Source organism: Photobacterium indicum, assembly GCF_003026215.1.
In the GTDB taxonomy this organism is placed as follows: Bacteria; Pseudomonadota; Gammaproteobacteria; order Enterobacterales; family Vibrionaceae; genus Photobacterium; species Photobacterium indicum.
Window position 1 is genome coordinate 1 of the sequence record NZ_PYOC01000011.1, and the last position, 57671, is coordinate 57671.

Annotated in this window: 47 protein-coding genes and 4 tRNA genes (1 of these 51 running past the window's edge); 30 read left to right on the forward strand and 21 right to left on the reverse strand. The window is 43.7% G+C overall.

The window, feature by feature from the left end; genetic code table 11:
- The first annotated feature begins 30 nt into the window (after positions 1-30).
- From C9J47_RS21290 to C9J47_RS21310, 5 genes are all read left to right on the forward strand, one after another.
- Positions 31-106, forward strand: a tRNA-Thr gene (locus C9J47_RS21290).
- A 64-nt stretch (positions 107-170) separates the two neighbouring features.
- Positions 171-246, forward strand: a tRNA-Phe gene (locus tag C9J47_RS21295).
- 7 nt (positions 247-253) lie between these two features.
- Positions 254-329, forward strand: a tRNA-Asn gene (locus C9J47_RS21300).
- Positions 330-375: 46 nt separating this feature from the next.
- A tRNA-Thr gene (locus tag C9J47_RS21305) sits at positions 376-451 on the forward strand.
- Positions 452-746: 295 nt separating this feature from the next.
- Positions 747-2003 (forward strand): cyclic di-GMP phosphodiesterase, encoded by a 1257-nt coding sequence (locus C9J47_RS21310; RefSeq protein ID WP_107255310.1) that lies wholly within the window; start codon positions 747-749, stop codon positions 2001-2003.
- 102 nt (positions 2004-2105) lie between these two features.
- On the opposite strand, the gene mrcB is transcribed toward C9J47_RS21310, so the two are convergent.
- The gene (mrcB, locus tag C9J47_RS21315) at positions 2106-4580 is read right to left on the reverse strand and encodes a penicillin-binding protein 1B (RefSeq protein WP_107255311.1); all 2475 of its coding nucleotides are present in this window, start codon (positions 4578-4580) and stop codon (positions 2106-2108) included.
- A 143-nt stretch (positions 4581-4723) separates the two neighbouring features.
- Positions 4724-7249, reverse strand: coding sequence for an ATP-dependent helicase HrpB (gene hrpB / locus C9J47_RS21320; protein WP_107255312.1), 2526 nt, complete (start codon positions 7247-7249; stop codon positions 4724-4726).
- A 62-nt stretch (positions 7250-7311) separates the two neighbouring features.
- Between hrpB and C9J47_RS21325 the strand changes: the two genes are divergently transcribed.
- The 4 genes from C9J47_RS21325 to gluQRS all read left to right on the forward strand — a co-directional run bounded on the left by C9J47_RS21325 (position 7312) and on the right by gluQRS (position 10340).
- Positions 7312-7956, forward strand: coding sequence for a 2'-5' RNA ligase family protein (locus C9J47_RS21325; protein ID WP_107255313.1), 645 nt, complete (start codon positions 7312-7314; stop codon positions 7954-7956).
- 38 nt (positions 7957-7994) lie between these two features.
- Positions 7995-8699 (forward strand): DNA/RNA nuclease SfsA, encoded by a 705-nt coding sequence (gene sfsA, locus C9J47_RS21330; protein WP_107255314.1) that lies wholly within the window; start codon positions 7995-7997, stop codon positions 8697-8699.
- A 136-nt stretch (positions 8700-8835) separates the two neighbouring features.
- Entirely contained in the window at positions 8836-9285 is a 450-nt protein-coding gene (gene dksA, locus C9J47_RS21335; protein ID WP_006232505.1) for an RNA polymerase-binding protein DksA, read from the forward strand.
- A 164-nt stretch (positions 9286-9449) separates the two neighbouring features.
- Complete coding sequence (gene gluQRS, locus C9J47_RS21340) at positions 9450-10340, forward strand: tRNA glutamyl-Q(34) synthetase GluQRS (RefSeq protein WP_107255315.1); 891 nt, start codon at positions 9450-9452, stop codon at positions 10338-10340.
- Positions 10341-10389: 49 nt separating this feature from the next.
- On the opposite strand, the gene C9J47_RS27475 is transcribed toward gluQRS, so the two are convergent.
- Entirely contained in the window at positions 10390-10521 is a 132-nt protein-coding gene (locus C9J47_RS27475; RefSeq protein WP_258191565.1) for a hypothetical protein, read from the reverse strand.
- Between C9J47_RS27475 and pcnB the strand changes: the two genes are divergently transcribed.
- The 4 genes from pcnB to panC are packed head-to-tail and all read left to right on the forward strand — an operon-like array spanning position 10474 to position 14067.
- Entirely contained in the window at positions 10474-11865 is a 1392-nt protein-coding gene (gene pcnB, locus C9J47_RS21345; RefSeq protein ID WP_036803959.1) for a polynucleotide adenylyltransferase PcnB, read from the forward strand. The genes C9J47_RS27475 and pcnB overlap by 48 nt on opposite strands.
- Complete coding sequence (folK, locus tag C9J47_RS21350; RefSeq protein WP_107255316.1) at positions 11862-12347, forward strand: 2-amino-4-hydroxy-6-hydroxymethyldihydropteridine diphosphokinase; 486 nt, start codon at positions 11862-11864, stop codon at positions 12345-12347. Before pcnB ends, folK begins: the two co-directional genes overlap by 4 nt.
- A 27-nt stretch (positions 12348-12374) precedes the next feature.
- Complete coding sequence (gene panB, locus C9J47_RS21355; protein ID WP_006232501.1) at positions 12375-13169, forward strand: 3-methyl-2-oxobutanoate hydroxymethyltransferase; 795 nt, start codon at positions 12375-12377, stop codon at positions 13167-13169.
- Positions 13170-13179: 10 nt separating this feature from the next.
- Complete coding sequence (gene panC, locus C9J47_RS21360; protein WP_107255317.1) at positions 13180-14067, forward strand: pantoate--beta-alanine ligase; 888 nt, start codon at positions 13180-13182, stop codon at positions 14065-14067.
- A gap of 102 nt (positions 14068-14169) precedes the next feature.
- Here the strand turns inward: panC and C9J47_RS21365 are convergent, their stop codons facing one another.
- Positions 14170-14940, reverse strand: a complete 771-nt coding sequence (locus C9J47_RS21365; RefSeq protein WP_107255318.1) for an ABC transporter permease — start codon at positions 14938-14940, stop codon at positions 14170-14172.
- Positions 14937-15875, reverse strand: coding sequence for an ABC transporter ATP-binding protein (locus C9J47_RS21370; protein ID WP_107255319.1), 939 nt, complete (start codon positions 15873-15875; stop codon positions 14937-14939). Before C9J47_RS21370 ends, C9J47_RS21365 begins: the two co-directional genes overlap by 4 nt.
- A 127-nt stretch (positions 15876-16002) precedes the next feature.
- Here C9J47_RS21370 and can point away from each other — a divergent pair, with 127 nt between their 5' ends.
- Entirely contained in the window at positions 16003-16659 is a 657-nt protein-coding gene (gene can / locus C9J47_RS21375; RefSeq protein WP_107255320.1) for a carbonate dehydratase, read from the forward strand.
- A gap of 117 nt (positions 16660-16776) precedes the next feature.
- Here can and hpt read toward each other — a convergent pair whose 3' ends face one another.
- The gene (hpt, locus tag C9J47_RS21380) at positions 16777-17310 is read right to left on the reverse strand and encodes a hypoxanthine phosphoribosyltransferase (RefSeq protein ID WP_006232496.1); all 534 of its coding nucleotides are present in this window, start codon (positions 17308-17310) and stop codon (positions 16777-16779) included.
- Positions 17311-17538: 228 nt separating this feature from the next.
- Between hpt and C9J47_RS21385 the strand changes: the two genes are divergently transcribed.
- Positions 17539-18147, forward strand: coding sequence for a TetR/AcrR family transcriptional regulator (locus C9J47_RS21385; protein ID WP_107255321.1), 609 nt, complete (start codon positions 17539-17541; stop codon positions 18145-18147).
- Positions 18148-18243: 96 nt separating this feature from the next.
- Here C9J47_RS21385 and C9J47_RS21390 read toward each other — a convergent pair whose 3' ends face one another.
- From C9J47_RS21390 to C9J47_RS21415, 6 genes are all read right to left on the reverse strand, one after another.
- On the reverse strand, positions 18244-19284 hold the full coding sequence (locus C9J47_RS21390) for an ABC transporter ATP-binding protein (protein ID WP_107255322.1): 1041 nt from the start codon (positions 19282-19284) through the stop codon (positions 18244-18246).
- The gene (locus tag C9J47_RS21395; RefSeq protein WP_107255323.1) at positions 19284-20912 is read right to left on the reverse strand and encodes an ABC transporter permease; all 1629 of its coding nucleotides are present in this window, start codon (positions 20910-20912) and stop codon (positions 19284-19286) included. The genes C9J47_RS21390 and C9J47_RS21395 overlap by 1 nt, the downstream gene beginning before the upstream one ends.
- Before the next feature lie 193 nt (positions 20913-21105).
- Positions 21106-22119 (reverse strand): Fe(3+) ABC transporter substrate-binding protein, encoded by a 1014-nt coding sequence (locus C9J47_RS21400; RefSeq protein ID WP_107255324.1) that lies wholly within the window; start codon positions 22117-22119, stop codon positions 21106-21108.
- A 206-nt stretch (positions 22120-22325) separates the two neighbouring features.
- On the reverse strand, positions 22326-23555 hold the full coding sequence (locus C9J47_RS21405; protein WP_107255325.1) for an ammonium transporter: 1230 nt from the start codon (positions 23553-23555) through the stop codon (positions 22326-22328).
- Between the two features lie 54 nt (positions 23556-23609).
- On the reverse strand, positions 23610-23948 hold the full coding sequence (locus C9J47_RS21410; RefSeq protein WP_006232490.1) for a P-II family nitrogen regulator: 339 nt from the start codon (positions 23946-23948) through the stop codon (positions 23610-23612).
- Between the two features lie 188 nt (positions 23949-24136).
- Positions 24137-24505 (reverse strand): YacL family protein, encoded by a 369-nt coding sequence (locus C9J47_RS21415; protein WP_107245643.1) that lies wholly within the window; start codon positions 24503-24505, stop codon positions 24137-24139.
- Positions 24506-24579: 74 nt separating this feature from the next.
- On the opposite strand from C9J47_RS21415, the gene C9J47_RS21420 reads away from it, so the two are divergent.
- The 3 genes from C9J47_RS21420 to C9J47_RS21430 all read left to right on the forward strand — a co-directional run bounded on the left by C9J47_RS21420 (position 24580) and on the right by C9J47_RS21430 (position 28332).
- Entirely contained in the window at positions 24580-25734 is a 1155-nt protein-coding gene (locus tag C9J47_RS21420) for a sugar diacid recognition domain-containing protein (protein ID WP_107255326.1), read from the forward strand.
- Between the two features lie 182 nt (positions 25735-25916).
- On the forward strand, positions 25917-27182 hold the full coding sequence (locus C9J47_RS21425) for a GntP family permease (protein ID WP_107255327.1): 1266 nt from the start codon (positions 25917-25919) through the stop codon (positions 27180-27182).
- Between the two features lie 13 nt (positions 27183-27195).
- Positions 27196-28332 (forward strand): glycerate kinase, encoded by a 1137-nt coding sequence (locus tag C9J47_RS21430; protein WP_107255328.1) that lies wholly within the window; start codon positions 27196-27198, stop codon positions 28330-28332.
- Between the two features lie 149 nt (positions 28333-28481).
- Here the strand turns inward: C9J47_RS21430 and acnB are convergent, their stop codons facing one another.
- Positions 28482-31079: a bifunctional aconitate hydratase 2/2-methylisocitrate dehydratase gene (gene acnB / locus C9J47_RS21435; RefSeq protein WP_107255329.1), complete on the reverse strand. Its 2598-nt coding sequence runs from the start codon at positions 31077-31079 to the stop codon at positions 28482-28484.
- Positions 31080-31315: 236 nt separating this feature from the next.
- Positions 31316-33652 carry a patatin-like phospholipase family protein gene (locus C9J47_RS21440; protein ID WP_107255330.1) on the reverse strand — a complete coding sequence of 779 codons (2337 nt, stop codon included), beginning with the start codon at positions 33650-33652 and terminating at the stop codon, positions 31316-31318.
- A gap of 64 nt (positions 33653-33716) precedes the next feature.
- Here C9J47_RS21440 and C9J47_RS21445 point away from each other — a divergent pair, with 64 nt between their 5' ends.
- The 3 genes from C9J47_RS21445 to C9J47_RS21455 all read left to right on the forward strand — a co-directional run bounded on the left by C9J47_RS21445 (position 33717) and on the right by C9J47_RS21455 (position 38422).
- On the forward strand, positions 33717-35633 hold the full coding sequence (locus C9J47_RS21445) for a methyl-accepting chemotaxis protein (RefSeq protein ID WP_107255331.1): 1917 nt from the start codon (positions 33717-33719) through the stop codon (positions 35631-35633).
- Positions 35634-35836: 203 nt separating this feature from the next.
- A complete protein-coding gene (locus C9J47_RS21450; protein ID WP_107255332.1) occupies positions 35837-37909 on the forward strand; it encodes an LruC domain-containing protein in 2073 nt (690 codons plus the stop codon).
- Between the two features lie 9 nt (positions 37910-37918).
- A complete protein-coding gene (locus C9J47_RS21455) occupies positions 37919-38422 on the forward strand; it encodes a hypothetical protein (RefSeq protein ID WP_107255333.1) in 504 nt (167 codons plus the stop codon).
- A 90-nt stretch (positions 38423-38512) separates the two neighbouring features.
- Here C9J47_RS21455 and lpdA read toward each other — a convergent pair whose 3' ends face one another.
- The 5 genes from lpdA to ampD form a co-directional block, all read right to left on the reverse strand.
- Positions 38513-39940, reverse strand: a complete 1428-nt coding sequence (lpdA, locus tag C9J47_RS21460) for a dihydrolipoyl dehydrogenase (RefSeq protein ID WP_107255334.1) — start codon at positions 39938-39940, stop codon at positions 38513-38515.
- A 247-nt stretch (positions 39941-40187) separates the two neighbouring features.
- Complete coding sequence (gene aceF / locus C9J47_RS21465) at positions 40188-42065, reverse strand: pyruvate dehydrogenase complex dihydrolipoyllysine-residue acetyltransferase (protein ID WP_107255335.1); 1878 nt, start codon at positions 42063-42065, stop codon at positions 40188-40190.
- Between the two features lie 13 nt (positions 42066-42078).
- Positions 42079-44745: a pyruvate dehydrogenase (acetyl-transferring), homodimeric type gene (gene aceE / locus C9J47_RS21470; RefSeq protein WP_107255336.1), complete on the reverse strand. Its 2667-nt coding sequence runs from the start codon at positions 44743-44745 to the stop codon at positions 42079-42081.
- An 80-nt stretch (positions 44746-44825) separates the two neighbouring features.
- A complete protein-coding gene (gene pdhR / locus C9J47_RS21475; RefSeq protein WP_107243749.1) occupies positions 44826-45599 on the reverse strand; it encodes a pyruvate dehydrogenase complex transcriptional repressor PdhR in 774 nt (257 codons plus the stop codon).
- Positions 45600-45930: 331 nt separating this feature from the next.
- The gene (ampD, locus tag C9J47_RS21480; protein WP_107255337.1) at positions 45931-46491 is read right to left on the reverse strand and encodes a 1,6-anhydro-N-acetylmuramyl-L-alanine amidase AmpD; all 561 of its coding nucleotides are present in this window, start codon (positions 46489-46491) and stop codon (positions 45931-45933) included.
- Between the two features lie 209 nt (positions 46492-46700).
- Here ampD and nadC point away from each other — a divergent pair, with 209 nt between their 5' ends.
- The 8 genes from nadC (at position 46701) to yacG (ending at position 53953) form a co-directional block, all read left to right on the forward strand.
- Positions 46701-47588, forward strand: coding sequence for a carboxylating nicotinate-nucleotide diphosphorylase (nadC, locus tag C9J47_RS21485; RefSeq protein ID WP_107255413.1), 888 nt, complete (start codon positions 46701-46703; stop codon positions 47586-47588).
- 345 nt (positions 47589-47933) lie between these two features.
- Positions 47934-48335 carry a pilin gene (locus tag C9J47_RS21490; protein WP_107255338.1) on the forward strand — a complete coding sequence of 134 codons (402 nt, stop codon included), beginning with the start codon at positions 47934-47936 and terminating at the stop codon, positions 48333-48335.
- A gap of 3 nt (positions 48336-48338) precedes the next feature.
- Complete coding sequence (gene pilB, locus C9J47_RS21495) at positions 48339-50024, forward strand: type IV-A pilus assembly ATPase PilB (RefSeq protein WP_107255339.1); 1686 nt, start codon at positions 48339-48341, stop codon at positions 50022-50024.
- Between the two features lie 40 nt (positions 50025-50064).
- Positions 50065-51285: a type II secretion system F family protein gene (locus tag C9J47_RS21500; RefSeq protein WP_107255340.1), complete on the forward strand. Its 1221-nt coding sequence runs from the start codon at positions 50065-50067 to the stop codon at positions 51283-51285.
- A 147-nt stretch (positions 51286-51432) separates the two neighbouring features.
- Positions 51433-52332 carry a prepilin peptidase gene (locus C9J47_RS21505; protein ID WP_107255341.1) on the forward strand — a complete coding sequence of 300 codons (900 nt, stop codon included), beginning with the start codon at positions 51433-51435 and terminating at the stop codon, positions 52330-52332.
- 2 nt (positions 52333-52334) lie between these two features.
- The gene (coaE, locus tag C9J47_RS21510; RefSeq protein ID WP_107255342.1) at positions 52335-52937 is read left to right on the forward strand and encodes a dephospho-CoA kinase; all 603 of its coding nucleotides are present in this window, start codon (positions 52335-52337) and stop codon (positions 52935-52937) included.
- Positions 52938-52991: 54 nt separating this feature from the next.
- Complete coding sequence (gene zapD / locus C9J47_RS21515; protein WP_107255343.1) at positions 52992-53729, forward strand: cell division protein ZapD; 738 nt, start codon at positions 52992-52994, stop codon at positions 53727-53729.
- Between the two features lie 8 nt (positions 53730-53737).
- Positions 53738-53953: a DNA gyrase inhibitor YacG gene (gene yacG / locus C9J47_RS21520; RefSeq protein ID WP_107255344.1), complete on the forward strand. Its 216-nt coding sequence runs from the start codon at positions 53738-53740 to the stop codon at positions 53951-53953.
- Between the two features lie 46 nt (positions 53954-53999).
- On the opposite strand, the gene mutT is transcribed toward yacG, so the two are convergent.
- Together mutT and secA are read right to left on the reverse strand one after the other, a co-directional pair.
- Positions 54000-54401: an 8-oxo-dGTP diphosphatase MutT gene (mutT, locus tag C9J47_RS21525; protein ID WP_107255345.1), complete on the reverse strand. Its 402-nt coding sequence runs from the start codon at positions 54399-54401 to the stop codon at positions 54000-54002.
- A 143-nt stretch (positions 54402-54544) separates the two neighbouring features.
- Positions 54545-57277: a preprotein translocase subunit SecA gene (secA, locus tag C9J47_RS21530; protein ID WP_107255346.1), complete on the reverse strand. Its 2733-nt coding sequence runs from the start codon at positions 57275-57277 to the stop codon at positions 54545-54547.
- A gap of 354 nt (positions 57278-57631) precedes the next feature.
- Here secA and C9J47_RS21535 point away from each other — a divergent pair, with 354 nt between their 5' ends.
- On the forward strand, positions 57632-57671 hold the beginning of the coding sequence (locus C9J47_RS21535; protein ID WP_107255347.1) for a DUF721 domain-containing protein. Its footprint extends 422 nt past the window's final position; the window shows 40 of its 462 coding nt (coding positions 1-40); its start codon is at positions 57632-57634; its stop codon lies off the right edge, out of view.

A 57671-nucleotide genomic window follows, 5' to 3' on the forward strand; every position in this document is an offset into this window, starting at 1 on the left:
GTTAACTCGAAGACAACAAAGATTTAGTGTGCCGACTTAGCTCAGTAGGTAGAGCAACTGACTTGTAATCAGTAGGTCACCAGTTCGACTCCGGTAGTCGGCACCATTTCTTAGCAAACGCTGTGTAACATTAGCTTTGCAAAAGTAGAAGCCTAACCGCTTTCACTTTTGCCTCGATAGCTCAGTCGGTAGAGCAGAGGATTGAAAATCCTCGTGTCGGTGGTTCGATTCCGCCTCGAGGCACCATTACAATTCCCTTTTAGTTCAGTTGGTAGAACGCCGGACTGTTAATCCGTATGTCGCTGGTTCAAGTCCAGCAAAGGGAGCCAAATAACTTTAAGTTGAGAAATCAGCTTATAGTACAAAATTTAGTGTGCCGACTTAGCTCAGTAGGTAGAGCAACTGACTTGTAATCAGTAGGTCACCAGTTCGACTCCGGTAGTCGGCACCATCTTTTGGAAAACCTCATCTTCGGATGAGGTTTTTTTTTATCTTTTTTTTCGCCAAAGGCATCCACCTAACTAATGGATACTTCCAACTCATTTATCAAAAGTATCTATTGATAAGCCTAACAAAATGATGAAAATACCGAATATACGTATAACTTTGGATATTAGTCTTAGGCCGTAATACGTATAATCAATACCAGTTAAACGGCTCACTGCATATATAGGTAAACCGCTCAGCAGTTTTGCACTTCAACTGACGACGTCCCCACACATAACAAGCAAGGTTAATTCTCATAAATGGCCAGCATCAAAATCTCAGTGGAACGACTAACCGAAGGCTTATATATAAAGTTGCCACTGCAATGGGCTGATCACCCGTTTCTTCGAAATCATTTCAAAATTAAAGATCAGCAGCAAATTCGCCTGATCCAAAAACTAAGCATTCAATTTGTTTACCTGCTGCCAGAAAAGAGTGATAACAACCCTCTTGCCCCCGAAACAACAGCAGATGACATTTCTGAACAAGAAGAAAAATTTCTTGATAAACAAGCAGAAAAACTCTGGCAAGAAAAACAAGGGCGAATAGAACGCCTTAGAAACTACAAACGTAAAATTCAACGTTGTGAAAAGAATTTTGATCGCTCCATGTCACAGCTACGCTCCATTATGGGGAAAATTAAAAGCCGCCCATTAAATGCCATCACTGAAGCTGATTTTTTAGTTGAAAGCATGGTGGATACCTTAATGGAAGCAGACAATGTCGCATTGCATTTAATGAATGATAAAAAAGATTCCGAAGATATCTACTTTCACTCTCTGAATGTTGCGGTACTGTCCATGCTGTTAGGCAAGTCTCACGGTATGTCTGCGGCAGAAATTAAAGTCATTGCGTTGGGCGCACTGTTTCACGATATGGGAAAGCTTAAAATCCCAACTGCGATCTTACGAAAAACAACACCATTGTCAGATCCTGAAATCAACTATTTGAAACTGCACCCTAAATACAGTTTTGATTTAGCTAGCCTTGCTGATAATTTTCCTAAAGCCGCAATGCCTATTCTGCTTCAGCATCATGAAATGCTTGATGGTAGCGGTTATCCGAAACAGCTGAAAGCCGATGACATCGATTTATACGCTCAACTAGTCTCTGTGATTAACGCTTATGACAACCTGTGTCATCCCACAGATAAGAGCCAATCTCGCATTCCCTATAGCGCCCTATCTTATTTATTCAAAAATAAAAAATCGCAATATAACAGTGATTTTTTAGCGTTATTGGTTCGGATGATGGGGGTGTACCCTCCAGGTAGTGTCGTGCAACTCTCCAACCAGCAATTAGGGTTAGTGGTTTCAGTTAATTCAGATCGCTTACTGTATCCAAATATTTTAATTTACGATCCTTCAGTACCTCCCAATGAGGCACCTATTTTAGATCTGGAAGAAAGTGAATTAAAAATCGAACGAGCGATACCACCTAATAAGCTCCCCGAAAAGGTGCATATTTATCTTAATCCTCGGGTACGTATTTCATATTATTTTGACCCTAATGATTGACGATAAATTCAACTTATCTCTGGACGGGACAGACCCAAGGCATAAAAAAGCCCTTAACGCATAAGGGCTTTTTGTTTTAGGTTGCTGCTAGTAAGTGACTACTTACCAAGTAAACATCTCTTTTATCCATGCCGCGGGTTGATTACCGGTGCATTGCGCTTTCAATTTGCCGTCGGTATCCCATGCAGGTAAAGACTGCGTACCGCTACAATTAAAGCTTAACGTTCCATTCGGCTTCCTATCGTATTTAACCGTTGTGATCTTACTTGGCCAATCAAGACGTAGCACTGTGGGTTGGCGACGTTGTAAATAATTTGCATATAAACGTAACGCACCAGCAGAGCCTGTAAGTCTCACTGGTTTATTATCATCACGACCTACCCATACTGTGACGACTTCACGCCCGTCAGCACCAGCGTACCAGCTATCACGCGCTTTATCGGTTGTACCTGTTTTACCCGCTAATGCAGCCCAACCAAATGTCGGCTGCAGAAAACGCGCTGTACCTTGGCTGACGACGTTTTTCATTCCATATGTTGTAAGCCATGCAGCTTGCTCTGGCACCGCTCTAGAGGCTTTAGGAACGCTCTGATAAAGCAAATTACCTTCAAGATCGACTACGGCACGTAACGCGGTCAGTTTCGACTTCCGCCCACCATTGGTAATCGTCTGGAACATCTGCGTTACTTCAAATGGGGTTAGCGTAAATGCGCCCAATAAAATTGACGGTAGTTTAGGGACTTCATTTCGATCAACCCCTAGTTGCTCCATGGTATCAATCACCGCCCCTAAGCCGACTTGCATCCCTAGATTAACGGTCGGTACGTTAAGTGATTTTGCCAATGCATAATACAAAGGGACTTCTCCACGAAATTTACGGTCGTAATTTCGAGGCTTCCACTGTGTCCCTTTACTGCCCTTCAATGCGATAGGTTTATCATCAATAGTTGTGGCCAACGTAAAACGTTCTGGGTGACGAAGCGCGGCCAAATAGACCGCTGGTTTAACCAAAGATCCAATTTGACGGCTTGCATCGAGTGCACGGTTAAAACCCGCATAACCTGGACGACTCCCGCCAATCATGGCGCGAATTTCTCCCGTTTGACGATCAGCAGCCACTAAGGCAGTTTCGACAGATACCCCTGCTTTTTTATTCAGCTTCGGAACCATCTCTGCCACTGTATTTTCTGCTTCTTGTTGCGAGAGAGGATCTAACGTACTAAAAATGCGTAAACCAGTACCAGGAGTGAACTTATCACCCACTTTTTGCTTCAGTTCACGCTGTAGTTGCTGAAAATAAGCAGGTTGACGGGTCGCAATCATTGCCTTCGACTGCACATCTAGTGCACGAGATGCCGCTTGCTCGTATTGTTCACCACTTAAGATCCCGTTATCCATCATTAAACGAAGCACTAAATCACGACGCTGACGTGCCCGTTCAGGGTTGCGCCATGGATTATAGTAAGACGGTCCTTTTACTGTACCCACTAGCATCGCTAGCTGATCAATCCGTAATTCTTGAATAGGACGCCCAAAATACAAACGGGCGCCAAGCGCAAAACCGTGGACCTCTTTCGCCCCATTTTGCCCCAAATAGATCTCGTTCAAGTAAGCTTCTAAGACTTGATCTTTGCTATAGCGGTAATCAATGATCATCGCAATATAGGCTTCTCGTACTTTACGCCACAGGCTTCTTTCTCGGCTTAAAAATAAATTTTTCGCTAGCTGCTGAGTTAACGTACTACCGCCTTGTACTGTACGACCTGCTTTTATGTTCGCAAATAAAGCACGTGCAATCGCCAGAGGAGAAACACCATCATGATGGTAGAAATCCCGATCTTCAGTCACTAACAAGGCGTCGACCAATACCTCTGGAAACTGCTCTCTAGGCAAGAACATACGCTGCTCTGTTGTCGTTGAACCTAACATCCCCAACATTTTCGGTTCTAATCGAACATAACCCAACTGCTTTTTTGTGCCGACTTGTTCTATGCTTTTTAATCCACTCTTATCAAACGTCAACATCACATGACGCTGGCTTTCTGGACCCGTTTCAAAGTCAAATGAGCGCCGGAAAAACTCAATACGAGTCGAAGATGATGAATACTCCCCCACACGTTGAGGGTTCCGTACCTTGTGATATTGCAACAAGTCCAGTTCACGGCGAACTTCTTGTAAGCTGATCGGCTGCCCAGGCTGCAGGGTTAATACACGCCCGTAAACCACGGCAGGCAAATTCCAGATCTGACCATCCATTCTATCTCGTACGATCGTATCGAGATAAATACCGATCACTAACAACACCGCACATACCACTAAACTGATCTTGAAACCAAGTAGCATCAACCAACGTAACCAACCAGATTTTTGAGGCTTTTTCTTACGGGTACTTTTTTTACGTGTACCTGTTGATTTTTTAGGTGTTTTTTTAGCAGGTACTTTTTTTGCTGCCGTTTTTGTCGGGGATTTACGGCGAGGCGTTGCAGGCTTTTTAGGATCAAGCTTTTTACTTCCGGTAGCGTGCAACTTTGCTTGCTTACGTTCTGGAGCCAATGGGCTGTCAGACAAGATCGTCATAATGCTTCAACTATGGTGGTTCCCAAAATCATTGTTCTTTTATGCTGCATAACAGTAAGCGCTTCTGGCACCATAAAAGAACATTCTCATATTCTTTTTATTTAAAATTAGATGTTTAATTCATTACATTGACCAGCGAATAGTTACATATACTTTTTCGTACTGCGGGTTGGTAAATGATTAGCCGGATCATCAGGCCAAACATGTTTAGGGTATCGCCCTTTCATTTCTTTTTGTACATCACGATAAGAACCTTGCCAAAATGCGGCTAAATCTTGCGTGATCTGTAACGGTCGTTGGGCGGGGGATAAGAGCTCCAACACTAACGGCACGCGTCCATTGGCTATCTGAGGCGATGTTTTCTCACCAAACATCTCTTGCATCCGGACTGCTAATGCAGGCTTATGTCCAACTTGATAACGAATAGGATAACGAGATCCTGTTGGTACTTGAAAATGTGTTGGAAGTACAACATCCAACATTTTCGCTTGTTCCCACCCTAACCGTGCCTCAAGGGCTGCTTTTAAATCGAGTCGCACAATAGATTTAAGCGTGGTCATTCCGGTCATAAAAGGTAACAACCATAGTTCAGCATCAACCAATAAGGTCTGATCATCCATCTCTGGCAAACCTAACTCTGGTAACCACTCATGCGCACAACGTGCACGCGTCAACAAATTAGAGGTTTTCTCATTCCAAGGTAAAACAGATAACCCTTTACGCATAATGGCATTTAATAACGCTTCACTCGCTTTAGCGGGATCTGGTGCATCCATCACACTGCGTTGTAAAATAATCTTACCGCAACACAAATGTTTTTCTGCGGTTAAGCGCCCTTTTTTATCATCCCAATCAAGCCATTCTCGCTCTGAAAATAAAGACGGCAATAGTTCTTGTAAGCGATTACTACCGGCTGCAACACATGAAAAAACTCGACTGTCACCTTGCCTTGTCTTAACAACATCAGCAACCACCAGCATGGCTTCATTTGCCATCGGCTCATCGGCTGGCAGCATTACCCCTTGCCCATTCGACAATTGATAGCGCCCATCGGTGCCCCGCGATAAAGCAATACGATCGGGATAACCTGCCGCCATTATCGGGGCTATCCATTCAGCAGATACCGACAATGATAACGAAGCAGGTTGATGTAGTTTATTAAGGTACAGCTTGGCAAGGTGTTGCTTAGCACGCAATTGATACTGGCGAGCACGAGGTAGTTTACCGCTTTCCAGTAAATTGAGTTGAAAATGCAAATCAGGGCTGTTCATGCCACGCGGGGGATCTTCCAATAAAGCCACCAGTAGTGCTGCCGTTGTCATCGCCGAGGAGCTGCCCACCGTATGGTTTGCGTCAAACTGCTGCGCTGTAATCAACATAACAGCATGACGAGGGTCGGTCCCCATTGTTTGCGTTTGTTTTCCCATTTCGGTTAATTGAAAACGCTGATCCATAATACCAAGTTGCTGCAATAAGCGCCGTGATTGCAGTAATGCTGGCTGTGGTGGCATATCAGACCAACGTAATTCACTGACATCATTACAACCCCATTGGGCTAATTCCATCGCTAAAGAAGTAAGATCGGCCCGCAAAATTTCAGGCTGAGGTGTCATAGGTTGACGAGAAAGCTGTTCTTCACTGTATAAACGTACGCAAATACCAGGCTCTAAGCGCCCTGCTCGCCCCGAACGCTGCTCAGCTGATGATTGTGCAATGCGTACTTGTTCTAAGCGACTGATACCTGTTTTAGGATCCCACAATGCAATACGCTCTAAACCACAATCAACCACCAATCGAATGCCTTCTATGGTCAGGCTTGTTTCAGCAATATTGGTCGCCAACACCACTTTTCGTTTGCCTTTCGGTGCTGGCATAATGGCTTGTTGCTGCTGCTCATTACTCAGCTGACCAAACAACGGACTGATCAACACATTAGCTGCGACCCGCTCTGTCAACATGTCGGCTAAGCGCTTGATTTCTCCAGCTCCGGCTAAAAAGATCAATATCGAGCCAGACTCTGCATCCAACAGCTGAAGCGTTTCCCGACAGCAGCTCTCTAACAACTGATAGTGATCACTTACCGACTTATAACGGTGTTCAACAGGAAAACACCGCCCATCCGATTCAATATAACCAGCATCAGGCAATAAATCTTTGAGCGCATCGGCATCTAACGTTGCCGACATCACCAGCAACTTTAAGTCATCACGTAAGGCTTCTTGTACTTCCAAGGCGAGTGCTAACGCCGTATCTGCATGAATGCTGCGTTCATGAAATTCATCAAATATCAGTAAATCGATACCTTTCAATTCAGGATCTTGCTGCAGCATTCGCGTCATAACCCCTTCGGTCACAATTTCTAGCTGCGTCGCTTTGCTTACCTTACTTTCACCACGAACTCGCAGTCCAACCGTCTCACCCACGCGTTCACCCAGCTGTTTCGATAGGTAATTAGCAATATTTCTCGCCGCCAAACGACGTGGTTCAAGCATAATAATCCGCCCAAAGCGAGCCCCACCCCGTATCGCCTTTGAACGAGACGCTAATAACTCAAGTGGTAAGCGGGTTGATTTACCAGCCCCGGGCGGCGCTTTAAGGATCAGCTGAGGACTGCTCGCTAATGTCGTCAGTAAATCAGGTAAAACAGTATCGATAGGCAATTGCGACAAGATGAAAACCTTATGTCATGATCTAATAGAGCAGGCGACATTGTACAAGAAAGTGAGGTCAAATGAGTGACATTACAGAAAGGCTATTTTTTGCATTGGGATTAGCCCCTAATATTCATAAGCAAGATAGCAGTGATCAAAAGCCATACCAGCAACTATGCCGACTTAAAAATACGGTTGCCACAGAAGTACAGGGGAAACCTGTTACTAACAATAATTTACACATCACCTTGGCATTTATTGGTGCCGTCAATCCACAACAGAAACAGCGATTAATCGCCCATGTGAATCAGCTTATTGCCCCCCAAGCATTTTCTATATCATGCTCAGGATTGCACTATTGGTCACGTAGCAAGGTGGTTTGGCTTGATTGCCACGCATACCACCCAACCAATCGGCAGCCATCAACAGCACTCCAGGCACTAGTCAGCCTGCTTCGACAAGCAGTTACTCACTCATCAGCGCATTGTGCCGACATACCTTCCATCAGCAACCAAGCATCGCTAGCTGGCTACACACCCCACATCACACTCTGTAAGAAGGTAAAGCCACACCCGAGTCTCCCACTGTTACCTCAGCAATTAGACTTTCACTTTCAGCACTTTGGTCTGTATATTTCAGAGACTATCAAAACAGCTCATGGTAACGACGTTCGATACCGTTGCCTGCAACAATGGTCGTTAGCCGCTGCTCGTTTTAACAACTGACCATGTTAACAATCCAATACGCCTAGGAACCCATATCCATGAAGTTTGATCCCCCTCTTCAATCAGCCACATTAATAAAGCGCTATAAACGCTTCCTTACTGATATTGAATTACCCGATGGCGAGATACGCACTATTCATTGTGCCAATACAGGAGCGATGACTGGCTGTGCTGAACCCGGAAATACCGTTTGGTTCTCAACATCAGAAAATAAAAAGCGTAAATATCCTAATAGCTGGGAGCTCGCTGAAACAGCAAGTGGGCATTGGATCTGTGTTAACACAGCACAAGCTAACCGACTGGTTGTAGAGGCAATTAGCGCTGGTACCATCACAGAATTACAAGGCTATTCGTCACTTAGAACCGAAGTTAAGTATGGTAGTGAAAACAGCAGGATAGATATCCTGTTAGAAGATAAAAATAAGCCTGTCTGCTATATTGAGGTGAAAAGCGTAACATTATTGGATAATGGTCAAGGTTTTTTCCCTGATGCGGTAACAACGCGAGGGCAAAAACACTTAAGGGAATTGATCGAAGTCGCTCAAAATGGGCAAAGATCAGTACTTTTTTTCGCTATTTTGCATTCAGGCATTGAAAATGTGTCTGCGGCACACCACATAGACCCAGACTATTATCGTTTAATAAAACAAGCAGAACAGGCTGGCGTTGAAATCATCTGTTATAAAGCGATTTTAAATAAAGATGAAATCAAATTAAACCACTGTATAAATTTCAATCAATAATGTTTAAAAAGTGATGCTTTCTTCACATTGGTATAAAATTGAACACATACAGTAATTGCTACCAATACGCCTTTCTGCTATAGATAGCGCCCAAAATTAACCAGTGACGGTTATTAGGTATATTAGGAGATGCTATATGCCAGAGATCAAGCTTAAAAAATCACTTGGCATCCTGGCTATTGCTGGGTTAGAGCCATACCAAGAAAAAGTCGGCGAAGAATACATGGGAGAGGAGCAACTTGCGCACTTTCATCAAATTCTCGACGCATGGCGTAACCAGCTTCGTGAAGAAGTTGATCGTACTGTAAACCACATGCAGGACGAAGCAGCCAACTTCCCGGATCCAGTAGACCGCGCAGCTCAAGAAGAAGAGTTCAGCTTGGAACTACGTAATCGTGACCGTGAACGTAAGCTGATTAAAAAAATTGAAAAGACACTTCAACGTATTGAAGATGATGATTTCGGTTTCTGTGACTCCTGTGGCGTTGAGATCGGTATCCGCCGTCTTGAAGCTCGCCCAACAGCCGATCTATGTATTGACTGTAAAACACTTGCAGAAATTAAAGAAAAGCAGATGGCAGGCTAATACCCTCAAAGGTATTGAACAGCAACTGATTGAAAGAGGGAGCAGATGCTCCCTCTTTTCTTTACGATCATTTTATAACGTACATCAATCATATTAAGAAATTGAAAACATTTACTTAATATAATTGGGACTTTTCCAACCACTATTTCTGTTTTAATGTGTTTATGACCACTGATACTCACTATGTCGGACGCTTCGCCCCTTCCCCTTCAGGCCCACTTCATTTTGGCTCGCTGATTGCAGCTTTAGGCAGCTACCTACAAGCGCGTTCACAACATGGAAAATGGCTTGTTCGTATCGAAGATCTTGATCCTCCACGCGAAATAGCAGGGGCGGCTGATGATATTCTACGTACATTAGAGGCATACGGGTTAACATGGGATGGCAGTGTGATGTATCAAAGTCAACGTCATGGAGCTTATCAAGATCAAATAGATCAATGGTTGCATAGTGGCGATGCGTATTACTGTCAATGTACTCGAAAACAAATTAAAACAGCAGGTGGCTTTTATCCCGGAACTTGCCGCCATCTTCATCATTCAGCAGAAAATAGTGCCGTTCGACTTAACGTTGACACACCCATTACATATTTTATTGATAGATTGCATGGTCGAATAGACATTCCGGCGACATTAGCACAAGAAGATTTCATCATTCGCCGTCGTGATGGGCTGTATGCCTATAATCTCGCGGTGGTACTTGATGATATTGAACAAAATATAACAGAGATTGTTCGTGGTGCAGACCTCATTGAACCAACGGGACGGCAGATTGGCCTATATCGCCAGTTACAGCACCCTGAAGTGAGTTATTTGCATTTACCATTAGCAGTCACCGATAACGGTAATAAGTTATCAAAACAAAATCATGCGCCAGCTATTGATAAAAGTAACCCTGTTCCTGCACTAATTGCAGCGATGTCTTTTCTTGGTATGGCACCACCAGCTGCACTTATCAAAGAAGTGCTGAAAGACGTTTTGCAATGGGGAATTCACGCTTGGTGTATCGATAATCTGCCAAAAACGACAGAAATTATCCTAACCAAGACACATTAAAATCAGGGTAAATGAGCACTGCCATTCTAAAATGGCTTGCTGTGATATATCATATGCGGCTGTTTGTTGAACCAGATGCACGAATACGAGGTGTATTATCTTTAATCGAGTAGCCAGCTTTTGCCGTAAAGTACTGAATCGCGACAGTAGTACTCGCGATACCGAGGACCAACCCTTGCAAGTTTTTCAACGCCAAGAGCACGGCATTTCACGTAAAGATATCAGCGAAAATGCGCTGAAGGTACTTTATCGCCTGAATAAAGGAGGCTATGACGCCTATTTAGTCGGTGGTGGTGTACGTGATCTTTTATTACACAAACAACCTAAAGATTTTGATATTGCAACCAACGCAACCCCGGAAGAGATTAAAAGTCTATTCCGTAACTGCCGCCTGATTGGACGCCGTTTCCGTCTTGCGCACATTTTGTTTGGTCGTGATGTTATTGAAGTCGCTACTTTCCGAGGTCATCACTCTGATGCACCTGTGAAAGTCGAAATTAAAGATAAAGCCGATGCAAAGGGCAAACAGCAAATTTCATCAAAAAGCCAAGAAGGTATGTTGTTACGCGACAATGTCTACGGCACCATAGATGAAGATGCTGAACGTCGTGATTTCACGATCAATGCCATGTACTACAGTGCTAAAGATTTCACGGTAACCGATTACGCAAATGGCGTAGAAGATCTCAATAATCGCATTGTGCGTTTGATGGGTGATCCAGAAACACGCTACCGTGAAGATCCGGTTCGTATGCTGCGTGCAGTACGCTTTGCCGCTAAATTAGACATGACGATTGAAGAAAAAACCGCTGCGCCGATTGAAGAACTTGCACCATTGTTGCGAGATATTCCATCAGCACGCTTATTTGAAGAAAGTTTAAAGCTGCTTCAAGCGGGTCAAGGTCTAGCAACATACAAGCTGCTTCGTCAATACAATCTATTTCAACAGTTGTTCCCTATTCTTGCCGATCACTTTACTGAAGATCACAGCAGCCAAACGGAACAAATGATTGAACACATTTTAGCAGCGACAGATAAGCGTATTGCAGAAGATAAACGTGTAAACCCTGCTTTTATCTATGCCGCTATGTTGTGGTACCCACTAACAACACGGGCAGAAGAAATATCTTTTGCTAGTGGTTTAGCATTTTATGATGCCTTTATGGTTGCCGCTAACGACATCTTAGATGAACAAGTTCGCAGTATTGCCATTCCACGCCGTCATACCACGACAGTACGTGATATCTGGCAGCAGCAAATTCGCTTTAGCCGTCGTTCAGGCAAGCGTGCATTCAAAATGATGGAACATCCTAAGTTCCGTGCAGCGTATGATTTCATGGAAATGCGTAGCCATTTTGAAGGCGATGATATTGTTGAGCTAACCAGCTGGTGGAATGAATTCCAAAATGCTGACCGCCCACTTCGCGGTAAGATGGTTCAAGAAATTAATGATGATGGAGGACGCCGCCCTCGTCGCCGCCGTCCACAACGTCGTAAAAAGCCACAAGCAAAGTCATCATCATGATCCGCTCTTATATCGCTATTGGCAGTAATCTGGGAGATCCCATTTCACAAGCAATGAGTGCTATAAAAGCCCTAAAACAGATTACGGCAATCACAGTGGTTGCCGAATCATCGCTGTACAGCAGTACCCCTATGGGTCCACAAAATCAACCGGATTATATTAATGCTGTTGTTGCAATCGACACCACATTAACGCCGTTAGAGCTGCTGAACGCAACACAAGCTATCGAGCTTGAGCATGGACGCGTCCGTAAAGATGAACGCTGGGGGCCAAGAACCTTGGATCTCGACATTATTCTTTATGGCGATCTGGAACATCACTGCGAACGGTTAACCGTTCCACATTATGGAATGAAAGTACGTGAATTTGTACTTTATCCACTTGCCGAAATTATCCCTGATTTGATTCTGCCTGATAGTACTGCGCTTTCGCAGTTATTGACGCAGGTAGACCGCAATGGCTTAGCTATCTGGCAAGCATAAAACATTGATCAGGGTGAGGGAGAAGTTATGAAAAAAATAACAATCAACGACCTGATGACATGGAAGAACGAAGGTCGTAAATTTGCGTCGATCACAGCATATGACGCAAGTTTTGCTCAATTATTTGAGCAACAGGAAGTACCAGTAATGCTAGTTGGCGATTCATTGGGCATGGTTTTACAAGGTAAACCTGACACCCTGCCAGTCAGTGTAAGTGATATTGCTTACCACACGCGATGTGTACGAGCTGGTAGCCCTAACTCTCTTTTAATGGCTGATATGCCATTCATGAGCTACAGCACCCCAGAACAAGCGTGTGAGAGTGCTGCAGAGCTTATGCGAGCTGGTGCTAACATGGTAAAACTGGAAGGTGGAGCATGGTTAGCTGAAACCGTCACAAAGCTTACCGAGCGTGCCGTTCCGGTATGTGCTCACTTAGGCCTTACTCCACAATCTGTAAATATTTTTGGTGGGTACAAAGTTCAAGGTCGCGATTTTGATCACGCTGAACAGATGGTCAAAGATGCTATTTTATTGAAAAATGCTGGTGCTCAAATCATTTTGCTGGAATGCGTACCTGCAAGTCTTGCAGAGCGCATTACTAAAGCTGTTGAAGTACCCGTTATTGGGATTGGCGCTGGTAACGTAACAGATGGTCAGATCCTAGTGATGCACGACATGTTTGGTATATCTGCCAACTACATGCCGCGTTTTTCAAAAAATTATCTCGCTGAAACTGGCGACATGCGTACAGCTGTCAGCAAATACCTAGAAGAGGTTGAGGCCGGTACTTTCCCTGGACCCCAACACACCTTTGAGTAAGGAATAAAAGATGCAAACATTCGTCGAAACCGCCCTATTAAGAGAGCAGATTCGCGCATTGCGTCGTGAAGGTCGTCGTATCGCTTTTGTTCCAACGATGGGCAATCTTCATGATGGTCATCTAACGTTAGTACGTAAAGCTCGTGAACATGCAGACATTGTTGTTGTGAGTATTTTTGTTAACCCAATGCAGTTTGAAAAAGCTGACGACTTAACAAACTACCCGCGTACTTTAGAAAATGATCTGGCGAAGTTGAATAGCGAAGGGGTTGACCTTGTATTCACTCCAACACCTGAAGTTATGTACCCACAAGGTTTGGAACGTCAAACATTTGTTGAAGTACCAGGCTTATCGCAAATGCTAGAAGGCGCATTGCGTCCAGGTCATTTCCGTGGCGTTGCAACAGTTGTAACCAAGCTGTTCAACATGGTGCAGCCTGACGTCGCTTGCTTCGGTGAGAAAGATTACCAACAGCTGGCACTATTGCGTCAGATGACACTCGACATGGCTATGGATATCGACATCATTGGCGTGCCAACCGTACGTGAAATGGACGGTTTAGCTATGAGTTCCCGTAATGGTTACCTGACTGTTGACGAACGCCAGCGTGCTCCTGTTTTAGCACGCACAATGCGCTGGGTGAGTAGCCAAATGCGCGGCGGCCGCACGGATTACTCTGAAATCATCGTTGATGCCAATGATCAGCTTCGTGCTGCGGGGCTTCAGCCTGATGAAAGCTACATTCGTGATGCAGTTACGCTACAAGCGGTATCAGAAGAAACCCAGCAAGCGGTCATTCTGATGTCAGCGCAGCTTGGTAAGGCCCGCTTAATCGATAATCAAGTGGTCGAACTGACCCAACCAGCAGCACCTGTAGCAGAAGCCGCTGAGTCATAATAGACGACTCACTTAGCACGACAGATAGCACTGTTTAAAAAGGCCGAGTATCGAAAGATAATCGGCCTTTTTGTTACCATCTTTCCGCTTCAATATGCTGTCTTACGAGCGTAAGCCAATACCGCGAGAAATCAGATAATAAGCAATCGAATATAAGAAAAGGATGAACCCGATAAGTACCCCAAATGACGTCACAATACCCACATCAGACACCCCTAAGAAACCGTAGCGGAATGCATTCACCATATAAACGATGGGATTTAACTTTGACACGCCTTGCCAAAACTCAGGCAATAAGTTGATGGAGTAAAATACCCCGCCAAGGTAGGTCAATGGGGTTAGAATAAAGGTTGGAATAATACTAATATCATCAAATGTGCGAGCAAACACCGCATTAATCAATCCGCCAAGTGAGAACACAATCGACGTCATCAAGATCGTAGCAATTATTACCCCTAAATGAGCAATACTTAGATCAACAAAAAACAGCGATACCACACTAACAATGAAACCAACCCCTAAACCACGCAATACACCACCACCGACATAACCAGCAATAATGATGTAATTAGGGACAGGTGCCACGAGTAATTCTTCAATGTTGTGCTGGAATTTAGCACTGAAAAAAGATGAAGCTACATTGGAATATGAATTGGTGATCACTGACATCATGATCAGACCCGGTACGATATATTCCATGTAACTAAAACCGTTCATTTCACCAATTCGGCTACCAATTAGGTTGCCAAAAATAATGAAATACAAGGTCATCGTGATAGCAGGTGGCACCAAGGTTTGCACCCAAATGCGAGTAAAGCGGTGAATTTCTTTGGTGATCAGGCTTTTAAAAGCGATCCAAAATTGGTGGTTCATGCTTGCGCCTCTTTGTTTGATGATGCTTGACTCTGTGCAATTAGCGTCACAAACAATTCTTCTAAACGGTTCGATTTATTGCGCATCGACATTACGTCAATCCCTTGCGCAGTCAAAGCGGTAAAAATCGTATTCAGCCCTTTGTCCTTTTCGATATCGACTTCTAGGGTATGGTTATCAGGCAAACGCCAATTCAAGCCGTCAAGCTTCGGTTTATTACCATTAAGCTTAATATCCAAAATAAAGGTTTCGACTTCTAGCTTACCGAGTAACGCTTTCATGCTGGTGCATTCCACTAACTCGCCGTGGTTAATGATACCGATATTACGGCACAGCATTTCTGCTTCTTCTAAATAGTGGGTGGTCAGAATAATCGTGACACCCTGACGATTAATTTCACGTAGAAATGTCCACATAGAACGACGTAACTCGATGTCGACACCAGCTGTTGGTTCATCAAGAATAAGCAGCTTAGGTTCATGCATCAATGCACGAGCAATCATTAAACGACGCTTCATACCACCAGAAAGATTACGCGCACGTTCATTGCGCTTTCCCCATAGATCGAGCTGACTGAGGTATTTTTTAGCACGCTCTCGTGCCAACGGTTTATCAACGCCATAATAACCAGCTTGGTTAACAACAATCTGCTCAACGGTTTCAAATGGATTAAAGTTAAACTCTTGTGGTACTAACCCCAATTGATTCTTCGCTTTAACAAGATCTGAGTCAATATCGTAACCAAATACCTTTACCGACCCCGAGGTCTTGTTAACTAATGAACTTATTACACCTATTGTTGTTGACTTACCTGCACCATTTGGGCCGAGTAATGCAAAGAAGTCTCCTTCTTCGACAGATAAGCTCATGTTTTTAATAGCTTCAACGCCAGCCTTATAGGTTTTACTTAAATTTTTGATTTCCAGTGCGTTCATAAAATACAATCTTAATGTTAGAAATTTTCATCAAATGTCACTAGTTTTCACAAAAAGAGTAACTAATCCGATTTGCTATTAGTCCAGCTTGTGTATAGTAGAGGACATATTAAATAAAGGCATTATCATGGCAGATATTAAGCAGTTATTCGCAAACAATCTCTCTTGGTCGGAGAACATCAAGGAAGATACACCCGAATTTTTTTCTCATCTCGCGGAATCACAACAACCACAATATCTATGGATTGGCTGTTCCGATAGTCGAGTACCCGCAGAGCGCCTTACCGGGCTAGACTCGGGCGAGCTATTTGTTCACCGAAATGTGGCAAACCAAGTCATTCACACTGACTTAAATTGTCTTTCTGTTATTCAATATGCTGTTGATGTGCTCAAGGTCAAACACATCATCGTTTGTGGGCACTATGGATGCGGTGGTGTTACCGCAGCAATTGAGAACCCTCCCCTCGGCCTGATTAATAACTGGTTATTGCACATCCGCGATTTGTACCTAAAGCATCGCAGTGACCTTGGTACACTACCTCGTGAAGATTGGGACAACAAGCTGTGCGAAATCAATGTTGCCTCTCAGGTCTATAACCTTGGTAACTCAACAGTCATGCAGCAAGCTTGGGAACGTGGTCAACAAGTGAAAATCCATGGCTGGATTTATGGTATTGATAATGGCGTATTACGCGATTTAGGCGTAACTGCAACCAGTCGCGAATCTTTAGAGGTCTCTTATCAAGCCGCAATGTCTGCAATTCTACCACCAAAAGAATTGTAGTTTTTCATAGCACGCACTAAACACAGAATATAAAAAAAGCGACGGCTCATTGAGCCGTCGCTTTTTTGTATTCTATTTGTCACGCACAAGACTTTTACACCATTTGGATAATGGGTATTAGTCTTCTAGTGGTACCACTTTACCGATAAAAGGTAAGTGACGGTATTTTTGCGCGTAATCGATGCCCACACCGACAACAAACTCATCAGGAATCACAAAGCCATACCAATCAACGTTTACATTGACTTCACGGCGTTCTGGCTTATCCAATAATGTACAAATACGGATAGAATTGGGTTCACGCAGAGATAAGATTTCACACACTTTATTTAGCGTATTACCAGTATCGATAATATCTTCAACGAGCAGAACATCTTTACCTTTAATGTCGTCATCCAGATCTTTTAGGATACGTACATCACGGTTACTTTCCATTGTATTGCCGTAACTTGATGCAGTCATGAAGTCAACTTCATGAGGAAGGTCAATTGCACGTGCTAAATCAGCCATAAAGACAAAAGAACCACGCAACAAGCCAACCATAACAAGGTTCTCTGATCCCTTGTAACATTCAGTAATTTGCTTTCCTAGCTCTTTTACTCGTGCCTGAACATCCTGCTCAGAAATTAATACTTCAACTGTATGTTTCATCTTATTCTCCATCAGTACGACCGCATCAGCCGCCTGCAGGCTATCTAATACCAAAGAAGACACATTCTATCATTCATTGATGCTAATAGTTATTTTATCGATAGTGTCAATTATACGACACACTTAAATTAAGTTGGGTTTGAATACGCCTTGTTGCTGATGTAGAGTTAGTCATACAAAACAAATATATAATACTTATAAATACTTATGGCTAGGGATCACGTGCTCATGGATACGATCGTAAAAAAAACGCGTACTCGTCTTTCACCTGAAAAAAGAAAGCAACAGCTTCTCGACTTTGCTTTAGATGTATTTGCTCGCCGCGGAATAGGCAGAGCAGGACATGCAGATATTGCTGAAATGGCCAATGTGTCAGTGGCTACTGTCTTTAATTACTTTCCAACCCGTGAAGCACTGGTTGAAGAAGTATTGCTCCAAGTTGAAAACCGTTTTAGCCTCCTGCTTTCAGAATGCCTAGATGAAGAAGATAAAACGCTACATGCCCGTCTACGCTGCATTTCACACACTCTTATCGATGCGGTTATCGAACAACAAGACTGGTTAAAAGTCTGGTTTGAATGGAGCACATCAGTTCGAGACGATATTTGGCCACAGTTTATTAGTGGTAATAAAAAGAGTCTGAAACGCATTGCGGTAGCATTTGAGCAGGGTAAAGAAAATGATGAAATTAATAGTGATAATTCATCTGATGATTTAGCCCACCTGCTACACGGTCTATGCTACATTTTATACTTACAGACGAACTTACACCCAGATCAAGACCGAATGCGCGAGCAAGCAGAACGCTACATCAGCACTATGTACCCTGCTAAATAAGTCTAGATTTATAGACAAAAAAAGGTCAGCTTTTGCTGACCTTTTTTATCAAATAAACATCCATTATTAGGATGATTTACCATTAATTTTGACGTTCTAGCACGCGGTAGCAAAAACAACAGGCTCATGCGGTTCTACATTGATCGCCACTTTATCACCAATATTCAATATTAAATGTGAATTTACCACTAATGAATGCCCCTGATACTTCACGGTATAACGGCAGTTATCGCCCATAAATTGTTGCTCTACAATTACCCCGCCTCCATCAGTTTGAGGCTGAACATGTAAATTCTGAGGTCGCAGTAACCATTCAACATTATCGTCTTGTCGATAAGTAAGTTCCGAACTGAATTCAATGTCACCAAATGGTGTAAATAGGTGCTTGTCGTTTTTCACTGTCGCCGGAAGGTAAGACCCCGTTCCTAAAAACTCTGCAACAAAACGGCTGCTTGGACGATAATAGAGATCCGTCGCTGTGCCAAATTGCTCAATGATGCCGTTATTCATAACAGCAAGACGATCGGCAAACGCGAAAGCCTCTTCTCTACTGTGAGTAACAAAAATCGCAGTAACGCCCTGCGCTTTAAAAATACGACGAATTTCTTTAATCAAGCCGTGACGTACTTGAGTATCAATATTTGAGAACGGTTCATCTAATAAAATTAAATCAGGCTCACACGCTAATGCGCGTGCAATGGCAACTCGTTGCTGCTGCCCACCCGATAATTGATGTGGATAGCGATCATCAAGTTTAGTGAGGTGAACAAGCTCTAACATTTCCTGAATTTTGGCCAGAATGCGGGTGTTATCCCAATCTTTCAAACCAAAAGCAATGTTCTCAGCCACGGTGAGATGTGGGAATAATGCATAGTCTTGAAATATCATGCCGATATTACGTTTTTCGGGGGGTAACCACGTCGTTTCATCCACCACAACACGACCATTGATCGTCATGCCGCCACTCTCTAATGGCAGCAACCCTGCAATCGCTTTAAGCAGGGTTGTTTTACCGCAGCCACTCGCGCCAAGCAGACAGACAATTTCATTATCTTCAACAGGCAATGAGAGGTTCTGTAATACCGCCTGACCGTTATAACGGCACGTTAAATTAGTAACGGATAATGCACTACTCATCAGTGTTTCTGCTCCAAAGAACGGTTGATCATCACCAATGGGATCAGACCAACGATAACTAATAAAATCGCAGATAGAGCGGCCTGCTCTAACTGCTCATCCGAGGCAAAATTAAAAACATAGGTCGCCAGTGTTTCAAAATTAAAGGGCCGTAATAATAATGCCGCATTTAATTCTTTCATTGATTCAATAAACACCAACAAACCTGCAATTAAACAACCACGACGAATTAATGGTAAATGAACACGGCGCAACATCGCTGTGGATGCATAACCCATGGTTTTTGATGCCATATCTAACGACGGAGATATCTTCGCTAAACTGCTTTCAATGCTACCAATGGCTACCGCCGCAAAACGCACTACAAAGGCAAAGATTATGGCAAACATAGTGCCAGAGAAAATTAACCCAGGTCGCCCTAATTCATAAGATCGTGCAAGGTCATTTACTAAATGATCAACCGATGTAAGAGGGATTATCACGCCAATCGCTAGCACGGTTCCCGGAACTGCATAGCCCATTGAAGCTAAACGCATCGGCACTGCGGTATACTTGCTGCCATCTAAGCGACGATAGAAATTAACGATTAATGCCAAGATAACCGCGACTACAGCGGCAATAATAGAAACAGATAAGCTGTTAAGGCTGTATTGCAGAAATTGAGTGGTCCAGCTTTCTGCAAAATAGTGCCATGCATAGTAACAAAGCTGAAGTAATGGAAACGCAAAAGCCATACCGACCAATCCCCAACACCATATGATCGCACACCATTTTTTAGCACCCGTTAAGGTGTAGCGAACATCATCATCATGCTCAAACTGCTGCTGAAATAACTTTTGCTTCCGACGGCTAAAGCGTTCAGTGCTAATCAAAAAGAAAATCACTAACAACATCAACGATGATATTTTGGCCGCCGCGTTTAAGTTTGAGTAGCCTAGCCACGTGTCATAAACCGCGGTTGTTAGCGTATTAACGGCAAAATAACTCACCGTACCGAAATCACCCAAGGTTTCCATTGCTACAAGAGATAACGCCACCGCGATAGAAGGGCGAGATAATGGTAATGATATACGACGGAAACTTTGCCATGGCGAACAACGCAGCAAACGAGCAGATTGCAGCAAACTAACACTTTGCTCCATAAAAGCCGCACGGGCTAATAAGTAGATATAAGGATAAAGAACGAGTGCTAGAACAACACAAGCCCCACCCAAAGAGCGAATATTAGGGAACCAGTAATCATGGATTGTTTCCCAGCCAAACACATCACGTAAGAAGATTTGAACCGGACCAGCATAATCAAACCAGTTGGTATAAATATATCCCACAATATAGCCCGGCATAGCCAACGGTAATACCAGAGCCCACTGCAGAATTTTTTCTCCCGGAATACGACACATCGCCATAATCCAAGCAGAAGGCAGACCTAACAGAAGCGCTAAAACGGAGGTACCCAACACCAGCCAAACCGTATTAGCGGCATAAGTCCCCATTACGGTACTCATTAAATGAGAAAACACCTCATCAGAATCACCCAATGCGGTGTAAAAAATAGCTAGAATTGGTAGCACCAACAACAAGGATAATACCCAGCTACTGGATTGCCAAAATATATGTTTTTCTTTCATCGCCTACTACTTAGTCACTTTAACAATAAATCTGCGGCATCAGTACTAACGCACATATAACAACGTCGTGCTCAATTATCATTGCAGCCTGATGACACTATTTTTCAAGCTAGAGAAACTACCACAACTGATTAGAAAAGGTACTAGGCTTTAACCAAAAAAAGGGGCATTAAGCCCCTTTTTTTGTATTAATTTATAAATCAAATTTCACTTCATCAAGAAGCTTGATTGCAGCGCTGTGATACTCAGCCACTTTTTCTAGTGGTAAGTCATCTGCTTTAAAGTCGCCCCATGATGCAACAAGCTCTGAACGCTTAACACCCTCTTTAACTGGGTATTCGTAGTTTACTTCAGCATACATCTGCTGAGCTTTATCGCCGGTTAGGTATTCCATCAGCTTTTGAGCATTGTCTTTGTTCGGCGCATATTTCGCCATTGCCATGCCACTTACGTTTACGTGCGTGCCATTGCCTTTTTGTCCAGGGAAGTCGATGTAAACCGCTTCAGCCCATGCCTTCTGCTTCTCATCGTTAACCATCTTGCCTAGGTAATAGCTGTTACCGATGGCCAAATCACAAAGACCTTCTTTAACGGCTTTAACCTGATCACGGTCATTACCTTGTGGCTTACGTGCAAGGTTGGCTTTCACGCCTTCTAACCATGTTTTTGCTTCAGCTTCACCGTAGTGAGCAATCATCGACGAAACAAGTGAAATATTGTATGGGTGCTTTCCTGAGCGAGTACAAATTTTGCCTTTCCACTCTGGCTTAGCAAGATCTGTATAATCAAATTCAGCAGGTAGGTGACCAACACGATCACGTGATGAGTACACGTTACGGCTACGTAATGTCAGTGCAAACCACTCATCTTCTGAATCACGGTATTGTGAAGGAACATTTGACTCAATAACTTTGCTGTCAACTGGCTGAACAAGCTTCATATCTGCAAGTTCAACTAAGCGGCTAATATCTGTTGTTAGTACAACATCGGCTGGGCTGTATTCACCTTCTTGCTTTAGTTTTTCTGACAAGCCTTTTTTTGCGAACTTAACGTTTACTTTAATACCCGTTTCTTGAGTAAATTCGTTAAACATTGGTTCAACCAAAAACGGTTGGCGGTAAGAGTAAACATTCACTTCTTCAGCAGCAATCGCCGCTTGAGGGGCAGCAAGACCAAATAAGATTGCAGAAGCCAACAGCTTTTTCATTGAGTAAAATCCCTTAATGCAAAATACAATGATAACAATTATCAGTATCGATTAATTATACTGTAGCACTTCAACAATACAATGCTCAGAAACCAAATAAATAAAAAAAACGGTGCTAATTAGCACCGTTTTCTTAAAGTTGTGAACTAAATATATGTTACCTATTTCGTATTCAATTTCACACAGACAAACTTAGCTCACATCTGTTATTTCAAGCTTACAAATTCAGGATAAGCATCTACACCACAGTCATGTAAATCCATTCCTGCCATTTCTTCTTCTTCCGTAACACGGATACCAATGGTCACTTTAATAACGAACCAAACTACAAAGCTTGCCGCAAATACCCATGCAAAGATTACCGCTGCACCTAATAACTGAGCACCAAATGATGCATCACCGTTACTAAAAGGCACAACCATAAGACCGAAGAAACCACACACACCGTGCACCGAAATCGCACCTACAGGATCGTCAATCTTGATTTTATCTAGCGCGAGAATACTAAAGACAACTAATACACCAGCAACCACACCCACAATCACAGAAGCAATCGGTGATGGTGACAGTGGGTCGGCAGTGATAGCCACTAAGCCAGCCAAGGCACCATTCAATATCATGGTTAAATCCGCTTTACCCCACATTGTTTTACACACGGCCAGCGATGCAATAGCACCAGCCGCAGCTGCTGCATTGGTATTTAGGAAAATTTGACCAACAGCTGATGCGTTTTCAAAGTCAGACAACATTAGCTGTGAACCACCGTTAAAGCCGAACCAACCTAACCAAAGAATAAAGGTACCTAGCGTAGCGAGTGGCATGTTAGAACCAGGGATCGGGTTAATTTCACCATTTTTACCGTACTTACCTTTACGTGCACCCAGTAATAAAACACCAGCTAATGCAGCTGAAGCACCCGCCATATGAACTATACCCGAGCCAGCAAAATCACTAAAACCTGCTTCAGATAAGAAGCCACCGCCCCATGTCCAGTAGCCTTCCATCGGATAAATAAAGGCCGTTAAAACGACAGAGAAAAGAAGGAAAGACCACAGTTTCATTCGCTCTGCCACAGCACCCGATACCACAGACATTGCTGTTGCTACAAATACAACTTGGAAGAAGAAATCAGACTCAAGTGAGTGATCGGCACCTTCTGCTTGCGTACCAATTAAGGCACCAATTGAAGGTAACCAGCCACCCTCACCATTATCAACGTACATGATGTTATAACCAACGATAAGGTATGTAGTACATGCAATCGCATATAAGCAAAAGTTTTTGGTTAAGATTTCAGTGGTATTTTTTGAACGTACCAGGCCGGCTTCTAGCATGGCGAACCCTGCCGCCATCCACATAACCAATGCACCTGATATTAAAAAGAAGAATGTATCGAGAGCATAACGCAACTCTGTAACAGTTGTTGTCAATTCCATGGTTGTTTCCCCTGTAACTGCTAAATTTTTATTTCAAATATCTATAAGTGAGGTCTACAGCGCTTCGAGATCTGTTTCACCGGTACGGATACGTACCGCATGATCGAGGTCGTAAACGAAGATTTTGCCATCACCAATTTTGCCGGTTTGTGCCGCATTAGAGATGGCATCAACAATTGCTTCAAAATTGTCAGCTTGAGTCGCAATTTCAATTTTAACTTTCGGCAAAAAATCGACTTGGTATTCAGCACCGCGATAGAGTTCTGTATGTCCTTTTTGACGGCCAAATCCTTTGACCTCAGAAACCGTCATGCCTTCAACGCCAACATCAGCTAATGCTTCACGTACATCATCAAGTTTGAAAGGTTTAATAATTGCACTAATCAATTTCATTCTTCGCTCCTTAAGTTCACATTCCTTCTGGCTTATTTAATTAGTTACAAGCTTTATGCCAACTTTTAAAATAACTAAAAATCAACACATTAGGTTATTTGCCTTATAAAAACGAAAAAAGGCCGCACCAATATGATGCAGCCTTTTCACTATAAGTAAGCAATGTCGTAGAAAAAGAGTGAAGATACTTAAAAGCGAGTTACAAACGCCCGCCAAGCTTGCAGTACTAACTCAAAATCTTCAAACCCACAACACGACACACTCTCTTCATCATAGAAATGCATGTCTTCATCGAAATCTTCTTCTTCTTCAGAGAACAAGTAGTTAGCTTGAATTATTGCTTCATGATCTTGCAAAATCAAACTGAGATCATCACCCAGCAACCGCCATTCTTTGGTGCTATTTTTTAATGCACCGATTTGGCTCAGGATGGTATCCATCTTCTCAAAATCTTTGCCAACCTCTTCAATCAACCAACGGCCAATGATTTCATGGCCCATCGAAAAAGTGGCATGATAGCTACCGTCTAGGGTGTTTTTCTTAAATTCGTAGTCCATAGCTAGCCTCAAACTCTGTCGTATTCTTGGTATAATATCTGGAAGACCGCACATTCTCAGGATCTGAACCAATAATGCAACTGAATGCCACCATTGCTCGACAAATAGTTGAGCGCGCCATGAAGATCATTAAATATTCCGTCAATGTGATGGACGAACAAGGCCACATTATTGGCTCTGGTGATACTTCACGCCTAAACCAGCGCCATGAAGGTGCAATTCTGGCACTCAACGATCATCGTATTGTTGAAATAGATGACGCCACCTCTAAACAACTGAAAGGTGTTCGACCGGGTATCAACTTCCCCATTATCTTTCAACATAAAGCAATTGGTGTCGTGGGAATATCTGGCGAACCGGATTTAGTGCGTAATTATGGCGAGTTAGTAAAGATGACCGCTGAGTTAATCGTAGAACAAGCCGCATTAATGGCACAGGTTCAATGGAATAAGCGCCACCGTGAAGAGTTAGTTCTGCAGTTGATTGAAGAAGGTTCTGAGTTAAATGAAAACCAATTACTCTCTATTGCTGAACGGTTAGACTTGGATCTTGCTCAGCCTCGTATTGCTGCGATTGTAAAAGTATATCCTGTAAAAGGAAAAAGCTTATCGCTAGATCACCTACAACGTTTAGTCCACCTGCTTGAATACCCAGAGCGGGATAATTTGGTCGGAATTGCTTCGGTATCGATGAATGAGGTTGTGGTACTCAAACCCATAACCTTAAGCGATAGCGGTTGGTCTCGCGCACTGGAGCAAAAGCGCGTCAATCAATTAATGAAGCGAGTAATGAAAGAAGGTGATTTTGTAATTCGAATCGCCTTAGGTGATTACTTTCCTTCATTGCAAGGCCTCTCTCAGTCTTTCATGACGGCTAAAGCCACGATGGAAGCCAGTAATACAATAAATAGTCAGCAAGATAACGTACTGTTCTATCAAGATCATATCTTGCCCGTTTTGCTAAACGGTTTAAAAGGTGACACTTGGCGTCAAGAGCAATTACTAATGCCATTAGTCAAACTGCAACAAAACGATCCTCGCGGTGTATTAATCAAAACATTGAAAGCATTTTTTGTTCAAAATTGTGACTTAGCTCAAACGTGCGAAATGCTACATATTCACCGAAATACGCTTCGTTATCGCCTAGAGAAAATAGAAAAAGAAACATCTTTAAATTTCAACAGCATAAGTGACAAAACACGCCTTTACTTATCACTCTTGAGCCAGTAATAAAAACTAATAATTGTGCAACTGCACAATTATTGCAATATTGCGGAGCCATTATTTGTCACTTCGCCTAAAGCATCCCCTTTTTTAACTCCGTACAGTTGCGGCAACTCAGACATTCTATGTTTGCTTATCATTTTTAGTAATCGCCGACAGGCTATTACATCTTTACGGAAGAATAGACGATGGTAGAAGTATCAACTCTCGGAGCTCTAGCGGCTCTAGTGGTCGCAATCAGTTTAATCCTAAAGAAAGTACCACCAGCTTACGGCATGATCATTGGTGCGCTTGTCGGTGGTGTTATCGGTGGTGTATCACTCACCGACACCGTTAGCCTGATGATTGGCGGTGCACAAGGTATTGTTACTGCTGTATTACGTATTCTAGCGGCTGGTGTGCTGGCTGGTGTATTAATTGAATCGGGTGCGGCCACATCGATTGCTGAAACCATTGTCAAAAAAGTCGGTGAAACCCGCGCATTACTAGCCCTTGCAGTAGCCACAATGATTCTAACAGCTGTGGGTGTATTTGTAGATGTGGCGGTTATTACTGTCGCGCCTATCGCTCTTGCCATTGCACGTCGTGCCGATTTATCGAAAATGGCAATTCTATTAGCCATGGTTGGCGGCGGTAAAGCGGGTAACGTGATGTCACCGAACCCTAATGCGATTGCAGCAGCTGACGCATTTAATGTCCCTCTTACATCAGTGATGGCTGCGGGTGTTATCCCTGGTCTATGCGGTATGTTCTTCGCTTACTTCATTGCTAAGAAGCTGGTTAACAAAGGCAGTAAAGTTCAAGAGCATGAAGTGGTCGCCGTTGATCACAGTCGCTTACCAACATTCGGAGCTTCAATCGTTGCCCCTCTTGTTGCGATTGCACTATTAGCATTACGTCCGATTGCGGGTATTAATGTCGACCCTCTAATCGCACTGCCTCTTGGTGGTTTAATGGGGGCTGTCGTAATGGGACGTTTTCGTGATACCAACCACTTTGCCGTTTCAGGTCTTAGCCGTATGGCTCCTGTCGCTGTCATGTTATTGGGTACAGGTACGCTTGCGGGTATTATCGCAAACTCTGGCTTGAAAGATGGTTTAATCGATATTCTAACGGCCTCTGGTTTACCTTCTTACTTATTAGCACCGATCTCTGGTGCCATGATGGCACTGGCTACCGCCTCAACCACGGCAGGTACAGCGGTTGCATCAAGTGTCTTTAGCCACACCATTCTTGAACTCGGTGTGCCAGCACTCGCAGGGGCTGCAATGATCCACGCTGGCGCAACCATTACCGACCACATGCCACATGGTAGTTTCTTCCATGCAACTGGCGGTGCGGTGCATATGGATATTAAAGAACGTTTAAAACTTATTCCTTACGAATCTGCTGTCGGTCTGATGATCGCTGTTGTTTCAACTCTCATCTTTGGTGTATTTGGTCTGTTCGTTTAAGAGGCTTATTATTATGAAAATTGTTATTGCTCCTGATTCTTATAAAGAAAGCCTAACGGCAATGGAAGTGGCTACTGCGATTGAAGCCGGCTTTCGCCAAGTTATGCCAAATGCTGAATACCACAAATTGCCCATGGCTGATGGCGGTGAAGGTACCGTTCAGTCATTAGTTGACGCGACAGACGGCACCATTATCGAACACACGGTTACCGGGCCTCTTGGTGAGCAAGTCAAAGGGTTTTACGGTTTAATGGGCGACGGTAAAACCGCAATCATCGAAATGGCAGCAGCATCTGGTTTACACTTAGTGCCAGCAGAAAAACGTAACCCATTGCTTACCACCAGCTTTGGCACTGGCGAACTGATTACAGCCGTTCTTGACCAAGGTGTTGAGCATATCATTGTAGGTATAGGCGGTAGCGCAACCAACGATGGTGGTCTTGGCATGGCGCAAGCGTTAGGCATAAAAATGCTGAATGCTCAAGGTAACGAACTAGGATACGGCGGTGGTGAATTAGCACAACTTGCGCGTATTGATATGTCTGGTATTGATCCTCGCCTTGCAAAGATCAAGCTTGAAGTCGCCTGCGATGTGGATAACCCATTATGTGGATTAAAAGGCGCATCGCATATCTTTGGCCCACAGAAAGGCGCGACTCCCGCGATTGTTGAGCAGCTAGATACTAACCTTGCGCACTACGCTGAGATAATCAATGTGCAGCTAGGTCAAGATGTAAAAGATATTCCCGGAGCAGGTGCAGCTGGTGGTTTAGGTGCGGCATTACTCGGACTGTTCAATGCGAGCTTACGCCCAGGCATTGATATTGTCATGGATGCCGTCAATCTTACCGATATCGTCTCTGATGCTGATTTAGTCATAACAGGTGAAGGGCGTATTGATAGCCAAACCATTCACGGAAAAACCCCTATTGGCGTCGCACGTGCAGCAAAGAAATTTCATACACCAGTAATTGGTATCGCAGGGTGTTTATCTGACGACTGTGATGTGGTTTACGAGCATGGAATTGATGCCGTATTCAGTGTTGTACCACGCGCGATGGCATTATCAGATGCTTTCGAGGAAGCAGCATTTAATGTTCAGATGACTGCACGTAATGTTGCGGCCATGCTAACTGTTGGTCGACGATAGCTGTTGATCGACAATAGCGGTTAGTCGACAAGAACAGTTATGTTCGGTTAATTCGGATAATACATTCCCCCTGTCTCTCTCTAAAACAAGCTCCAAAAAAAAGCTCCCACGAAAAGTGAGAGCTTTTTAATGTCTAAGAAACAGTCGTATTATACGGCTTCTTGAATAATCACATCTGCTGCTTTCTTGGTATAAGAATCCATACGATGGAAGTTCAAGTAGCGGTATGTATCTGCCGCTGTCGCATCAATCTGCTTCGCGTATTCTAGGTATTCAGCCATTGTGGGAATACGACCTAAAATCGCCCCTACCGCTGCAAGCTCTGCCGACGAAAGATATACGTTCGCCCCAGTACCTAAACGGTTAGGGAAGTTACGGGTTGATGTTGAAATAACCGTCGCTTTATCAGCAACACGTGCTTGGTTACCCATACACAATGAACAACCTGGGGTTTCAATACGCACACCAGCACGGCCGAAGATGCTGTAATAGCCTTCTTCTGTTAACTGATCACGGTCCATCTTCGTTGGCGGAGCCACCCAAAGACGTGTATCAAGTTGACCACCGAATTTCTCAAGTAGTTTACCAGCAGCACGGAAATGACCTATGTTAGTCATACAAGAACCAATGAAGACTTCATCGATTTGCGTACCTTGAACATCAGATAGTAGACGAGCATCATCAGGATCGTTTGGCGCACAAAGGATCGGTTGATCAATATCCGCTAAATCGATTTCGATAATATGTGCGTATTCCGCATCTTTGTCAGCTTCCATCAATTCAGGATTCGCTAACCACTCTTCCATTGCGGTAATACGACGCTCGATAGTACGACGATCACCATAACCTTCAGCGATCATCCACTTCAGCATCACGATGTTCGAGTTTAGGTATTCTGAAATAGATTCTGGCGATAACTTAACAGTACAACCTGCAGCACTTCGCTCAGCAGATGCATCAGATAGTTCAAATGCTTGCTCAACACTTAAGTGCTCAACACCTTCAATTTCTAATACTCGACCAGAGAATTCGTTGATTTTACCTGCTTTTTCAACAGTCAATAAACCTTTCTGGATCGCGAAATAAGGAATCGCATGCACCAAGTCACGCAAGGTAATCCCTTCTTGCATTTCGCCTTTAAAGCGAACCAAGATTGATTCAGGCATATCAAGAGGCATCACACCCGTTGCTGCTGCAAATGCCACTAAACCAGAACCCGCAGGGAATGAAATACCCAGAGGGAAACGCGTATGTGAATCACCACCGGTACCAACAGTATCAGGTAGTAGCATGCGGTTTAGCCATGAGTGAATAACACCATCACCAGGGCGTAGCGCAACACCGCCACGATTCATAATGAAGTCTGGCAATGTATGGTGAGTATTGACATCGATTGGTTTTGGATATGCCGATGTATGACAGAAAGACTGCATGGTTAATTCAGCAGAAAAGCCAAGACAAGCCAGATCTTTTAGTTCATCACGCGTCATAGGGCCAGTAGTATCTTGAGAGCCTACCGTGGTCATTTTAGGTTCGCAGTATGTGCCAGGACGAACGCCTTCAACACCACACGCTTTACCGACCATTTTCTGTGCAAGGCTATAACCCTTGCCAGTATCTTCCACTGTACCAGGACGGCGGAACACATCAGATGATGGCAGACCCAATGCTTGACGTGCGCGATCGGTTAAACCACGGCCAATGATCAATGGAATACGACCACCTGCACGTACTTCATCAATCAGGACATCAGTTTTTAGGGCAAACGTCGAAACAACATCGCCGCTATCGTGGCTACGAACTTCACCTTTAAATGGGTAAACGTCAATCACGTCGCCCATATTCAGTGCAGATACATCAGCTTCAATCGGTAATGCGCCTGCATCTTCCATTGTATTAAAGAAGATCGGAGCAATTTTACCGCCAAGTACATAACCGCCAGCACGCTTGTTGGGTACATATGGAATGTCATCACCCATGAACCAAAGCACTGAGTTAGTTGCTGATTTACGAGAAGAGCCCGTACCCACAACATCACCGACGTAAACTAATTGGTGGCCTTTTTCTTGCAGTGCTGCGATTTGCTTAATTGGGCCAATTGAACCGTGTTGATCTGGTTCAATACCTTCACGCTCACTCTTTAACATCGCAAGTGCGTGAAGTGGAATATCAGGACGAGACCATGCATCAGGGGCTGGTGACAAATCATCAGTATTTGTTTCACCAGTCACCTTAAATACGGTTAAGGTAATTTTTTCTGCCAGCTCAGGTTTAGATAGGAACCACTCAGCATCAGCCCATGATTGAAGCACTTGCTGTGCAAATGCATTACCTGACTTGGCTTTCTCTTCTACATCATAGAAAGAATCGAACATTAGCAGGGTGTGAGAAAGCGTTTTCACTGCAATTGGAGCAAGCTCAGCATCATCAAGCAGCGAGATAAGTGGTTCAATATTGTAACCACCCTGCATGGTGCCAAGCAGTTCTGCTGCTTTTTCTTTACTTACGATTGGAGAGGTAGCATCACCCGTCGTGATTGCAGCAAGAAAACCCGCTTTAACATAAGCGGCTTCATCTACGCCAGGGGGAATACGGTTTTCAAACAGATCAAGCAGTACAGATTCTTCACCCGCTGGCGGTGTTTTTAACAACTCAACGAGAGCAGCAACCTGCTCAGCATTTAACGGCTGAGGGACAACTCCTTCTGCAGCACGCTCTTCGACGTGTTTACGGTAGGCTTCAAGCACGACATATTCCTCTTATTACGGTTTAGTTTTTATTAACTAAACATCCTTGGAAGTGATTGACCTCTCCGATTTCTCGTATCATTTAGACTGGCATATACAGCACCATATACGTTCGGAAGAGATCAAAACCGTTCAAACACCATACCATTTTTAACTTAAAATTAAAATCCACTCGTTTTTTACAACATTCACACTTTCGAGAAAATTACGGCTGAAACACAGCTGTTTACGATAAATTAAAAGGCACCACCGATGAATAAGTAGAAAGAGTCATAGTTTTCTTCTGTTCGACCATAAGCGACCAGGAAAGGTCCGATAGGTGAATTAATCCCCGTAAAGACACTGCCCGCCCAATACATAGGGAGCTCATTAAATGAAGTCGATGATTCGTTATACACCCCACCCCACTCTATTGAACCGCCAACATACACCGGTGATTTGAACAAACCAAAATCATAGTCAGTAATACGATATCGGTAAATTGCCGCAGAGAATATTTTATTGTTGCCCACTAAGCTGTTTTTAGGGATACCAGAAAGATTAAGAAAACCACCGATTTCTTTCGGGTCGAGTTGAATGTCTTCTTCTGACTCTACATGGCCAAATTCAGTTTTACCCATCAAGGTATGACGTTGATAGGTATAAGCCCCTTTCCATGCAATATCTAAGTGATAGGCAAGATCAGTACCTTGGAGCCTCTCACCATCAACCGTCCAATCAACACGGTCATCAGAAAGGGCAAACTCAATACTGAATAAATTTCCTTTACTGGGTAGTTCAAAGTCATCGAGTGTATCGATATTGTAGTTAACGTACCCAACACGGCTGTTACGTTCTCTGACCCCTAAAATTGTCCCCGCTAAACCTTGATAATCGACCTCACCAATAATGTAGCGGTACCCCAAACGCATTTCTTGCCATAGCATAGGCTGCCAGCCAACAGATGCATCAAATGTTGTGGTGTTATAAATCGTGGGTATAAATAGCTCAGTATCACTTAACTTAGGTTCATCATCGTCATCATCGTTATTACCAAGTGCCAGATATTTATTGCTCTTATCGTATTCTGCACGTAGTAAGCCAAACCACTCTTGATCACTAATAAAAGGCATATATATTTCTGTAGCAGCACGTTTGTTATAACCGTACTCAAGCTCAGTTCGCCATTCAGCCCCAGCTTCACTTAAACCTGTAACATTAAAGGCCACGCCAATGGAGTAATCAGTAGAGTTCTTAAAATCATCTTCCATCGCAAAACGAAAGTCGAGATAATTAGGCCCCCAACTCTTTTCAGTGACATCAACCAGAACAATGTTTTTACCTTCATTTTTCTCGATGCTGTAATTAATACGCTCAAAACGATCAAGCGCGTAAAGGTTCCGTACACTTTCAGCTAATTGTTCAGAACTCATCTTTTCGCCTGAATGCAGATCGAGACGATCGAGCAATGCTTGATCTGAATATTGACTGTTATTGACTAACCGTACTTCATCAATATACAGCTCATCAATACGCGTAAGTTGATGGCGGCGTGCTTGCTTGTGATCGATATAATTTTGATAAGGGATTGTGCCACCCAGTTTAGATAATTGAGGGCGCAGGGCCATGGTGGCTAAATATCCGATGTCATGTGCATCCAGCATACGATCAAAATCTGTTGTACCAATGCCTTTCGTATCCGGTCGAATTAAATAATCATTCTTTGTCAGTAATTTTTTTTGTTGCTCTGCATTATTGGTCACCATGAAATCAGTCAGTTGATCCATAATGGCAAAGTAATTGTTGAGCTCATCGCGCTTTTTAAAGTCATTACTAATATCAACGGCAATAACAATATCAGCCCCCATCGCTTTCACGACTGAAATAGGTAGGTTATTGGTTATACCTCCATCAACCAATAATCGGCCATCAAGCTCCATTGGAGGTAATATTCCTGGAATTGACATACTCGCTTGCATCGATTTCGCCAAATCACCGTTATCTAATACCACGGGTTTCAACGTTTCAATATCGCTAGCCACTGCTCTATAAGGGATAGCTAAATCATCAAAGCTCGCAAATTCAGGCTGATTACCTGAGGTAGAACGAATAATTTCGCCCATGTTTTGTCCTTGAACAAAACCTTTAGGTACTTTTAATTCCCACAAGTCAAAACCAACATCAGTTTTAAGCTGAAAACGGTCTTCTTGGTGTTTTTCGCGCACACGGCGATCGCTACGTTGAACACCGTCTTGATATCCATCACGCCAATTTATCGTCTCAAGAAAAGACTCTATTTCATCAGCACTCATACCAGACGCATATAAGCCACCGACATACGCTCCCATGCTGGTGCCTGCTATATAATCAATCGGGATATGCATCTCTTCTAATGCTTTTAACACCCCAATATGCGCCGCCCCTTTTGCCCCACCGCCCCCTAACACAATCCCGATTTTAGGTCTTTCTTTCGCAACAGCATCGAAAGAGAAAACAAAAGCCAAAAAAGTGACGAAAATCACTAAAGTAATGTAACGGACTGGCAGATAAACATTAGAATAACAGTTTGTAATCGATGGCTTAGCAAAGGTCATTGTTTTTGTAATCCGTGCTCTGAGTATTTTGCTCATAACTATTAAAATAAAGACAATCAATTTAATGAATTTCAATCAGGTAAGTATTAAACAAAAACTGATCTTCGCCATGGTCGTTGCTGTTCTTTCTTCGACGGCTTTAGTCGGTTTTATCAGCCAAAATCAAGCCCGTAACGTAGTGGAAACACGCCTGTTAAAATCAGAGCTTCCCGCTACCTTAATGCAAATCAGAAATACTATCGATAAAGAAGTATCGGTATTACAATTTGCGGCTCAACAACTCGCCTCAAATCGATTCATTCTTGAATCTTTTAAACAGACACCTTCTGAACAATCAAACACCCAACTTGTTCAAGTACTGAATGATATCAGAACCCAATATGATTTGTTCGATGCTTCCATAGCCGATCGCACAACGGGAGACTATTGGAATCAAACAGGTTTTTTACGCCGCTTAAATCAGCAGCAAGATAGCTGGTTTTTTGGTTTTATCAATAGTGGCGACGAAAAGATGCTTAACGTTTTCCGTGAAAGCAACGGAGATGTAAAACTGTTCGTCAACTACCAACAGCTAAATGGTAGCGGAATGGCCGGTTTATCAAAATCGCTGGATGACATGGTAGCTTTTATTAATCAATTTAAGCTAGAAGAAACAGGGTTTGTTTACCTTGTCGACGCCAAAGGTGCAGTACGGCTACATAAAGACAGCAGTAAAATGGGTAATACTAGCCTGACTCAAATGTACAATTCTGATGTTGCCCGCACCCTACTCAATAAAAACAACGTTAACTTTTCTGAATATACAATCGCAGGTAAAGATACGCTGCTTGCTACTAGCTATATTCCCTCAATGGATTGGTATGTAGTCGCAGAGCTTCCTAAAGAAGAAGCGTTTTCAGCATTGAACCAAGCACGAAATGAAATAATGATCTGGACTGCTATCATTGCTGTTAGTTTCATTTTTATTGCGATTTGGTTAGGCACCAATATCACTCGTCCTATCGAACGCCTTGCAGTTGTCTTTAAAGATCTAGGTGAAGGTGAAGGCGATTTACGTCATCGTATCGATGTGCAGGGAAAAGATGAAATCGCTCAGCTTTCTGTCGGCTTTAATAGCTTTATTGGGAAAATTCATTATTCCGTAAAAGAGGTCGCTGAAACAGGGAATTCATTGCGTGATGCCGCTGAATCTGTGGCTTCACAAGCACAAATCACCTTAGATAACAGCCATAGCCAACGCGACCGTACCATTCAAGTTGTTACTGCAATCAATGAAATGGGTGCAACAGTAAATGAAATTGCGGGTAATGCCGCGAATGCAGCAGAAGCAGCACACAACGCTGAAGAAGAAACGAAAAATGGTCAGCTTGTTGTCGCTCAAGCACGCGATACAATAAATCAACTGGCGAATGATGTTGATCAGGTGAGCGAAGTGATTGGCTCGCTGGCACACAATACCCAAGCGATTGGCAGTATTCTCGATACCATTCGCGGCATTTCAGAACAAACTAACCTATTGGCATTAAACGCTGCTATCGAAGCTGCCCGTGCTGGCGAACAAGGTCGTGGGTTTGCCGTGGTCGCTGATGAAGTGCGTAATTTAGCTAGCCGCACGTCCGATTCAACTAACGAAATCCAAACGATGATCAATCGTCTGCAAGAAGAAGCCAGTGATGCCGTTACCGCAATGCAACAAAGTCGTCAACTAACATCAAATGGTGTTTCTGCTGCCGATGAGGCATCTGGTGCACTGATTTCGATTGGCGATCGAATTACCTTAATCTCAGATATGAATACCCAAGTCGCCACCGCCACAGAAGAACAGTCAACGGTAGTGAATGACATTAACTGTAATATTGAAGAGATTAACGAAACCACACAACGCACTGCAGAGACAGCGTCAGAATTAGCCGATTCCAGTCAATCATTGCGGGATTTATCTAAACGCCTTGATGATATGGTCGGTACCTTCAAGCTATAATATTAAGCCTACAAAAAAGGAGAACTTCGGTTCTCCTTTTACTTTTTTGCGAATCAAAATACAAAAAAAGTTCATACCAGAGCAAAAAAATCTCACCCCTTAGTACTAACCAGCCTATACCGCGATAGCCTTCTTACTCATTTTTTAATAATCAACAATCTGGCACTATTTTTGATTCATCTCCCTCAACAGGGAGAAATGTAATGGATAAACGATTCTTAGCTACTTTATTACCAGCAGCAATGATGACCAGCAATGTGGATGCTGCAGCATTTGATACATGCCCGTATACCTCCTTTTTACTGCAAAATGCACAAACCAAAGTATACGGTGTCAATCTCTCAACAGGTGCTTACCAAACTTTACAAACCAATGTGGGTATGAACGGTAACCTTAACGCAGCCGGTTTTAATGAAACCGATAACTACATTTATGCATACAACACGACCTCCAATCAGGTGGTGAAAGTCAGCAGCGATTTTACGGCAGTTGCCCTACCCGTAACCAATCTTTTATCGTCAAATTTCTTCGTCGGTGATGTACACAACAACATCTATTACCTTTACCGTTATGGTAAGGGGTTATACAAAATACAACTCGACAGCACCCAAGCCAACCACCTCAATTTAGTGAAAGTCACAGGCAGTAATACAAAGATGCGCCTGACTGATTTTGCCTTTCATCCTGCTGATGGCAACATTTATGCTATCGATAATAAATACGGCTACCTATATCGTATCGATCCCACGACAGGCAATAAAACGACCTTGGGGAATGCCGGTGTGACAGGCACCTTTGGGGCCGCCTATTTTGAAGCCAGTGGTCAGTTTTATTTTAGCCGCAACCAAGATGGTAATATCTATACCATTGATATTTCGGCTCCTAACAATATTATTCCTATTGCTACCCTCTTTGCTAAAGGTCCTAACTCTGGGCTCAATGATGGGGTGCGTTGTGCTTCCGCCCCTGCTGCCGTTACAGAAGTCGATCTAGGTGATGCGCCGAATAGCTATCTCACAGCTATCGCGGATAATGGTCCTCGTCATGACCTCACCACCGCAACAACACTCTATTTAGGTACCGTTGCTGGTGATGCCGAATTAATCGCCACCGAAAGTGATGATAGTACCGGCGCTGATGATGAGGATGGTGTGATATTTACCTCATTAGAAAATGGGGAAACTTCGCTTATATCTGTGACCGCCAATGATACTGGTTACCTCAACGCATGGGTCGATTGGAACCAAGATGGAGACTTCCTCGATAACAATGAAAAAGTATTCGATAGCAAGTTATTGAATGCGGGGATGACCTCATTGCTTCTCAATGTGCCAGATTTCGTGAGCGAAGGGCAAACCTGGGCACGATTCCGCTTTAGCAGCCTCGCCAGCCTGCCACACTATGGCGGTGCACCCGATGGTGAAGTCGAAGATTATGCTATCACCCTCGAAAATAGCCAATTAAGTACTTATAACTACGGTCCTTTCACCGCAGCATTTGAAGACAGCTGGCCGATAGAGGGCGACTTTGATCTGAATGATGTCGTGATGCGCTACAGTGTTGAAGTCAAAGCCGATACCAATTATAACGTCAGCCAAATTACCTTTACTGGCACCCTACAGGCAATGGGGGCAGATTACTTCAATGGCTTCGCAATTCATTTACCAGAACTGGCACGCAATGTGGTCAATGAAGCCGATATACTATTCATCAAAAATGGAGAACTAAGCACAGATACCGCATTAGAAGCGGGTCAAAGTAATGTGGTGCTCGTGATCTCAGAAGACTTACGCGCAGATACTGCCTCGACCTGTCGCTTTTTCCGCACCCAAGAAAGCTGTCAGGAAATAGAACGCTTTACCTTCTCACTCACTGTTCCACTTCTGGCCAATACCAAACTATGGACATTACCCGCCCCACCGTATGACCCATTCATTTTTGGAACGCCAGAAAAATACCACGGAGATGCTGCTGTTACAGGGCGGGCATTGGAAATCCACCTTGACGATTACGAGCCAACTGACTTAGGCGTGGCAAGTATCAACCTGATGACTACCCAAGATGACAATAGTGATTTAGGTGCAGGTAGTGTTTACAGAACCCAAAATGGCTTGCCATGGGGCTTCATTATTACCGAAAGCTGGGTACACCCGAAAGAAAGAATCGATATGCTCAATGCCTACCCAAGCTTCTTCAGTTACGCAACACAAGGTAGCAACGTGGATTGGTACGCCGGGACCAAACGCATCAGCACCCACTTATATGGCTTGGAATAGGGAGTCACCATGAATAGATTACAACTTACCGCCAGTATTAGTATGCTTGTCTTTGGCTTGACTGCCTGTGGTGGTGGTGGCGGCGGAGAGGGTGATAGTGCCAATAATACCGCCGTCGAAACACCCAACAAGGAAACCGTTGCCACTATACCCACCACGCCAGCCCCCGTTGTAGCCGAGAAAACAATGCAGGATATTGTTGTTGATAAGAATTATGACTTCTCCACAAGCTATACGCTACCAACCAATATTGATATATCTCAGCATACTGATAAACGGGCTTACATTGGTTTTTACACTGACTGGTCTATCAACGCAGCTGGCGATAACATGCCTAACCCAGCCTCACAACTCGTGCTGCAAACAACCGATAACGGTGTATTTAATAACAACCTTCAAATTGGAAAGCATCAAACTCAGCTATTACTTGTCGTACTGTTTACTGAATCGCAATTATCAACCATCACTAAGCTATACGACATTACACCAGAGCAAACGCTAAATTATCCATAAAACAGCGTCGTAAAAAGCCATCGATATACAAACTGTAGACATAAAAAAGGCGCCTTATCGGCGCCTTTTTAGCAAATTAATGGAAGAGAATTACTTCTTCTTTTTCTTTGCTTTTGCGTTTGGTAAGTCAGTGATACTACCTTCGTAGATCTCAGCAGCCATACCAATTGATTCATGCAATGTTGGGTGTGCGTGTACAGTTAACGCGATGTCTTCTGCGTCACAACCCATCTCGATCGCTAGACCGATTTCACCAAGAAGCTCACCCGCATTTGTACCAACGATAGCACCACCGATAACACGGTTAGTATCTTTATCGAAGATAAGCTTAGTCATACCGTCAGCACAATCAGATGCGATTGCACGGCCTGACGCAGCCCAAGGGAAGCTTGCAGTTTCGAAGTTAAGGCCTTCAGCTTTAGCTTCACGTTCTGTTTTACCAACCCACGCAACTTCTGGTTCCGTGTAGGCAATTGAAGGAATCACTTTAGGATCAAAGTAGTGCTTCTTACCAGAGATAACTTCAGCAGCAACGTGACCTTCATGCACACCTTTGTGAGCAAGCATAGGTTGACCTACGATATCACCAATTGCGTGAATATGAGGTACGTTAGTACGCATCTGCTTATCAACGTGAATGAAACCACGCTCATCGACTTCAATACCAGCAACGCCAGCATCAAATAGTTGACCGTTTGGAACACGACCAATAGCAACCAATACTGCATCGTAACGGATAGGCTCAGCAGGTGCTTTTTTGCCTTCCATTGATACATAAATACCGTCTTCTTTCGCTTCAACCGCTGTCACTTTCGTTTCTAGCATTAGGTTGAACTTGTTCTTTATACGCTTGGTATAAACTTTAACGATATCTTTATCTGCTGCTGGGATCACTTGATCAAACATTTCAACAACGTCGATCTTAGAACCTAGTGCGTGGTAAACCGTACCCATTTCTAGGCCGATAATACCGCCGCCCATAACAAGCAGTTTTTCAGGTACTTCATTCAGTTCTAACGCATCTGTAGAGTCCCAGATACGTGGATCTTCATGAGGGATAAACGGCAATTTAATTGGACGAGAACCCGCCGCAATAATTGCGTTATCAAAGTTGATAGTTGTCGTTTCTTCGCCTTCAACAACGATGCTGTTAGGGCCAGTAAACTTACCGAAACCGTTAACAACCGTAACTTTACGCATCTTAGCCATTCCGCCAAGACCGCCAGTTAACTGGTTAACAACCTTTTCTTTCCAAAGACGGATCTTAGAGATATCAGTCTGTGGTTCGCCAAAAACGATACCGTGGTCGGCCATCGCTTTCGCTTCTTCAATAACTTTAGCTACGTGAAGTAGCGCTTTAGATGGGATACAACCCACGTTCAAGCAAACACCACCAAGGGTGCTGTAACGTTCGATGAGTACTGTTTCCAGACCCAAGTCAGCACAACGGAAAGCTGCGGAGTAACCGGCAGGACCGGCACCAAGTACCACGACCTGGGCTTTGATTTCTTTGCTCATCTTGACCTCGTTATAGTCATTTATCCCTGACAGGCTAAAATAAAGATTCGATTTTATTGTTTTTCGACCTTAACACTTTACAGATGTGTTAACAGAGTGAAAAATAAAATCGTGTAGCCTGTGAGCTAGACAACAATTCCGGCATCAGATTTTTGCACTGATGCCGAAATTTAGCAGTAATAACCTTACTGTTCTGATTTTTATCTAAACAGCGATTTATATATCAAATAAATATCGGCAGTACGAATTACAGTACTAAGCGACGAATATCAGATAGGCAACCGTTTAGGTAAGTAATGAAACGTGCACCTTCAGCACCATCGACCACACGGTGATCGTAAGATAGTGATAGAGGAAGCATTAGGCGAGGTTCGAAATCCTTGCCATTCCATACAGGTTTCATTTCAGACTTAGATACACCTAAGATACCCACTTCTGGTGCGTTCACGATTGGTGTGAATGCAGTACCACCTAAGCCACCAAGGCTAGAGATAGTGAAACAGCCGCCTTGCATATCAGATGCAGTTAGCTTACCAGAACGTGCTTTCTTAGAAATAGCCATTAGCTCTTCAGATAGCTCGTAGATACCTTTCTTGTTCACATCTTTAAAGACAGGAACAACTAAACCGTTAGGTGTATCAACAGCGATACCCACGTTCACGTACTTCTTCAGGATAAGGCTTGCACCGTCTTCTGAAAGAGATGAGTTGAAAGATGGGAATGCTTCAAGTGCTTTCGCAACAGCTTTCATGATGAACACAAGTGGAGTGATCTTCATGCCAGTATCTTTCTTCGCTTCAATTGCATTCTGCTCTTTACGGAATGCTTCTAGAGCCGTGATGTCTGCGTTGTCCCACTGTGTAACATGAGGGATCATTACCCAGTTACGGTGCAGGTTAGCGCCAGAAATCTTCTTGATGCGAGATAGAGGCTTCGTTTCAATCTCACCAAACTTGCTGAAATCAACTTTCGGCCAAGGTAAAAGACCCAGTGCAGAACCGTCGCCACCTTTCGCTGATGCAGCTGCACCAGATTCAAGACGCTTAAGTGCATCTTTCACGTAGTTTTGTACGTCTTCTTTCTGGATACGGCTCTTACGACCAGTACCTTTAACTTTAGAAAGGTTAACACCAAACTCACGAGCAAGACGACGAACAACCGGAGATGCATGCGCATATTCGTTGTTTTCTTGGAAGTCGCCAGTTGTCGCTGGAGCTGCTGCTTGTGCAGGCTTAGCTGCAGGAGCAGATGCTGCCGCTACTGGAGCTGCCGCTTGAGCAACTGGTGCAGGTGCTGCGCCAGCTACTTCGAAGACCATGATCAAAGAGCCCGTAGACACTTTATCACCAGCAACGATTTTGATTTCTTTTACAGTACCAGCAAACGGTGCAGGCACTTCCATTGAAGCCTTGTCACCTTCTACAGTAATAAGAGATTGCTCTTCTTCTACTGTATCGCCAACAGCAACCATGATTTCAGTAACTTCTACTTCATCACCGCCGATATCAGGCACGTTTACTTCTTTAGCAGCAGAGGCTGCTGGTGCCGCGACAGGCGCCGCCGCTTGAGCAACAGGTGCTGCAGGTGCAGAGCCCGCAACTTCAAAGATCATCACTAAAGAGCCAGTTGATACTTTATCGCCAGCTGCAATTTTGATTTCTTTTAGAACACCAGCAAACGGTGCTGGTACTTCCATTGATGCTTTGTCGCCTTCAACAGTAAGAAGAGATTGCTCTTCTTCGATGCTGTCGCCGATAGCAACCATGATTTCAGTAACTTCTACTTCGTCACCGCCGATATCTGGAACATGCACTTCTTTTAGCTCAGCCGCCGCAGGAGCTGCAGCAACAGGTGCCGCCGCTTCAACTGCAGGTGCTGGCGCAGCTGCTGCGCCTTCTGCTTCAAAGATCATGATTAAAGAACCAGTAGAAACCGTGTCGCCTTCAGCGATTTTGATTTCTTTAACGATACCCGCTTGAGAAGCTGGTACTTCCATAGAGGCTTTGTCACCTTCTACAGTGATCAGAGATTGCTCTTCTTCAACCTTGTCGCCAACGCTAACAAGAATCTCAGTTACTTCAACCTCGTCTGCACCAATGTCAGGTACATTAATTTCGATTGCCATGTTTAATTGCCTCTTACGCGTATAGCGGGTTCGTCTTGTCTGCATCGATGTCGAATTTAGCGATTGCTTGTGCAACAACAGATTTTTCGATATCACCACGTTTTGCCAGTTCAGTTAGTGCTGCAACTACAACGTAGCCCGCGTTAACTTCGAAGTGACGACGTAGGTTCTCACGGCTATCAGAACGACCGAAACCATCAGTACCAAGAACTTTGAAAGACTCAGACGGCATAAATGCACGTACTTGCTCTGCGTAGTTCTTCATGTAATCCGTCGCAGCGATTGCTGGTTCAGTACCCATTGCAGTTGTGATGTAAGGTACTTTTTGCTCAGCTTCTGGGTGTAGCATGTTGAAACGCTCAACATCTTGACCATCACGTGTAAGTTCATTGAATGAAGTTACAGAGTAAATATCAGATGCTACACCGTAGTCGTCGCTTAGGGTTTGAGCGGCTTTACGTACTTCGTTCATGATAGTACCAGAGCTCATCAACTGAACTTTAGCCTTTGAACCTGCGTAAGATTCTAGCTTGTAGATACCTTTACGAATGCCTTCTTCAGCGCCTTCTGGCATTGCTGGCATTGCGTAATTTTCGTTCATTACCGTTAGGTAGTAGTAAATGTTCTCTTGGTTCTCACCGTACATGCGACGGATACCGTCTTGCATGATAACCGCAACTTCGTAAGCAAACGTTGGGTCGTAAGAGATACAGTTTGGAATTGTGTTCGCTAGAACATGAGAGTGACCATCTTCATGTTGTAAGCCTTCACCATTCAGCGTTGTACGACCAGCAGTAGCACCTAGTAGGAAACCACGTGCTTGTTGGTCACCTGCTAGCCATGCCATGTCGCCAACACGTTGGAAACCGAACATTGAGTAGTAGATGTAGAATGGGATCATTGGTAGATCGTTGGTGCTGTAAGACGTTGCCGCAGCAACCCAAGATGCCATTGAGCCAAGCTCATTGATACCTTCTTGCAGAACCTGACCAGATGTCGCTTCTTTGTAGTAAGAAACTACACCGCGGTCTTCAGGCGTGTATTCTTGACCATGTGGGTTGTAGATACCAACCTGACGGAACAGACCTTCCATGCCGAATGTACGTGCTTCATCACAGATGATTGGTACGATATTCTTACCGATACTTTTATCTTTCAGTAAGATATTTAGCGTACGTACGTAAGCCATAGTCGTAGAGATATCACGCTTCTGCTCACCCAGTAGAGGTGCGAATTCCTCTAATCCTGGTACCTTAAATTCTTGTGTGAACTTAGGCAGACGCTTAGGCGTGTAACCGTGCAGTGCGTTACGGCGAGCGTGCAGGTAGTTGTACTCTGCAGAGCCTTCTTCCAGTTTTAGATATGGAAGAGACTTCATATCTTCGTCAGAAACGATGTCTTGTAGGCCAAGGCGATCGCGTAGGTGTTGAACATGTGTCATGTCCATTTTCTTAACACCGTGCGCAATGTTCTTACCTTCAGCCGCTTCACCCATGCCGTAACCTTTTACAGTTTTAGCAAGAATTACTGTAGGACGGCCTTCAGTTTCTTTTGCATTGTTGAACGCAGCAAACAGCTTAGAAGACTCGTGACCGCCACGCTTAAGTGCGAAGATTTGATCATCAGTCATGTCTGCAACTAGTGCAGCTGTTTCTGGGTACTTACCAAAGAAGTGTTCACGTACGTAAGCACCGTCTTTAGATTTGAATGTTTGGTAGTCACCATCGATAGTTTCGTTCATTAGCTGAAGAAGCTTACCAGTAGTGTCTTTTGCTAGTAGTGAATCCCAGTTGTTACCCCAGATCACTTTAACAACATTCCAGCCAGCGCCTTTAAACAGACCTTCTAGCTCTTGAATGATGCTACCGTTACCCATAACAGGGCCGTCTAGGCGCTGTAGGTTACAGTTGATTAGGAAACATAGGTTATCTAGCTTTTCACGTGCAGCGAATGAAATCGCACCACGTGATTCTGGCTCATCCATCTCACCATCGCCCAAGAACGCGTAAACACGTTGAGCTGATGTATCTTTAAGACCACGGCCTGACAAGTACTTAAGGAAACGTGCTTGATAGATAGCAGAGATAGGACCAAGACCCATAGAAACTGTTGGGAACTGCCAGAATTCAGGCATCAGTTTAGGGTGTGGGTATGAAGGAATACCTTTACCATCAACTTCTTGACGGAAGTTATCTAACTGTTCTTCAGTTAAACGGCCTTCAACAAACGCACGAGAATAGATACCCGGAGAGATGTGACCTTGGTAATACACCAAATCGCCGCCATCAACTTCGTTTGGTGCACGGAAGAAGTGGTTGAAACATACTTCGTAGAATGCAGAAGCAGACTGGTAAGAAGCCATGTGGCCACCTAGGTCTAAATCTTTCTTAGAAGCACGTAGTACGATCATGATTGCGTTCCAACGGATAATGGAACGAATACGGCGCTCAAGAGTAGTATCACCAGGATACGCAGGCTCTTGTGCTGCTGGAATCGTATTAATGTAGTTGGTAGTCATACCTGTTGGCATATCTACACCGTCTAAACGTGCTTTATCCAGAACTTGTTCAAGTAAGTACTGTGCGCGTTCTACACCTTCTTCACGGACTACTGATTCTAGAGCTTCTAGCCACTCTTGAGTCTCAAGTACGTCAACGTCATTTTTCATGACTTCAGACATGCAATCTTCCTTTCGTTGATAATCTACAAAACTTACAATGTCGCGACTGTTTAATACCTTACGTTATATTTATGAAGGTATTAATCCAGCCCGTCCTTGCGCTGTTGAATTCGACGAAGAGAGCGTTCACGCCTGCTATCTTCACGCGATAATTCCAACAATGTTTCCTCAATGAAAGCCAAATGTGCATGGGACGCTTCGCGGGCCTTTTCAGGTTGTCCGGAAACAATCGCTTGCACAATATCGGCTCGATGCTTTCTCACTTTCCCCACTACGCTTTCGCGGCGGTTCAATAGTTCAAAGTTTTGTAATACGTTTTGCTCAAGCAAAGGGGCAAGGCTACGAATGATATGAAGCAGTACGACGTTATGCGCGGATTCTGTTACCGCGATCAAATACTGCATTACAGCTGATGCTTCAGCTTTTAAATCACCTTGTTGCTGAGCTTCCTCTATCCGTGTATGACAATCACGAATACGAGTAAAATCTTCTTCTGTGCCGCGTAACGCTGCGTAATAGGCAGCTAAGCCTTCAAGGGCATGACGAGACTCAAGTAAATCTAATTGTGTTTCAGGGTGCGAGGCTAATAATTCCAACAAAGGCTCAGAAAAACTCTCCCAGAGCTTATCTGTAACAAATGTTCCCCCACCCTGACGACGTGTTAGCAAATTTTTTGCTTCAAGCCGTTGAATAGCTTCTCGTACCGAAGGGCGTGAAACATCGAATTGCTTTGCTAGCTCACGCTCTGGAGGCAATTGTTGACCAGAAGACAGAATGCCTTCCAAAATCCAACGTTCCAGTTCTTGCTCAATAGCATCAGAGAGCTTAGGTTGGCGAATTCGTTTATAAGTCATTTATCGTTATGCTTCTTATACTTATATCGTTTCAGGCAAATCCACTCTTAAATTAAGCGTGGGCAATTGGTCTTACCAATTTATTAACTGGACGAAATTCTACAGAAATAATTATAGATGTCTAGCCGCGACTTGATGGAAATCATAGAAGCAGGGTGGATTTAACAAAAATGTCAAATTATGAAAACTTGTTAAAACAATACGAACCATAGGTGGCAACAGGAGCTAGCGCTAGTTTGAGCAAGAAAACAAGCAATGGTCTGACCAATCAACTTGATTGTTACAGCGTATTACTTAACGCCAAATTTTCTGACTCAATACTGATTATGATTTATCCATTAACACGCAATGTTGCTTTAAATGCATGCCAATCAAACGCTAAACCGGGATCTGTTTTACGCCCAGGCGCAATAAATTCATGCCCAGTAATACGGGAAGAATCGATATATGGATAATGTGTCATAATAACCCGAGATAACTCAGTCAGTGTTGCATACTGAGCTTGGGTATAAGGGAGGGTGTCCGTTCCTTCCAGTTCTATACCAATAGAATAATCATTACATTTGTCGCGCTTGGCAAATTGTGACACTCCAGCATGCCATGCCCGACAATCAAACGGTACAAATTGAATGATATCGCCATTCCGCCTAATTAAACAGTGAGCAGACACACGAAACCCTGAAATTACCCCAAAATAGGGATGTTCGTTCGGATTCAGCTTCCCCGTAAACAATTGTTCGATATACGGCCCACCAAACTCTCCTGGTGGCAAACTAATGTTGTGTACCACCAGCAAAGACACATCTTGCGCATCGGGGCGCTGATCAAAAAATGGTGACGGTACATGTTTTACCCCATCGAGCCAATGCTCACTGTTAACCGCTAATTTCATATTATTCAGATAAAATAGAGAGGACTTATGTTTAGTCTCGCTGATCTTAGCGGTTAGATCTATCTTCCTTGTTATTTGATCATAAGAAACCCGACCCTCTGATCTCGCATCTTATTCACGCTCAAGGTATGATCCAGCTTATAAAGCTCTGAGAAGTCATTCTCCTGTTCATTAGCACTCAACCTATTTGCGGATACGTCATGACAACAATGGAAAGAAAGCACGACAGCGAATCGCGCTTACACTATTTAAAGCAGCAACTTCCCCTAGAAATCACGCGCGCAGTCGCTGATAGCCTACGCGAAGATCTGGGTGGCGAAATCGATGCGTCATTAGACATTACCGCAACTTTGATCCCCGCTGACAGCCAAGGTGTTGCGACGATCATCACCCGCGAACATGGCGTATTTTGTGGGCAAATGTGGGCAGAAGAAGTCTTTAAGCAATTAGGTGGCGAAGTGGCTATCGAATGGCACGTACAAGACGGAGATGCGGTAGAGCCGAATCAAACCTTATGTACGTTAAGCGGACCATCACGCGCGCTTCTAACTGGCGAACGTAATGCGATGAACTTTATTCAAACGTTGTCAGGCTGTGCCACGACTGTCGCAGAATATGCCAAGCTACTTGAAGGCACGAATACTCGCCTGCTTGATACCCGTAAAACTATTCCAGGCCTGCGCAGTGCCCTGAAATATGCCGTGACTTGTGGTGGCGGTTATAACCACCGTATTGGTGTATTCGATGCTTACCTGATCAAAGAAAATCACATTATCGCCTGTGGTGGCATCACTCAAGCCATCAGCACTGCGAAGCGCTTGAACCCGGGAAAACCGGTTGAAGTTGAAACCGAAAGCCTTGCAGAGCTGCAACAGGCAATCGATGCGGGTGCCGACATTATCATGCTCGATAACTTCACCACCGACATGATGCGCGAAGCCGTTGCCCTAAATGCAGGTCGTGCGGCATTAGAAAACTCTGGTAACGTCACGCTAGAAACTATTCGTGAATACGCAGAAACAGGCGTCGATTATATTTCGGTTGGCGCGCTGACCAAGCACCTTAAGGCGATGGATTTGTCGATGCGATTTATCTAGGCGGTTTATCTAGCCGCTTTAAGTAACAACAGACCAAGCTGACCTGCAGCAATGTAAGCATTGCTGCGAATAAAATAGCAAGCGAGCACCTAGGTTAATTATCTAAACAGCTCGCTTTTTATTATCAAACATTCCCTTCTATAACTGATACTTAGAACACTAGCCTCTATTTCTTCTCTAAAGTTAAATTTGCCTCTAACCACCATATGCAACAGATGTAACCAGCATTGAATTAATTCAAACTGCGCCGCGTAACCTTTTCATTACTATTCAGCCACTTGAAGTCTACTCGTATTCTGAACCCACTTACATTTAATGCTTACGGGCAATATCAGGGAACGGAATATGAAGAAGATGCAAAAAGGTTTTACGCTAATTGAATTGATGATTGTGGTGGCGATTATTGGGGTGTTATCGGCAATAGCTATTCCTGCGTATCAAAACTATGTAAGCCGAAGTGAAGCGGCTTCAGGGTTAGCAACGGTAAAAGCATTAATAACACCTGCTGAATTATTTATACAGGAGAGTGGAAATCTACAAACAACAACAACTCTTGATAATATTGGTACAACAGGTGTAGCTAACTCACTAGGTGTAGTGACCATCTCAGCTGAAAATACACTTTTATTTACTTTTAATGGTACAAGCTCAATAAACGCAGAAACCTTCACTCTTGCTCGTGATGTCGATACTGGCTGGGCATGTGCAGCATCAGGAACCATGCCAGCTGTAGATGGCTGCTCATAATTAATGCAAACCAACCTCGCTTCAATCTTGCATCAGGCTGATTTAATCAGCTTGGTGCAAGAGCAAAACGTGGTCGATACCGTGCATGCAGAAGGCATTAACGTGCCTTCTGCGTTAACACGTTTGGGCATCTTCAGCGACAGTGAACTTGCCCGCCATATCGAACACATTTTTGCCATCGCGCTGATTGATATTCACCAGTACGATTACGTTGAATGCTGTAAAAAAGTCTACCAACGTGAATTGGTATTACGCCATCGGGCAATTCCACTGCAATTTAACGATACCAGCCTATTTCTGGGCATTAGCGACCCCACCAATCTCGATGCACAAGACGAATTTCGTTTTGCTACCGGTAAAAATGTTGAACTGCTGCTATTAGACAACAAACAGCTAGAAAGCGCCATTCGACGCATTTACGGCAGTGATGTGGGTGAAACCGAACACGCGCGCGATATCAGTAACCAAGATTTAGATAACTTGATTGATATTAGCGAGGGGGAAATTGACGACACTACAGATTTGAGCCGAGACAGCGCCCCCGTTACTCGCTATATCAACCAAATATTGTTGGAAGCTGTACGTAAAAAAGCCTCAGACATTCATTTTGAACCCTATGAAGAAAGCTACCGGATTCGTTTTCGCTGTGATGGCATTTTGCATCAACATGCGACCCCACCCTCGACGTTATCGCGCCGTTTATCGACCCGTTTAAAGGTTATGTCGAAGCTCAATATTGCCGAGCGCCGTAAACCCCAAGATGGTCGCATTAAGCTGAAATTAACCCCAACACTAGCGATTGATCTGCGAGTATCGTCGCTGCCGACATTATGGGGTGAAAAAGTAGTACTGCGGATTTTGGATAGCTCTGCCGCCAGTTTAGACATTGATATTCTGGGCTATAACGACAAACAAAAGCATGACTACCTTGCCGTATTAGAACAACCGCAAGGCATGATCTTAATGACCGGGCCAACCGGTAGTGGTAAAACCGTCTCACTGTATACCGGGCTGAAAATCTTAAATACCGAAGAACGTAATATTTCCACCGCAGAAGATCCAGTCGAGATCAACCTGCCAGGCATTAACCAAGTCCATATTAATACCCAAGTCGGGCTAAACTTTTCTGATGCGCTACGATCTTTTCTTCGCCAAGATCCAGATGTGGTAATGGTGGGTGAAATACGAGACATAGAAACCGCAGCAATTGCGGTGAAAGCCGCCCAAACCGGTCACTTGGTACTCTCGACGTTGCATACCAATTCTGCCGCTGAAACCATTACCCGCTTAACGAATATGGGGATTGAAGATTTTAACCTCGCGTCATCACTCAGCTTAATCATCGCCCAGCGTTTAGCACGCCGTTTATGCCCGTACTGCAAACAAATACACGATTTGGACGCCCTCACCAGAAACAAATTTGAAATACCAGCAGAGAGTCCAATTTATAAAGCCAGCGAACGGGGCTGTGATGATTGCAATAAAGGCTATATCGGGCGTGTAGGCATCTATGAAGTCATGCCATTTAGCCCTGAACTCGCCCAAGCACTCGTCGCGGGCGCATCGACCCTAGAGCTTGAACGTATTGCCTGCCAGCAAGGTATGCAGCGATTACAGCAATCTGGCATAGAAAAATTAATAGCGGGCACCACCAGCTTAATCGAACTACAGCGAATACTGCATTACTGATTATTGTTATTGCTCATTCATCCATGAAGTAGGATAAATCATGAATCCAGCCACTAAATTGCGTTATTACCATTGGCGCGGCTTAAACCAAGCAGGGCGTAAAGTCTCTGGCGTCATTATTGGCTATCAAGAACAAGAAGTTCGTAGCAAACTAACCGAACAAAAGATCCACATAAAAAAAATTAAACGACGTAAGCCTTCCACCTTCAGTAAACTCAAAAACCAAATGAAATCTGAAGATATCACGGAAACCACTCGTCAGTTAGCCACTATGATCGAATCGGGCGTACCCGTAGTTCAATCGTTAAAACTGATTTCGAATAGCCACCACAAAGCGGAAGTGCGGGCTACACTCACCCAAGTCACCACGCAAGTTGAAGCGGGGGCATCACTGTCTAAAGCCTTAAAAACCAGCTCACCGCTGTTTGATGATTTCTATTGTGATCTGGTGGCAACTGGTGAGCAAACCGGTCACCTTGCTGAGGTATTTTCGCGTATAGCCACTTACCGTGAAAAAGGCGAAATCATGCGAAAAAAGGTCATCAAAGCCATGATCTACCCTTCCATGGTCACCCTTACCGCATTAATCGTAACCGTGATGATGCTGGTATTTGTTATCCCTCAGTTTGCTAGCATATTCAGCAGTTTTGGCGCCGACTTGCCACTGTTTACCCAGCTAGTGATTAATGCCTCAGATTTTTTGATCGCTCATGGGCTTTACCTCGCCATCGCGCTTGTGTCGGTAATGTTCCTGTATTATTACAGCCATAAAAAATCGTATGCCTTTAGATTAAAAGTCGACAAATTGAGTTTACGCTTACCCATTTTAGGCAATGTTTTATTGAAAGCGACCATTGCACGGTTCGCACGTACCCTTGCCACCACCTTTACTGCCGGTATTCCCTTGCTCTCCGGTTTACAATCAGCAGGTAAAACTGCCGGTAACTTGTATATTGCCAATGCGGTGTATGAAGCTCACGCCAATACTGCGGCCGGTATGCCGTTATATCTCGCCCTACGCCAGTCTGGCGTTTTTCCTGAGCTGATGTTGCAGATGACAATGATCGGTGAAGAATCAGGCTCACTGGATGACATGCTCAATAAAATGGCACTGCTGTACGAGAATGATGTCGATAATACGGTTGATAACTTGGGTAAAATTCTCGAACCTTTAATCATCATTATTTTAGGCGGATTAATCGGCGGCTTATTAGTCGCGATGTACATGCCAATATTCAGCTTAATGAGTGTAATGGGTTAACGTTAGTGCTCATACTCCCTCTAAATTACCCAATCTTACGTATTTTCTGCAGGAGATCAGCGACTTTGCCTCCTATTGCTCACTCTGTGCTAAAAAACACGGTAAAATACATTTAGTCTCAATCCTTTATCAATATTCGGACCCGTAATGGAATTGTTTACATACTACCCTTGGTTATTTCCGGTTTTTGCTGCTATTTTTGGTTTGCTCATTGGTAGTTTTTTGAATGTGGTGATCCACCGCTTACCGATCATGATGGAGCATCAATGGAAAGCAGATTGCATTGAATGCTTTCCTGAATTTGATAAAGAAAACAAACAAGAGAAAGACAATAACCCCGCTGCAACTACGGCTGTTTTTAATCTAAGTGTGCCGCGCTCACGCTGCCCTCATTGCCAACACGCCATCACGATGTGGGAAAACATCCCAGTCATTAGTTGGTTAGTATTAAAAGGGAAATGCAGTGCCTGTGGCGTAAAAATCAGTGCTCGCTATCCAGCGATTGAATTACTGACCGCGGTAATGACCACCATTATTGCGCTCATGTTACCGCCATCATTATGGGCTATTGCGGTTATCTTTTTCAGTTTCGCCCTGATTGCCCTGACTTTTATTGATATCGATACCATGTTACTGCCCGACCAAATTACCCTGCCTTTGATGTGGGCTGGTATTGCGGCAGCCCTCGTGGGCTTGAGCCCGGTATCACTGCAAGATGCCATTATTGGTGCGATGGTGGGCTATCTGTCACTTTGGAGCCTATTTTGGTGCTTTAAACTGATAACGGGTAAAGAAGGCATGGGATACGGTGATTTTAAGCTGTTAGCCGCTCTGGGGGCTTGGCTTGGCTGGCACAGTTTACCTTTTGTGGTATTACTTTCTTCCTTGGTTGGCGCAGTCTGTGGCATTATCTTATTAAGAGTGCAACGTTCTGATTCACAAACACCTTTTTCATTTGGTCCTTACCTCGCGATGGCAGGCTGGATTAGCATTCTATGGGGTGATCAAGTTATTGATTGGTATCTCCATTCATATATAGGTATGTAATGATGACGATGGTTATTGGGCTTACTGGCGGTATTGGTAGCGGTAAAACAACGGTTGCCAACCTTTTTGGCGACTACGGCATTGATATTATTGATGCCGACATCATAGCCCGAGAGGTCGTTGAACCAAGCACGGTAGGGCTAAACGCAATTGTCGGCAAATTAGGCGCTGACATCCTGTTGACAGACGGCACGCTTGATCGCAGTAAGCTAAGAGACGCTATCTTTAACGAGCAGCAGCTAAAAGACTGGCTCAATGGTTTATTACACCCGTTGATTCGAGAAAAAATGCTCTCAAATATCAGCAAAGCAACATCGCCATATTGCTTATTGGTGGTTCCTTTAATGGTAGAGAATAACCTGCAAACGATGACTCATCGTTTATTAGTGGTTGATGTCGACGAGTCGGTACAAATTGATCGCACTCAAGCACGAGATAATGTGGCACCAGAACACGTAAAAAAAATCCTGATGGCACAAGCGTCTCGCCAAAATCGGAATGCAGCCGCTGATGACATTATTAGCAATAATGGCAATAGTGCAGAGCTTAAAAATAAAGTAGCCGAATTACATCAAAAATACATAAAAATGAGCCATCTTTATTAAAGAACTGCTTATTTATCAATAATACAGCTGTCAAAATTAAGTAGATGACAACATATGCAAACTAACAGATTTGAACACCCACTAAATGAGAAAGTACGTATTTACTTACGTCTTGAATATTTAATTCGGCAAATGACTCACGCGAGCCAATTGAGCGATCAATGGCAGCATCAAATCTTTTTCCGTGCTTTGTTTGATCTATTAGAAATTTTAGATCAAGTGCAACTCAAAACAGAGCTCGCAAAAGATCTTGAAAAACAGCGATGCAAACTAAAAAATTGGCTCAATATCGATGGGGTTGATCAAAGTGCCTTATTAGAGCTACTTGATAGTATGGATATGGCACATCATAAATTGATTGCATCCAACCGACTAGGTCAAGATTTACGAGATGATCGTTTCTTAAGTGGTATTAAACAGCGCTTTTCAATTCCAGGAGGCAGTTGTTGTTTTGATTTACCTACCTTGCATCATTGGCTACATTTGCCATTGGCGCATAAGCAGAATGACTTAAGTACTTGGCTATCACAGCTAACTGAAATGACTGATGCATTAAACTTATGGCTGCGCTTTACCCGTGAGTCGGGGCCGTTCCAGCCACAAATAGCGCGAGCAGGTTTCTTTCAACATATCGCAGAGGATGCCAGCCTATTACGATTACAAATTTGCCCTAGCTATGGTGTATACCCTATGATATCAGGACATCGTGGTCGTTTTGCTATTCGCTTCATTCCTTTTGAAGAGGGTGCAACGATTGCTGATACCATTGAATTTAAATTAGCTATTTGCTGAGGTTACCCGTGTCACAATCAAACACGCCAACAACACCCACTATTGTTAAATGCCCAACGTGCAAGAAAGAGGTGGAATGGGGAGAGCAAAGCCCTTACCGCCCTTTTTGTACCAAACGTTGTCAGTTGATTGATTTGGGTGAATGGGCAGAAGAAGAAAAGTCTATTCCGGGCGCACCTGATTTATCTGATTCAGATGGCTGGTCGGAAGACATGGGACATTAACCCCAGTGCCGAGAAGCGAGTTCCTAGAGACTAGGATCTCGCGACTTCAGCGAAGCTGAGCCAGCTTTGCCAATACCGCTTCATTCGCTTCAGGAAAACGGTAGTTAGCTAAATCGCACAGATTAACCCACTCACTAGGTTGCCCTTCTTTCCCGTACGCTTCACCGCTAAACGCCTTCACCAAAAAGAAATCAAACTTTAAGGCTTTATCTGGATAGTCATGATCCAATGCCATAAAATGTTCGATCTCGATAACGCGAATACCGACTTCTTCAAATAATTCACGTACGACCGCCTGCTCTGCGGTTTCATTGACTTCGACTTTACCACCCGCAAACTCCCAAAAACCACCTTGATGCGCCTTATCAGCACGACGAGTAATAAAAACCTGATCTCCTTGAGGGTTTAGAATGATCCCAGCAGAAATCCAAATTTGTTTCTTTTCCAAACTAAGCACCTATATAAAAGGAATGAGTATCGAGATACGAGGCGTCTGATTCTTCGGAACTCGCCCCTAGCTTCTCTAATTAGGGATAAACAAAAGGCCGCTTGCGCGACCTTTCGATATAAAACAATGGTTCAGTGGATCAATTAGTTGATCTTACCGTGACATTGCTTGTATTTCTTACCAGAACCACATGGGCAAGGTTCGTTACGGCCAACCTTACGCTCTTCACGTTCAAACGTACCAGACTCAGCAGGCTGTTCAACATCGCTTTCATCTGCAATTTGACTTGCAGCATTTTGATGCTGGTATTGCTGACGACGTGCAAGCTCTTCAGCCTGTTGGCGACGTTCTTCTTCCATGCGATCAACTTCTTCTTGTTGCTGCACACGTACTTTACTTAAAATCGATACAACATCAGACTTCAAGCTGTCTAGCATCTCCTCAAACAGTTCAAACGATTCACGCTTGTATTCCTGCTTAGGGTTCTTCTGTGCATAACCACGAAGATGAATACCTTGGCGAAGGTGGTCCATTGCAGCTAGGTGCTCTTTCCACAGCGTATCAAGATTCTGCAACATCACAGTTTTCTCAAAGTTACGCAGTACTTCAGCACCAACCACTTCTTCTTTTTGCTGGTACACTTCAATCGCTTTCGCAACAATGCGCTCACGAAGTGCTTCTTCGTAAAGCTTATCTTCTGTATCTAACCACTCTTGAATTGGGAGCTCTAAATCAAAGTCTGCCTTTAAGCGTTCTTCTAGACCCTTAATATCCCACATTTCTTCAAGAGACTGTTGTGGAATATAAGTATCAACAACAGCAAGAATCACATCATCACGGTTTTGCGTAATCATGTCGCTGATATCGTCAGCATTCATCAACTCATCACGTAGTTCATAAACCACTTGTCGTTGATCGTTGGCAACATCATCGAATTCAAGCAATTGCTTACGGATATCGAAGTTACGGCCTTCAACTTTACGCTGTGCGTTTTCAATCGCTTTCGTTACCCAAGGGTGCTCGATCGCTTCGCCTTCTTCCATACCCAGCTTCTTCATCATGTTTGACACACGATCTGAAGCAAAAATACGCATCAAGCCATCTTCCATTGAAAGATAGAAGCGCGATGAACCTGCATCACCCTGACGACCAGAACGACCACGAAGCTGGTTATCGATACGACGAGATTCATGACGCTCAGTACCTGTGATATGTAAGCCACCAGCAGCTAATACTGTTTCATGACGAATTTTCCAATCCGCTTTAATCTGAGCAATTTGAGCATCAGTTGGATCTTGCAGATTCGCAATTTCTTCCTGCCAGCTACCGCCCAACACGATATCGGTACCACGACCAGCCATGTTAGTTGCGATGGTTACAGCGCCAGACTGACCAGCATTTGCAATGATATACGCTTCTTTTTCGTGGAATTTAGCATTCAGTACTTCATGCTTAATACCCGCTTTTTTCAGCGCATTAGAGAGCAATTCTGATTTTTCAATCGAAACCGTACCGACAAGAACAGGCTGACCTTTAGCAAAGCGTTCTTTAATATCTTCACAAATAGCCGTGAACTTTTCAGCTTCTGTCATATAAACCAAATCGCCCATATCGTCACGGACCATCGGCTTATTGGTTGGCATTACAACCGTTTCCAAACCATAGATAGACTGGAATTCAAATGCTTCTGTATCTGCCGTACCCGTCATACCGGATAGCTTGCTGTACAGACGGAAATAATTTTGGAAAGTGATTGATGCCAGTGTTTGGTTTTCGTTCTGGATCTTAACGCCTTCTTTCGCCTCAACAGCTTGATGAAGACCTTCAGACCAACGACGTCCTGGCATGGTACGACCCGTGTGCTCATCGACAATAATGACTTCATCATCTTTTACGATGTAATCAACATCACGCTCAAATAGCACATGGGCACGTAAAGCAGCAGTAATATGGTGTAATAGGCTGATATTAGAAGGAGAGTATAAAGTATCGTCCTCAGCCATCATTCCCTGTTGCATTAATAATTCTTCAACAAACTCTTGACCATTTTCTGTCAGGTGAGTTTGCTTCGATTTTTCATCGACAGTGTAGTGGCCTTCGCCACGGAATTCTTCGCTATCTTCTTGATCTTGTTTTACTAACTGTGGGATCAATAGATTAATTTTAGTGTACAGATCTGAGCTATCTTCAGCAGGGCCAGAAATAATCAGCGGAGTACGAGCTTCATCGATTAAGATTGAATCCACTTCATCGACTACGGCAAAGAAACGTTCACGTTGTACGCGATCTTCAGGGCGGAAAGCCATGTTGTCACGCAAGTAATCGAAGCCAAATTCGTTATTTGTGCCGTAAAGTACATCGGCACTGTACGCTTCTTTCTTTGCTTGAGGTGGCATATTAGGAACGTTGATACCAACGGTCATACCTAAGAATTCAAACAATGCACGGTTAGTTTCTGCATCTCGCGCGGCGAGGTAATCGTTCACTGTTACAATGTGAACACCTTTACCGGTTAAGGCATTCAAATATGCCGGTAAGGTTGCAGTTAGGGTTTTACCTTCACCAGTACGCATTTCTGCAATTTGGCAGTTATTCAGTACCATGCCGCCAAGTAGCTGCACGTCAAAGTGACGCATACCAAAGACTCGCTTTGATGCTTCACGCACTGTCGCAAATGCTTCTGGTAGAAGTTGGTCTAATGATTCGCCTTGATCTAGACGCTCGCGGAATTCAACGGTTTTGGCCTTTAAATCTTCATCTTGTAGGCTGTCAAACTGAGGCTCTAGTTTATTGATCTCATCGACAATTTTGCGCATACGACGCAGAGTGCGGTCGTTACGGCTACCGATAACTTTAGTCAGTAGTTTTGATAACATGGCTATGTCGTTTCTCTTTGTTATATCAGCTTATAATACGTGCTGAATAGCTTAATCAGGGTTTCATTCGGGGAGCATTAATCCCTGTCCCGCCGGTATCTGTCATGCAATATGACAATGAGGCCAACAACTGAAACAATACGGTTGTAAGAGATATTGTGCCACCCTTTTATAAATTCAAGGGCTATACAGAAACAATCCTCATAATGAGTACTGTGTTTCAAGTATCTTCACTTACAGAACTGATATAATAAGCCATATTAACGGCATAGCCTATGGCTAAAGCTGGTGTCTTTCTTTTCATATTCGAAAAATTAGGACTTAGACCTCAATTATTGATACGGAATACGTGTTATGAGAGACCATCGCCCTCAAACCCCTGCAAGTTTGCTCG

Bases quoted from the DNA above. Each gene is read 5' to 3' on its own strand.
- C9J47_RS21310 (WP_107255310.1), top strand. From the start codon at position 747: ATGGCCAGCATCAAAATCTCAGTGGAACGACTAACCGAAGGCTTATAT.
- mrcB (WP_107255311.1), bottom strand. From the start codon at position 4,580: ATGACGATCTTGTCTGACAGCCCATTGGCTCCAGAACGTAAGCAAGCA.
- C9J47_RS21325 (WP_107255313.1), top strand. From the start codon at position 7,312: ATGAGTGACATTACAGAAAGGCTATTTTTTGCATTGGGATTAGCCCCT.
- sfsA (WP_107255314.1), top strand. From the start codon at position 7,995: ATGAAGTTTGATCCCCCTCTTCAATCAGCCACATTAATAAAGCGCTAT.
- dksA (WP_006232505.1), top strand. From the start codon at position 8,836: ATGCCAGAGATCAAGCTTAAAAAATCACTTGGCATCCTGGCTATTGCT.
- gluQRS (WP_107255315.1), top strand. From the start codon at position 9,450: ATGACCACTGATACTCACTATGTCGGACGCTTCGCCCCTTCCCCTTCA.
- folK (WP_107255316.1), top strand. From the start codon at position 11,862: ATGATCCGCTCTTATATCGCTATTGGCAGTAATCTGGGAGATCCCATT.
- panB (WP_006232501.1), top strand. From the start codon at position 12,375: ATGAAAAAAATAACAATCAACGACCTGATGACATGGAAGAACGAAGGT.
- panC (WP_107255317.1), top strand. From the start codon at position 13,180: ATGCAAACATTCGTCGAAACCGCCCTATTAAGAGAGCAGATTCGCGCA.
- C9J47_RS21365 (WP_107255318.1), bottom strand. From the start codon at position 14,940: ATGAACCACCAATTTTGGATCGCTTTTAAAAGCCTGATCACCAAAGAA.
- C9J47_RS21370 (WP_107255319.1), bottom strand. From the start codon at position 15,875: ATGAACGCACTGGAAATCAAAAATTTAAGTAAAACCTATAAGGCTGGC.
- can (WP_107255320.1), top strand. From the start codon at position 16,003: ATGGCAGATATTAAGCAGTTATTCGCAAACAATCTCTCTTGGTCGGAG.
- hpt (WP_006232496.1), bottom strand. From the start codon at position 17,310: ATGAAACATACAGTTGAAGTATTAATTTCTGAGCAGGATGTTCAGGCA.
- C9J47_RS21385 (WP_107255321.1), top strand. From the start codon at position 17,539: ATGGATACGATCGTAAAAAAAACGCGTACTCGTCTTTCACCTGAAAAA.
- C9J47_RS21390 (WP_107255322.1), bottom strand. From the start codon at position 19,284: ATGAGTAGTGCATTATCCGTTACTAATTTAACGTGCCGTTATAACGGT.
- C9J47_RS21395 (WP_107255323.1), bottom strand. From the start codon at position 20,912: ATGAAAGAAAAACATATATTTTGGCAATCCAGTAGCTGGGTATTATCC.
- C9J47_RS21400 (WP_107255324.1), bottom strand. From the start codon at position 22,119: ATGAAAAAGCTGTTGGCTTCTGCAATCTTATTTGGTCTTGCTGCCCCT.
- C9J47_RS21405 (WP_107255325.1), bottom strand. From the start codon at position 23,555: ATGGAATTGACAACAACTGTTACAGAGTTGCGTTATGCTCTCGATACA.
- C9J47_RS21410 (WP_006232490.1), bottom strand. From the start codon at position 23,948: ATGAAATTGATTAGTGCAATTATTAAACCTTTCAAACTTGATGATGTA.
- C9J47_RS21415 (WP_107245643.1), bottom strand. From the start codon at position 24,505: ATGGACTACGAATTTAAGAAAAACACCCTAGACGGTAGCTATCATGCC.
- C9J47_RS21420 (WP_107255326.1), top strand. From the start codon at position 24,580: ATGCAACTGAATGCCACCATTGCTCGACAAATAGTTGAGCGCGCCATG.
- C9J47_RS21425 (WP_107255327.1), top strand. From the start codon at position 25,917: ATGGTAGAAGTATCAACTCTCGGAGCTCTAGCGGCTCTAGTGGTCGCA.
- C9J47_RS21430 (WP_107255328.1), top strand. From the start codon at position 27,196: ATGAAAATTGTTATTGCTCCTGATTCTTATAAAGAAAGCCTAACGGCA.
- C9J47_RS21440 (WP_107255330.1), bottom strand. From the start codon at position 33,652: ATGACCTTTGCTAAGCCATCGATTACAAACTGTTATTCTAATGTTTAT.
- C9J47_RS21445 (WP_107255331.1), top strand. From the start codon at position 33,717: ATGAATTTCAATCAGGTAAGTATTAAACAAAAACTGATCTTCGCCATG.
- C9J47_RS21450 (WP_107255332.1), top strand. From the start codon at position 35,837: ATGGATAAACGATTCTTAGCTACTTTATTACCAGCAGCAATGATGACC.
- C9J47_RS21455 (WP_107255333.1), top strand. From the start codon at position 37,919: ATGAATAGATTACAACTTACCGCCAGTATTAGTATGCTTGTCTTTGGC.
- lpdA (WP_107255334.1), bottom strand. From the start codon at position 39,940: ATGAGCAAAGAAATCAAAGCCCAGGTCGTGGTACTTGGTGCCGGTCCT.
- aceF (WP_107255335.1), bottom strand. From the start codon at position 42,065: ATGGCAATCGAAATTAATGTACCTGACATTGGTGCAGACGAGGTTGAA.
- aceE (WP_107255336.1), bottom strand. From the start codon at position 44,745: ATGTCTGAAGTCATGAAAAATGACGTTGACGTACTTGAGACTCAAGAG.
- pdhR (WP_107243749.1), bottom strand. From the start codon at position 45,599: ATGACTTATAAACGAATTCGCCAACCTAAGCTCTCTGATGCTATTGAG.
- ampD (WP_107255337.1), bottom strand. From the start codon at position 46,491: ATGAAATTAGCGGTTAACAGTGAGCATTGGCTCGATGGGGTAAAACAT.
- nadC (WP_107255413.1), top strand. From the start codon at position 46,701: ATGGAAAGAAAGCACGACAGCGAATCGCGCTTACACTATTTAAAGCAG.
- C9J47_RS21490 (WP_107255338.1), top strand. From the start codon at position 47,934: ATGAAGAAGATGCAAAAAGGTTTTACGCTAATTGAATTGATGATTGTG.
- pilB (WP_107255339.1), top strand. From the start codon at position 48,339: ATGCAAACCAACCTCGCTTCAATCTTGCATCAGGCTGATTTAATCAGC.
- C9J47_RS21500 (WP_107255340.1), top strand. From the start codon at position 50,065: ATGAATCCAGCCACTAAATTGCGTTATTACCATTGGCGCGGCTTAAAC.
- C9J47_RS21505 (WP_107255341.1), top strand. From the start codon at position 51,433: ATGGAATTGTTTACATACTACCCTTGGTTATTTCCGGTTTTTGCTGCT.
- coaE (WP_107255342.1), top strand. From the start codon at position 52,335: ATGACGATGGTTATTGGGCTTACTGGCGGTATTGGTAGCGGTAAAACA.
- zapD (WP_107255343.1), top strand. From the start codon at position 52,992: ATGCAAACTAACAGATTTGAACACCCACTAAATGAGAAAGTACGTATT.
- secA (WP_107255346.1), bottom strand. From the start codon at position 57,277: ATGTTATCAAAACTACTGACTAAAGTTATCGGTAGCCGTAACGACCGC.